This is a genomic window from Microcoleus sp. MOSTC5, from assembly GCF_036701825.1.
Taxonomy (GTDB): domain Bacteria; phylum Cyanobacteriota; class Cyanobacteriia; order Cyanobacteriales; family Microcoleaceae; genus Microcoleus; species Microcoleus asticus.
Genome location: NZ_JAUBRK010000054.1, coordinates 1 through 54,155 on the forward strand (window position 1 = coordinate 1; position 54,155 = coordinate 54,155).

The 54,155-nt window shown below is 45.9% G+C and carries 60 protein-coding genes, 1 tRNA gene and 3 pseudogenes; 31 read left to right on the forward strand and 33 right to left on the reverse strand.

Annotated features, from left to right (window positions below; translation table 11 throughout):
* Window positions 1-116: 116 nt before the first annotated feature.
* Window positions 117-542: a transposase gene (locus QUA54_RS34565; RefSeq protein WP_445301588.1), complete on the forward strand. Its 426-nt coding sequence runs from the start codon at window positions 117-119 to the stop codon at window positions 540-542.
* Between the two features lie 42 nt (window positions 543-584).
* Here QUA54_RS34565 and QUA54_RS25140 read toward each other — a convergent pair whose 3' ends face one another.
* Window positions 585-908: a transposase gene (locus QUA54_RS25140; protein WP_333416776.1), complete on the reverse strand. Its 324-nt coding sequence runs from the start codon at window positions 906-908 to the stop codon at window positions 585-587.
* 1,038 nt (window positions 909-1,946) lie between these two features.
* On the opposite strand from QUA54_RS25140, the gene QUA54_RS25145 reads away from it, so the two are divergent.
* Window positions 1,947-3,722: an ATP-binding protein gene (locus tag QUA54_RS25145; protein ID WP_333416778.1), complete on the forward strand. Its 1,776-nt coding sequence runs from the start codon at window positions 1,947-1,949 to the stop codon at window positions 3,720-3,722.
* Window positions 3,712-3,885, forward strand: coding sequence for a hypothetical protein (locus QUA54_RS25150; protein ID WP_333198703.1), 174 nt, complete (start codon window positions 3,712-3,714; stop codon window positions 3,883-3,885). Before QUA54_RS25145 ends, QUA54_RS25150 begins: the two co-directional genes overlap by 11 nt.
* A gap of 170 nt (window positions 3,886-4,055) precedes the next feature.
* On the opposite strand, the gene QUA54_RS25155 is transcribed toward QUA54_RS25150, so the two are convergent.
* Window positions 4,056-4,140, reverse strand: a tRNA-Leu gene (locus QUA54_RS25155).
* Between the two features lie 198 nt (window positions 4,141-4,338).
* Here QUA54_RS25155 and ndhL point away from each other — a divergent pair.
* The 6 genes from ndhL to QUA54_RS25185 all read left to right on the forward strand — a co-directional run bounded on the left by ndhL (window position 4,339) and on the right by QUA54_RS25185 (window position 10,989).
* Window positions 4,339-4,554, forward strand: a complete 216-nt coding sequence (ndhL, locus tag QUA54_RS25160) for an NAD(P)H-quinone oxidoreductase subunit L (protein ID WP_172191609.1) — start codon at window positions 4,339-4,341, stop codon at window positions 4,552-4,554.
* The gene (locus QUA54_RS25165; protein ID WP_172191607.1) at window positions 4,555-4,860 is read left to right on the forward strand and encodes a DUF3007 family protein; all 306 of its coding nucleotides are present in this window, start codon (window positions 4,555-4,557) and stop codon (window positions 4,858-4,860) included.
* A 375-nt stretch (window positions 4,861-5,235) separates the two neighbouring features.
* Complete coding sequence (gene trpA, locus QUA54_RS25170) at window positions 5,236-6,033, forward strand: tryptophan synthase subunit alpha (RefSeq protein ID WP_333187643.1); 798 nt, start codon at window positions 5,236-5,238, stop codon at window positions 6,031-6,033.
* A gap of 680 nt (window positions 6,034-6,713) precedes the next feature.
* Window positions 6,714-7,361, forward strand: coding sequence for a DUF6658 family protein (locus tag QUA54_RS25175; protein WP_333416779.1), 648 nt, complete (start codon window positions 6,714-6,716; stop codon window positions 7,359-7,361).
* Window positions 7,362-8,049: 688 nt separating this feature from the next.
* Complete coding sequence (locus tag QUA54_RS25180; protein ID WP_333416781.1) at window positions 8,050-8,493, forward strand: hypothetical protein; 444 nt, start codon at window positions 8,050-8,052, stop codon at window positions 8,491-8,493.
* Between the two features lie 96 nt (window positions 8,494-8,589).
* Complete coding sequence (locus QUA54_RS25185; protein WP_333416783.1) at window positions 8,590-10,989, forward strand: ATP-binding protein; 2,400 nt, start codon at window positions 8,590-8,592, stop codon at window positions 10,987-10,989.
* Between the two features lie 572 nt (window positions 10,990-11,561).
* Here the strand turns inward: QUA54_RS25185 and crn3 are convergent.
* The 7 genes from crn3 to QUA54_RS25220 all read right to left on the reverse strand — a co-directional run bounded on the left by crn3 (window position 11,562) and on the right by QUA54_RS25220 (window position 17,890).
* Window positions 11,562-11,894: a CRISPR-associated ring nuclease Crn3/Csx3 gene (crn3, locus tag QUA54_RS25190; RefSeq protein ID WP_172191597.1), complete on the reverse strand. Its 333-nt coding sequence runs from the start codon at window positions 11,892-11,894 to the stop codon at window positions 11,562-11,564.
* A 43-nt stretch (window positions 11,895-11,937) separates the two neighbouring features.
* The gene (locus QUA54_RS25195; protein ID WP_333416785.1) at window positions 11,938-12,867 is read right to left on the reverse strand and encodes a DUF192 domain-containing protein; all 930 of its coding nucleotides are present in this window, start codon (window positions 12,865-12,867) and stop codon (window positions 11,938-11,940) included.
* Between the two features lie 7 nt (window positions 12,868-12,874).
* Window positions 12,875-14,605, reverse strand: a complete 1,731-nt coding sequence (locus tag QUA54_RS25200) for an NAD+ synthase (RefSeq protein WP_333416787.1) — start codon at window positions 14,603-14,605, stop codon at window positions 12,875-12,877.
* A gap of 89 nt (window positions 14,606-14,694) precedes the next feature.
* On the reverse strand, window positions 14,695-14,988 hold the full coding sequence (locus QUA54_RS25205) for an isochorismate lyase (RefSeq protein WP_333300919.1): 294 nt from the start codon (window positions 14,986-14,988) through the stop codon (window positions 14,695-14,697).
* A gap of 70 nt (window positions 14,989-15,058) precedes the next feature.
* Window positions 15,059-15,808, reverse strand: a complete 750-nt coding sequence (locus QUA54_RS25210) for an NrtR DNA-binding winged helix domain-containing protein (protein WP_333416789.1) — start codon at window positions 15,806-15,808, stop codon at window positions 15,059-15,061.
* Entirely contained in the window at window positions 15,769-16,368 is a 600-nt protein-coding gene (locus QUA54_RS25215; protein WP_333416791.1) for a nicotinate-nucleotide adenylyltransferase, read from the reverse strand. Before QUA54_RS25215 ends, QUA54_RS25210 begins: the two co-directional genes overlap by 40 nt.
* Before the next feature lie 97 nt (window positions 16,369-16,465).
* Complete coding sequence (locus tag QUA54_RS25220) at window positions 16,466-17,890, reverse strand: nicotinate phosphoribosyltransferase (protein ID WP_333416793.1); 1,425 nt, start codon at window positions 17,888-17,890, stop codon at window positions 16,466-16,468.
* Window positions 17,891-18,391: 501 nt separating this feature from the next.
* Here QUA54_RS25220 and QUA54_RS25225 point away from each other — a divergent pair.
* On the forward strand, window positions 18,392-18,541 hold the full coding sequence (locus QUA54_RS25225; protein WP_333340951.1) for an isochorismate synthase: 150 nt from the start codon (window positions 18,392-18,394) through the stop codon (window positions 18,539-18,541).
* Between the two features lie 206 nt (window positions 18,542-18,747).
* Here the strand turns inward: QUA54_RS25225 and QUA54_RS25230 are convergent, their stop codons facing one another.
* A complete protein-coding gene (locus tag QUA54_RS25230) occupies window positions 18,748-19,434 on the reverse strand; it encodes a diacylglycerol/polyprenol kinase family protein (protein ID WP_333416795.1) in 687 nt (228 codons plus the stop codon).
* A 206-nt stretch (window positions 19,435-19,640) separates the two neighbouring features.
* Here QUA54_RS25230 and QUA54_RS25235 point away from each other — a divergent pair, with 206 nt between their 5' ends.
* The gene (locus tag QUA54_RS25235) at window positions 19,641-19,922 is read left to right on the forward strand and encodes an antibiotic biosynthesis monooxygenase (protein ID WP_333416796.1); all 282 of its coding nucleotides are present in this window, start codon (window positions 19,641-19,643) and stop codon (window positions 19,920-19,922) included.
* Between the two features lie 53 nt (window positions 19,923-19,975).
* Window positions 19,976-20,482 carry a DinB family protein gene (locus tag QUA54_RS25240; RefSeq protein ID WP_333416798.1) on the forward strand — a complete coding sequence of 169 codons (507 nt, stop codon included), beginning with the start codon at window positions 19,976-19,978 and terminating at the stop codon, window positions 20,480-20,482.
* A gap of 232 nt (window positions 20,483-20,714) precedes the next feature.
* On the opposite strand, the gene QUA54_RS25245 is transcribed toward QUA54_RS25240, so the two are convergent.
* A complete protein-coding gene (locus QUA54_RS25245) occupies window positions 20,715-21,671 on the reverse strand; it encodes a glycosyltransferase (protein ID WP_333416799.1) in 957 nt (318 codons plus the stop codon).
* A 224-nt stretch (window positions 21,672-21,895) separates the two neighbouring features.
* Window positions 21,896-22,366, reverse strand: coding sequence for a tetratricopeptide repeat protein (locus QUA54_RS25250; protein WP_172192967.1), 471 nt, complete (start codon window positions 22,364-22,366; stop codon window positions 21,896-21,898).
* Between the two features lie 76 nt (window positions 22,367-22,442).
* On the opposite strand from QUA54_RS25250, the gene QUA54_RS25255 reads away from it, so the two are divergent.
* Together QUA54_RS25255 and QUA54_RS25260 are read left to right on the forward strand one after the other, a co-directional pair.
* Window positions 22,443-23,786: a glycosyltransferase family 4 protein gene (locus tag QUA54_RS25255; protein ID WP_333416801.1), complete on the forward strand. Its 1,344-nt coding sequence runs from the start codon at window positions 22,443-22,445 to the stop codon at window positions 23,784-23,786.
* A gap of 37 nt (window positions 23,787-23,823) precedes the next feature.
* A complete protein-coding gene (locus tag QUA54_RS25260; RefSeq protein ID WP_333416802.1) occupies window positions 23,824-25,743 on the forward strand; it encodes a hypothetical protein in 1,920 nt (639 codons plus the stop codon).
* A gap of 303 nt (window positions 25,744-26,046) precedes the next feature.
* Here QUA54_RS25260 and QUA54_RS25265 read toward each other — a convergent pair whose 3' ends face one another.
* Window positions 26,047-26,193: a hypothetical protein gene (locus QUA54_RS25265; protein WP_172192973.1), complete on the reverse strand. Its 147-nt coding sequence runs from the start codon at window positions 26,191-26,193 to the stop codon at window positions 26,047-26,049.
* Window positions 26,194-26,512: 319 nt separating this feature from the next.
* A complete protein-coding gene (gene upp / locus QUA54_RS25270) occupies window positions 26,513-27,148 on the reverse strand; it encodes a uracil phosphoribosyltransferase (protein WP_333416804.1) in 636 nt (211 codons plus the stop codon).
* 607 nt (window positions 27,149-27,755) lie between these two features.
* Between upp and QUA54_RS25275 the strand changes: the two genes are divergently transcribed.
* Window positions 27,756-28,328: a DUF4360 domain-containing protein gene (locus tag QUA54_RS25275; RefSeq protein ID WP_333198668.1), complete on the forward strand. Its 573-nt coding sequence runs from the start codon at window positions 27,756-27,758 to the stop codon at window positions 28,326-28,328.
* A gap of 154 nt (window positions 28,329-28,482) precedes the next feature.
* On the opposite strand, the gene QUA54_RS25280 is transcribed toward QUA54_RS25275, so the two are convergent.
* From QUA54_RS25280 to QUA54_RS25300, 5 genes are all read right to left on the reverse strand, one after another.
* Complete coding sequence (locus QUA54_RS25280) at window positions 28,483-28,641, reverse strand: hypothetical protein (RefSeq protein WP_333416805.1); 159 nt, start codon at window positions 28,639-28,641, stop codon at window positions 28,483-28,485.
* Window positions 28,622-29,869, reverse strand: coding sequence for a URC4/urg3 family protein (locus QUA54_RS25285; RefSeq protein WP_333416806.1), 1,248 nt, complete (start codon window positions 29,867-29,869; stop codon window positions 28,622-28,624). The genes QUA54_RS25280 and QUA54_RS25285 overlap by 20 nt, the downstream gene beginning before the upstream one ends.
* A complete protein-coding gene (locus QUA54_RS25290) occupies window positions 29,866-30,948 on the reverse strand; it encodes an adenylate/guanylate cyclase domain-containing protein (RefSeq protein ID WP_172192872.1) in 1,083 nt (360 codons plus the stop codon). Before QUA54_RS25290 ends, QUA54_RS25285 begins: the two co-directional genes overlap by 4 nt.
* Window positions 30,949-31,037: 89 nt before the next feature.
* Window positions 31,038-32,285 (reverse strand): GTP cyclohydrolase II, encoded by a 1,248-nt coding sequence (locus QUA54_RS25295; protein WP_333416807.1) that lies wholly within the window; start codon window positions 32,283-32,285, stop codon window positions 31,038-31,040.
* Between the two features lie 368 nt (window positions 32,286-32,653).
* Complete coding sequence (locus QUA54_RS25300; RefSeq protein WP_333416808.1) at window positions 32,654-33,562, reverse strand: class I SAM-dependent methyltransferase; 909 nt, start codon at window positions 33,560-33,562, stop codon at window positions 32,654-32,656.
* A 315-nt stretch (window positions 33,563-33,877) separates the two neighbouring features.
* Between QUA54_RS25300 and QUA54_RS25305 the strand changes: the two genes are divergently transcribed.
* From QUA54_RS25305 to QUA54_RS25315, 3 genes and pseudogenes are all read left to right on the forward strand, one after another.
* Complete coding sequence (locus QUA54_RS25305) at window positions 33,878-35,212, forward strand: cytosine deaminase (protein ID WP_333416809.1); 1,335 nt, start codon at window positions 33,878-33,880, stop codon at window positions 35,210-35,212.
* A gap of 162 nt (window positions 35,213-35,374) precedes the next feature.
* Window positions 35,375-36,049, forward strand: a complete 675-nt coding sequence (gene queC / locus QUA54_RS25310; RefSeq protein WP_333416810.1) for a 7-cyano-7-deazaguanine synthase QueC — start codon at window positions 35,375-35,377, stop codon at window positions 36,047-36,049.
* Between the two features lie 88 nt (window positions 36,050-36,137).
* A pseudogene (locus tag QUA54_RS25315) lies at window positions 36,138-36,248 on the forward strand (DUF6745 domain-containing protein); the annotation flags it as partial.
* Between the two features lie 6 nt (window positions 36,249-36,254).
* Here the strand turns inward: QUA54_RS25315 and QUA54_RS25320 are convergent.
* Window positions 36,255-36,740 (reverse strand): annotated as a pseudogene (locus QUA54_RS25320) (IS1 family transposase); the annotation flags it as partial.
* 78 nt (window positions 36,741-36,818) lie between these two features.
* On the opposite strand from QUA54_RS25320, the pseudogene QUA54_RS25325 reads away from it, so the two are divergent.
* Window positions 36,819-37,885: pseudogene (locus QUA54_RS25325) on the forward strand (ISKra4 family transposase).
* A gap of 122 nt (window positions 37,886-38,007) precedes the next feature.
* Here QUA54_RS25325 and QUA54_RS34570 read toward each other — a convergent pair.
* On the reverse strand, window positions 38,008-38,157 hold the full coding sequence (locus tag QUA54_RS34570; RefSeq protein ID WP_445301584.1) for an IS1/IS1595 family N-terminal zinc-binding domain-containing protein: 150 nt from the start codon (window positions 38,155-38,157) through the stop codon (window positions 38,008-38,010).
* Between QUA54_RS34570 and QUA54_RS25330 the strand changes: the two genes are divergently transcribed.
* The 6 genes from QUA54_RS25330 to QUA54_RS25355 all read left to right on the forward strand — a co-directional run bounded on the left by QUA54_RS25330 (window position 38,105) and on the right by QUA54_RS25355 (window position 43,251).
* The gene (locus QUA54_RS25330; RefSeq protein ID WP_333416812.1) at window positions 38,105-38,248 is read left to right on the forward strand and encodes a hypothetical protein; all 144 of its coding nucleotides are present in this window, start codon (window positions 38,105-38,107) and stop codon (window positions 38,246-38,248) included. The two genes, QUA54_RS34570 and QUA54_RS25330, sit on opposite strands and share 53 nt — an antisense overlap.
* A 313-nt stretch (window positions 38,249-38,561) precedes the next feature.
* Window positions 38,562-38,828, forward strand: coding sequence for a hypothetical protein (locus QUA54_RS25335; protein ID WP_333416813.1), 267 nt, complete (start codon window positions 38,562-38,564; stop codon window positions 38,826-38,828).
* Window positions 38,829-39,375: 547 nt separating this feature from the next.
* Window positions 39,376-39,915: a vitamin K epoxide reductase family protein gene (locus tag QUA54_RS25340; RefSeq protein WP_333416814.1), complete on the forward strand. Its 540-nt coding sequence runs from the start codon at window positions 39,376-39,378 to the stop codon at window positions 39,913-39,915.
* 217 nt (window positions 39,916-40,132) lie between these two features.
* A complete protein-coding gene (locus QUA54_RS25345) occupies window positions 40,133-40,372 on the forward strand; it encodes a hypothetical protein (protein ID WP_333187678.1) in 240 nt (79 codons plus the stop codon).
* Between the two features lie 166 nt (window positions 40,373-40,538).
* Window positions 40,539-41,576, forward strand: coding sequence for a hemerythrin domain-containing protein (locus QUA54_RS25350; protein WP_333416816.1), 1,038 nt, complete (start codon window positions 40,539-40,541; stop codon window positions 41,574-41,576).
* A gap of 574 nt (window positions 41,577-42,150) precedes the next feature.
* The gene (locus tag QUA54_RS25355; protein ID WP_333416817.1) at window positions 42,151-43,251 is read left to right on the forward strand and encodes an SDR family NAD(P)-dependent oxidoreductase; all 1,101 of its coding nucleotides are present in this window, start codon (window positions 42,151-42,153) and stop codon (window positions 43,249-43,251) included.
* Window positions 43,252-43,487: 236 nt separating this feature from the next.
* On the opposite strand, the gene QUA54_RS25360 is transcribed toward QUA54_RS25355, so the two are convergent.
* Window positions 43,488-44,228, reverse strand: a complete 741-nt coding sequence (locus QUA54_RS25360; protein ID WP_333416819.1) for a uracil-DNA glycosylase family protein — start codon at window positions 44,226-44,228, stop codon at window positions 43,488-43,490.
* A 237-nt stretch (window positions 44,229-44,465) separates the two neighbouring features.
* Window positions 44,466-44,630, reverse strand: a complete 165-nt coding sequence (locus tag QUA54_RS25365) for a hypothetical protein (protein WP_333416820.1) — start codon at window positions 44,628-44,630, stop codon at window positions 44,466-44,468.
* A gap of 101 nt (window positions 44,631-44,731) precedes the next feature.
* On the opposite strand from QUA54_RS25365, the gene QUA54_RS25370 reads away from it, so the two are divergent.
* The gene (locus QUA54_RS25370; RefSeq protein ID WP_333416821.1) at window positions 44,732-45,694 is read left to right on the forward strand and encodes an aldo/keto reductase; all 963 of its coding nucleotides are present in this window, start codon (window positions 44,732-44,734) and stop codon (window positions 45,692-45,694) included.
* A gap of 81 nt (window positions 45,695-45,775) precedes the next feature.
* Here the strand turns inward: QUA54_RS25370 and QUA54_RS25375 are convergent, their stop codons facing one another.
* Window positions 45,776-46,174: an alpha/beta hydrolase gene (locus QUA54_RS25375; protein ID WP_445301585.1), complete on the reverse strand. Its 399-nt coding sequence runs from the start codon at window positions 46,172-46,174 to the stop codon at window positions 45,776-45,778.
* 151 nt (window positions 46,175-46,325) lie between these two features.
* Entirely contained in the window at window positions 46,326-46,454 is a 129-nt protein-coding gene (locus QUA54_RS25380) for a hypothetical protein (protein WP_333416844.1), read from the reverse strand.
* Window positions 46,455-46,608: 154 nt separating this feature from the next.
* Here QUA54_RS25380 and QUA54_RS34575 point away from each other — a divergent pair, with 154 nt between their 5' ends.
* Window positions 46,609-46,815 carry a transposase gene (locus tag QUA54_RS34575; RefSeq protein ID WP_445301586.1) on the forward strand — a complete coding sequence of 69 codons (207 nt, stop codon included), beginning with the start codon at window positions 46,609-46,611 and terminating at the stop codon, window positions 46,813-46,815.
* 182 nt (window positions 46,816-46,997) lie between these two features.
* Window positions 46,998-47,225 (forward strand): hypothetical protein, encoded by a 228-nt coding sequence (locus QUA54_RS25385; RefSeq protein ID WP_333416823.1) that lies wholly within the window; start codon window positions 46,998-47,000, stop codon window positions 47,223-47,225.
* Window positions 47,226-47,438: 213 nt separating this feature from the next.
* On the opposite strand, the gene QUA54_RS25390 is transcribed toward QUA54_RS25385, so the two are convergent.
* From QUA54_RS25390 to QUA54_RS25410, 5 genes are all read right to left on the reverse strand, one after another.
* Complete coding sequence (locus tag QUA54_RS25390) at window positions 47,439-48,695, reverse strand: zinc-dependent alcohol dehydrogenase (RefSeq protein ID WP_333416825.1); 1,257 nt, start codon at window positions 48,693-48,695, stop codon at window positions 47,439-47,441.
* Window positions 48,696-48,733: 38 nt separating this feature from the next.
* Complete coding sequence (locus tag QUA54_RS25395; RefSeq protein ID WP_333416826.1) at window positions 48,734-49,951, reverse strand: Gfo/Idh/MocA family oxidoreductase; 1,218 nt, start codon at window positions 49,949-49,951, stop codon at window positions 48,734-48,736.
* Window positions 49,952-49,965: 14 nt separating this feature from the next.
* Window positions 49,966-50,427: a YbhB/YbcL family Raf kinase inhibitor-like protein gene (locus tag QUA54_RS25400; RefSeq protein ID WP_333416828.1), complete on the reverse strand. Its 462-nt coding sequence runs from the start codon at window positions 50,425-50,427 to the stop codon at window positions 49,966-49,968.
* Window positions 50,428-50,451: 24 nt separating this feature from the next.
* On the reverse strand, window positions 50,452-50,619 hold the full coding sequence (locus QUA54_RS25405) for a hypothetical protein (RefSeq protein WP_333416830.1): 168 nt from the start codon (window positions 50,617-50,619) through the stop codon (window positions 50,452-50,454).
* 79 nt (window positions 50,620-50,698) lie between these two features.
* Window positions 50,699-50,893: a hypothetical protein gene (locus QUA54_RS25410; RefSeq protein ID WP_333416832.1), complete on the reverse strand. Its 195-nt coding sequence runs from the start codon at window positions 50,891-50,893 to the stop codon at window positions 50,699-50,701.
* A 412-nt stretch (window positions 50,894-51,305) separates the two neighbouring features.
* Here QUA54_RS25410 and QUA54_RS25415 point away from each other — a divergent pair, with 412 nt between their 5' ends.
* On the forward strand, window positions 51,306-51,434 hold the full coding sequence (locus QUA54_RS25415; protein ID WP_333198622.1) for a hypothetical protein: 129 nt from the start codon (window positions 51,306-51,308) through the stop codon (window positions 51,432-51,434).
* Between the two features lie 49 nt (window positions 51,435-51,483).
* Here QUA54_RS25415 and QUA54_RS25420 read toward each other — a convergent pair whose 3' ends face one another.
* Window positions 51,484-51,687 (reverse strand): ChaB family protein, encoded by a 204-nt coding sequence (locus QUA54_RS25420; RefSeq protein WP_333416833.1) that lies wholly within the window; start codon window positions 51,685-51,687, stop codon window positions 51,484-51,486.
* 47 nt (window positions 51,688-51,734) lie between these two features.
* Between QUA54_RS25420 and QUA54_RS25425 the strand changes: the two genes are divergently transcribed.
* Window positions 51,735-51,941 carry a hypothetical protein gene (locus QUA54_RS25425; RefSeq protein ID WP_333416835.1) on the forward strand — a complete coding sequence of 69 codons (207 nt, stop codon included), beginning with the start codon at window positions 51,735-51,737 and terminating at the stop codon, window positions 51,939-51,941.
* A gap of 197 nt (window positions 51,942-52,138) precedes the next feature.
* Here the strand turns inward: QUA54_RS25425 and QUA54_RS25430 are convergent, their stop codons facing one another.
* Window positions 52,139-52,282: a hypothetical protein gene (locus tag QUA54_RS25430; RefSeq protein ID WP_333416837.1), complete on the reverse strand. Its 144-nt coding sequence runs from the start codon at window positions 52,280-52,282 to the stop codon at window positions 52,139-52,141.
* Between QUA54_RS25430 and QUA54_RS34580 the strand changes: the two genes are divergently transcribed.
* A complete protein-coding gene (locus tag QUA54_RS34580) occupies window positions 52,217-52,390 on the forward strand; it encodes a DUF4383 domain-containing protein (RefSeq protein ID WP_445301587.1) in 174 nt (57 codons plus the stop codon). The two genes, QUA54_RS25430 and QUA54_RS34580, sit on opposite strands and share 66 nt — an antisense overlap.
* A 343-nt stretch (window positions 52,391-52,733) precedes the next feature.
* Here the strand turns inward: QUA54_RS34580 and ampC are convergent, their stop codons facing one another.
* The gene (gene ampC / locus QUA54_RS25435; protein WP_333416839.1) at window positions 52,734-53,930 is read right to left on the reverse strand and encodes a class C beta-lactamase; all 1,197 of its coding nucleotides are present in this window, start codon (window positions 53,928-53,930) and stop codon (window positions 52,734-52,736) included.
* Between the last annotated feature and the right edge of the window lie 225 nt (window positions 53,931-54,155).

The window sequence follows — 54,155 nt, forward strand, 5'->3', positions numbered from 1 at the left end:
TCAAAATTCACAAGTTAACCTCTCCATCTCTCTGCGATCAACCATCTGATCAACCATTTTTTCCCCTCAGCATTAGCTGGGTCAATTTGTGCTTAGTCTAAACTCCAATTTGAGGAATCAAACCCTTTTATCGAGGAGCAAAAGTCACAGTCATTGGCGCAATTAGTCTGACGAAAGTCCTGGCAGTAATGACCCTGAATGACTCAATGGACAGTTCAGCCTTTACTGTATTTATTGAGAAGTTTTTATGCCCTCAATTGTGGCCCGGAGCGGTAGTAGTAATGGATAACTTACCCGCCCATAAACTCAGCTCAATCGAGTCAATGATTGAAAGCGTAGGTGCAAGGGTTATTTGTTTATCCCCTTACTCTCCAGATTTTAATCCGATTGAAATGTGGTGGTCGCAGCTTAAATCTTTTTTGCGATTTTTTTCTCCCAAAACCCCAGAGATGATTGATAGGATCATAGCAGTTGCCTTGAGTTTGATGAATCCTCACCATTTAAAACATTGGTTCACTCATTGCTGCTACTGTACCTCATAGCATCGGAAAGTGCTGTAAATTTAGGACAGTGGCACCAGCCGCTTAAATCAATGGTTCAATCACCGTCAACTTATGAGCTGGTATATTATCCATAACAACCACTGCACCTTTCCCTAAGTTTGGCACTAAACATTGTTCTACAAAAACTGCAAATGCCTGACTATCCATCGACCCATTCAGCGTCATTAATCCTACTACTTTTTTTAAGTTTATTGCTCCAATAACTGTTACTTTTGCACCCCGATAAAATGGTTTTAAATCATAGACTCTACTACCATCTCTAGAACGTGTGCGGGTTCGTGTCAACCCCAATAAAACGCCTATTTCATCCAAAAAAACGAGGTTGTCAGGGTGAATATTTTTCACTTTCTCCCAATATTCACCCCTGAGAATTTGCACTCTTTCAGTAGCCGACTGACTACTGCGTACGGTCTTTTTTTTCGCGTCAAATTTTGTTTTTGTAGTTCACGACACATCATGCTAAAGCTGACAGCTTCGTTGTAGGTCAAACGCCAATATTCACTTGGGTTCTGACAGCGTGCTATCCGGATATTTTTCTACCATCTGGGTCAATTCATTCCGGCGCGAGTTTAACACACTTTTGAGGCTTCCACCCTGTTTTCTGGGTTGAACGCGACCAGTCGTTTGTTTTTGTTTTAAATTTTTTTTAACAAACCCTTTACTCACATCAAATCTGGCGGCTACTTTCCTAATTGATGTATCACCTTGTTCATAGATTTTAACTATTTGATCGCGCAACTCGATCTAATAAGGTTTCATTTTTTTCGCTTATGTACTAAATACAGTGTATCATATATACATGGAATCGGCTGTCTCACCCTATTCTCCTGACTTTAATCCGATCGAATTATGGTGGTCACAACTCAAAGCTTTTTTACGTAAGTTTTCGCCCACTACTACCAAGATGGTAGATATTTTACTAGCTACGGCACGCTTATTTGGTTAATCCACAGCACTTTAAAAACTGGTTTACAAGCTGCTGCTACTGTACTTCATACACCTGGAATCCGCTGATCGGGTCGCGCTTGACTAAACGAATCGCACCAGCGACAATATTTTAGCAAAAGTGCTGGAATTGAACATAGAACTGGCAGAAAAAGAAAAACGGGGAGAACCGGTAGTTGGGCTTTGTGTCCCAACTGACTAAAAATACTAATCGCTGTTATCATAAGTTTTGTAAATCTGCGTATAGTCACATAGATTGTTGATAGAGATCACAAACACTCTAGTCTAAAAACAGAGATACTAGGGGAAGCGTTGAGTTTTGAGTAAAAGATTTCAAAATTCAAAATTAAACACTCAAAACTGCTTTCGACCTTCCGCATAAGTGCATTCTGCTTTTATTCGCTCAATTACTCCTGATTTGTTTGGGAGGAACTTCCAATGTTATTATTAACCCACAATAAGTCAAAAAATAGCAAGGTACAACAAAAGCACTATGCTCAAAAACATTTGTTACAAACTTCAACTATTAATATAACTGGGCTAAAGGCAGAATGCAACCATTTGCGAATCGGCCAAAAAATTAGCTATGGCTATGCTTTAGCTATCAGCATAGCGATTTTGGGAACTGGTGCGGGACTGAGATTGGGAGACTACTTTCGCAAGCAAGCTTTAGTTCAGGTAAATGTTGCTCAACAGCAGCAGCAACTGCTGCAAAATTTGCAAAATACCGTATTTGAAGCCCGATCGCACGCGGCGAGATTGCCAGTCGTTTTGGGAAACACTGTGGCGCTGAAATACGAAAAAGATCGGTTTTTTGGGCAAATCAATCAGGCAAAAATCCTGATTTCAGAAAGTGAATCTTTTGCACGAGAACATCCCAAGAGACTAGCAACACAAGAGGCAGCATTGCAGGCTCTCTTGCAGAAATCTGCCCTCGTCATTGATTACTACGGTCAGCTAATTAAATTGCAGTTAAAAGAAGCGGAAGCTGGGAATTTGCCGCCCAACAGCATCGAGTCCGCACAGCTACAAATGTTGAGGACTAGCAGCGGTCAAGAGGCGATCGTACTAGATAACCTTGCTCAGAGTTTAACCAAGCTAATTTTTACTCTAGAAATTCACAAGCAGCAAGGAACTAAAGCATTAGAAGAAGCTGAAGGTTTGCGCAACCGAATTATTCTCGGGAGTATGCTAATTTCAGCGCTCATCGCCGTTGCGCTGGCGGACAAAACCAGCCGCGCGATCGCTCAACCCCTCGAAACCGTTACTGATGTCGCTCAGCAAGTTGCTCGCGAATCGAATTTTAACCTGCAAGTACCAGTCACAACCCAAGACGAAATCGGAGTTTTAGCAGCCTCTTTCAATCAATTGATTCAGCGAGTTAGCGAGTATACAAAAGAACTCAAACAAACTCAATCCCAATTAATTCAGACCGAAAAAATGTCGTCTCTCGGCCAAATGGTTGCAGGGATAGCCCACGAAATCAACAATCCCGTCAACTTCATCGGCGGCAACATTGATTATGCCAACCAATACATCGAAGATTTGGCAGGTTTGGTAACTCTCTATCAACAATCCTATCCAAACCCACCAGATGCCATTCTAGAGCGCATCGAAGACATTGAACTCGAATTTCTCAGAGAAGATTTACCAAAAACCCTCTCTTCGATCAAAATGGGAGCCGATCGCATTCGCGAAATTGTCCTATCCATGCGCAACTTTTCGCGATCGGACGACGGAAAAATGAAATCAGCCGACATTCACGAAGGAATTGATAGCACCCTCGTAATTCTCAATCATCGGCTCAAACAAGGTATCCAAGTTATTAAACAATACGGCAAGTTGCCTGCGCTTGAGTGCTATCCAGCCCAACTAAATCAAGTATTTATGAACGTGATCGGCAATGCAATAGATGCGTTGGAGGAGGTGAAAAAGGGAGACAAAGGGTATTCGCCAACCATTTGGATTAGCACGGAAGTTACTGCAGACAATACTGTCACCGTCAAGATTCGGGATAACGGGCCCGGAATTGCGTCCGCCAGCGCCCAACAGATATTTGACCCATTTTTTACTACAAAGTCGATCGGCAAAGGCACTGGATTGGGATTGGCTATTTCCTGTCAAATCGTTGCCAAGCATCAAGGCAAAATTGAGGTAAATTCTCAAATAGGACAGGGCACTGAATTTGTGATTACTTTGCCAGTTGCTGCTTAATATCACGCGGGGCGATCGGGATGAAAATAAAAAATCGGTTCCCACCGTCGCCCAATTTCCAAAACCAGACGACTTGCTCAACCAATTGCAGGCCCGACGTAAAAAGTCCGGGGCGAACTTGGCAGATATAGAGGCGCTTTTGGACATACTAGAAAACCATTAGCGCGAAAATTGAGCGAAAAACAGAACTATTGGTGACAATAAGTCTGAAACCGTTGAATCATATCGTTTTCGGTATCATGTCGCTCGTGCAACCGGAAACGATATCAACATTCAACACTCAACAATCATTCCGGTGCAACCAGAATTGATATCACAAATGATGGAATTTCATGGGGGCGGAGGGACTTGAACCCACACGACCGTTTCGGGTCAACGGATTTTAAGTCCGTAGCGTCTACCATTCCGCCACGCCCCCCTTTGGTCAAGTTGCTGTGGTTTTGAGCCATTAACAACAACAGCCTTTTATTCTACAGCCAAAACCCCAATTTACGCAACCCCTAATCAAAAAATTCCCAAAAGTCGCGCTGAATCTCCCCAAGCGGTACAATAGTTAACCAGCTAGCGGAGCGTGTCAACCGACTTACCCGTGTTATTATTCCCCTAAAGCAAATCTATGTATATTACCTTACTGCTTTACGCCGTCTTGGCAGGAACCTACTTCCTGGTAGTACCCGCAGCCACCTACGCTTACCTAAACAGTCGCTGGTACGTCGCTACCTCTTTTGAGCGCGGCTTCATGTACTTCTTGATGTTCTTCTTCTTCCCAGGTATGTTTCTCCTAGCTCCCTTTTTGAATTTTCGGCCCAAACGGCGGCAGATAGAAGCCTAAATGCGACGTATTGACGTAATTGGAATCAGTCTCGGCTTTTTTGTAGCAGGTGGGTTTGTCTACTTGCTACTGCAATTTGCCGGACTCGACAGTATGAATGCAGGGATTTGGAGTCAGTTGTTTTTGGTCGCCGGCTTGATTGGCTGGCTGGTGACTTATTTATTTCGAGCACTGACTCAAAATATGACCTACAGTCAGCAACTGCAAGAGTACAAAGAAGCTGTTTTGCAGAAGCGGCTCGATGAACTCACTCCTGAAGAATTAGCCAAACTTCAAGCCGAAATAGAGCAGGAAAAAGATAATTAGTCAATAGTCCTTAGCCCTCAGTCATTAGTTATTAAGTAGCTGGGTACAAATAAACATTAGATGGGGATGGAGGGTTTTGCACTTGATAACTCTTTTGTATCATAGCTCCTGGCTCAAACCCACCCTACAAGATACGATTGTTTTTTGCGATGGCCTACTCAGTCATTAGTAATAAACTCTCTCACTAATGACTGGGGACTGATTTGATGGCTGATATCGCGTCCGGTAAAATAACCGTTATCACGTTTGTAGTGAGGACTGAAGTCCTCGGACTTTTATGAGGACTGAAGCCTTCACTACAAACGAATTAGATTGCGGTCGATCGAGCGGACATCATATGATGACTGATGACCAATGACTGATGACTAATAACTAATGACTATTTCTAATTGTTTTGAAACGTTGCGCAAGAACCATCAATGTGCATTGATTCCTTTTATTACTGCTGGCGACCCAGACTTGGAGACAACGGCTAAAGCACTGCAAATTTTGGATGATAACGGTGCAGATGCGATCGAGCTTGGCGTTCCCTATTCTGACCCGCTAGCTGACGGGCCAGTGATTCAAGCCGCCGCTACTAGGGCCCTGCAGCGGGGAACGACGTTAGATGCGGTGCTGGAAATGGTAGCGAAAGTTAGTCCAAATTTGCGATCGCCGATCATTCTCTTCACATACTACAACCCGATTTTGTACCGAGGTATAGAAACCTTTTTGCAGCAAATCAAAAGTGCCGGAGTTCAGGGATTGGTTGTACCAGACTTGCCCTTAGAAGAAGCCGACAGTCTCATCCAACCTGCCAACAAATTAGGGATTGAACTAACATTATTAGTTGCTCCGACAAGTCCCAAAAGTCGCATAGAAGCGATCGCTCGGGAGTCTCAAGGATTTATTTACTTGGTCAGCGTCACGGGGGTTACGGGAGTGCGCGAAGGCTTAGAAACACGAGCAAAAGAGTTGCTGCAAGAACTCCGCAGCATCACCGACAAACCCATCGGCGTGGGGTTTGGTATATCGAAACCCGAACACGCTCGCCAAGTCAAAGAATGGGGTGCAGACGCTGCAATTGTTGGCAGTGCTTTTGTCAAACGCTTGGCTGAAGGCACTCCAGAACAGGGTTTAGAGGCGATAGGCGAATTCTGCAAGAGTTTAAAAACAGCCATTCAAAATGTTTAGCAACTGTGCACATACTTTCAGCCATTAGACAGATGTGTGCGATCGAGATGTGTCGCGACAATTGCGATTAAAGACCTTGTTGTACTTGAGATCATACATCCACTGCCTTCTGGTTCCTGACCGGAAGGTTTTTTTTGAGCTTAAAATGCCAAACATCTCAAGGTAGTGCGCGCACAGAAAACCAAACGCGCAGCCAAGTAAGGAAATGGAATGGCATTGCCTTTCATCCTGTCAACTTAAGGCAAAATGTAGTGCCAGAATGCTGTTTGACGATTAGGCACAGATCGCCCGAGCGCCCCATCCTTAAGGGTAGAACAGTCCACTCTCTCACAGTCGCCTTTCTTAAGGGGGATGCGAGGCGGAGCTTGCCTCGCGTTAAAGCGAGATTTATCAAAGTTTCCAGGCGATTGTTGATACAAATAGACACAATGCCTTCTCCGGCGCGGGGAACTGCGACTTTTAATAATTGGTATCAGATTGACAATGGTCGATTGCTTCCTTGTTCCTTCTTGTTTCTTGTTCCTTCTGCTATAACTTGAGGAATGTAACTTGGGATAGATGAAAAGCTCGGGTTTCTATTCCTATACTTAAAAAAGTGTTTAAGTGGCTAATTTTGTAATGCTAGCCATGTACAAAGCCACCAGGCCTTTGAGCATATCACAATAGAAAGGAGCATTTTTATGAAGACACTAACTGCATTTCTGAAAAAAATTCGAGCTGTACAAATTTTAACAGTGTTTCTGGCTGGCATTTTAGTATTAGTGAGCACGGCTTGCAGCCGCCCTGATGTGACGGCCGGAAAAACTGATGTGACGGCCGGAAAAACTGATGTGATGGCCGCAAAAACTGCCGACAAAGTTAGAGAAGAAGTGCCTTCAGGGGCTATAACTTCCGAATACAAAGGCGGCATGAACGACTACCCCGATGTCGATCCCAGAAACGACAAGATGACAACAACAGAAGCAAAAGCTCAGCTTCTCAAAGAGCAAGCGCAGCACCGCATCGATACCAAATCTAGCAACAATGTAGGCGAAAACGTGCGACGGGTAGGGGACGACGCGCCTGACAAACTCAACCAAGTTGGTGAAAAGGTCAAGGACGATGCTCGCACGGCTCAGCAGAAAGCTGATAACTTTGGTGACAAAACCAAACAAGGCTTTGCTAATCTTAAAGAAAACACTCGCGAAGGCTTGAAGGGAGCAAAAGATATTGTTAAAGAAGCTACCCAGGGAGCAAAAGAAAGAGCAGCAGAGGGTACTGAGTCTCTGAGATATAACACCAGCGGCGGCCAAGAAAATATCAATGATGCAGCACGAGATGCAAGATAGAACGCTGAAGATGCCTCGGACAATATTTCCTAGAAAGTGAATCGGGATATTGACAGAACTCAACGAGTGGCAGACGCGATCGACTAATCTCAAATAACGCTGCTTCCTTCTCTGGAAGCTAGATTCCGACAGGGGTTTTAATCCCTGTCGGAATCTAAGTATATTCCTCTGAAGACGACTGCATATTACTGCATATTACTATTTGATTTCGGTTTTAACCCCTGCGAGGGCTATTAGCCCGGAAGTAGAGTGCAGGACGGGTTTCAGCAGAATAAAACAGTCTTGTCTTTTTCTAGGCGGGACTGAAGTGCTACTCATTTCACGACAATTTTTTTATTATTTGTATAGACTTTATTTTAAATTTTTAAGCTAAAAATTTTTCCATATCGTAGCGGAAATTTGGGTCGATCTATCTCTATTAAATTCAATTAATTACAGGTTGTATTTTTAGAGAAACCATACTTCCGTGTTTATACGGTCTTTCGCGTTTATTTAACCGCATTTGAGATTAGCAGCAGAAACTTATACGTAAGTAAAAGCCTCCAACCCCGCTCCCCAATGTATAAAATATTGTTCATTAACAGATAATTATAATTTTAGAGCTGACGCTCAAAAATTATGGTGTTTATGCCCTAATATAGATACATTAAGTTTTGTCAAGCTAATGTCGGAGTTGAGGTCAGCCGATATGGACGGAACAGTAGATGTAGTAGATTTGACTGCGCTAATGCCTGGATCTAAACCGATCGCGCAATCGTACACCAATTCTGGAAGGGCTGTCCGGGGCGCGCGCCATCTTGACCGGCAACCCGGCTGTAGCAAACTCTTGCAGTTTCGCAACCGGCGGGCGACGGTCAAAAATCTCGATATTCCCCGCACAATTGCTGCGCGCAGTATAAAATCCTACGCCCGCAGTTACGTCTTTGTCGCGGAAATTTTTGGCGGCGCGGTATTCCGAGAAGACGATCGAGTAAAGCAGCCGCCGTTAATTGCATCCCTCGAAATAGTCCTCAAGCGAACAGACATTCTCAACGAACTCGAACGAAGCCCAGTTATTTACAAATATATGAAACCTCCCAATATGGGAATTAATCTTGACTGTTACCGACCCGATTTAGGAGGATCAAATTGAGCAAAAAGAGGCGACGGATTCGGGATATATTCGATCGCTCCGAAGCCGCGAGACAGGAAAAATGGATGCAAACCTTATCTTGAGAATTGTGTTTAAATGCTAGTAACAATGATGCACGAGTTTTATGATGCGCTGGCAGATTTGGCAATCTATGCAGATGTCACACCGGCGGAGCGCCAACAAATCCTTAAGCGCGTTGGGGCTAGTCAGAAAAAACTCAAAGAATTCGCGCACCATACCCCGCTCAATTACCAGCACAAGTTCGATCTGGTTGAGGCAGAATTGCTCCGCGTTTTGGGCCAGACAGCAGAAGCAATGGAACTGTACGATCGAGCTATTACCGGAGCTAAAGCTAACGAATATCTGAATGAAGAAGCTCTTGCCTGCGAACTAGCTGCTAAGTTTTACCTGTCATTGGAAAGAGAAAAATTTGCGCGAGTTTACATGATAGATGCCTATGATTGCTATGTCCGCTGGGGAGAGAAAGCCAAAGTTGACGACTTAGAAAAACGCTATCCTCAATTGTTAAAACCTATTTTAGAACTCGCAAAACTCTCTGCAAATCCATTAGCAAATTTTCCAACACCTGCTGGGCAAAATCAATCGCTTCATCCATCCATTCATCCGTCTGTTTCGGCTAGCGTCTCAGATTTTGGAAATTTTTCAAGTCTGCTAAAAGCTTGTCAAGCCCTCTCTAGTGAAATTCAGCTCGATCGACTGATTGCCAAACTGATGCAACTGGCGATGACAAATACAGGATCGGACAAAGCAGTCCTGATTTTGCCAAACGGCAATCAATGGGAAATCGCTGCTACAAGCGCGATCGACAATTATGGAGTCGATCGGGCGATCGACTTATCATCCGCAACAGTCGATGAAAACAGCGAGATCTTGCCCCTCAAAATTGTTGACTGCGTTAAAAACTTGTTAAAACCTGTGATTGTGCGGGACATCGCTCAAAAATGTGATTGGGATTCCGACTCATACATCCTCAAATACGAACCGCAGAGCGCGTTGTGTTGGCCGATTCTCGATCGAGGCAACTTAGTCGGCATTTTGTATCTGGAAAATCGGTTAACCGCAGGAGTTTTTACCCGCGATCGCCTGCAACTTCTCAATCTCCTGTGTTCCCAGGCAGCCATCTGTTTGCAAAATGCTCTGCTTTATAAAAAATATCAGGATTACAACCAACAATTAGAGCGATCGCTAGCAAAATTCACCCGAACCGAAGCTCAGCTTGCCGATCAAAAACAAATGCTCCAAGCGATTATTGATGTCGCTCCGATTTGGATTTGGATGGTTAATCTCAGCGGTAAAGTACAGTTTTTGAACGAGACATTTTCTCAAAATATGGGCGTGCCTGTGAGCGCTTTCCTAGCTGTCGATCATTACAAAGATCTAATGGGGGAGGATGCAGCGGGCTGTATGGTTTCAGATGCCGCCTGCCTTGCTCAAGATTTGCCGCATTACTCCAGCGAAACTTTCAAATTTGTTGACGGCAAACTACACTACTTAGAAATCACGAAAGTGCAGCTAAAAAATTGCCAGGGTGAGACGATCGGGATTATTGGTTTAGGTGTTGATGCGACCGATCGCAAGCGAGCAGCGGAACTTTTGCAAGAGCAAAACCAACAGCTCGAAGAAACTTTAAAAGATTTACAGCAAGCGCAACTGCAACTCGTTCAAAATGAAAAAATGTCTGCTTTAGGCAATTTAGTCGCCGGAGTCGCCCACGAAATTAACAATCCGATTGGGTTTATTTCTGGCAATTTAAATGAAGCTAAAAGGAGTTTAGAAGATGTGATAGAACACTTAAAATTGTATCGCTCCGCTGCACCGAAATCGGAAATGGCAGACCACGCCGAAGAGATAGACCTCGATTATCTTTTGGAAGATTTACCGAAGATGATTGATTCAATGCAAGTCGGGTGCGATCGCATTTGCAGCATCAGCACCAGTTTGCGTACCTTCTCCCGAGGCGACAAAGACTACAAAGTTCCTTTTAATATTCACGAAGGCATTAATAGCGCTATTTTAATTTTAAAACACCGCCTCAAAGCAAACGAATACCGTCCGCAGATTGAAGTGATGACTAAATACGGCAATCTTCCTAAAATCGAATGTTTTCCCGGTCAATTAAATCAAGTTTTCATGAACCTGCTTGCCAATGCGATCGATGCCTTAGAAGAGTCAAATTTAGGACGCAGTTTTACTGAAATTGCCGCCAATCCCAACCGCATCACAATTTGCACTGATGTAATGGGCGAAGCGCACATTAAAATTAAAATTGCTGATAACGGCACCGGGATGAAAGAGGAAGTGAAACAGCAGATATTCGACCATTTGTTCACGACGAAAGGTGTCGGCAAAGGAACTGGATTGGGGTTGGCAATTGTCCACCAAATTGCGGTAGAAAAGCATGGCGGAAGTATCGAGGTGAATGCGGATCTAGGAATTGGCACTGAGTTTGCGATCGTTTTGCCTGTCAAAGGATAAATTTTAATTAAAATTAAATCAGGACTTAGGCACAGACACTATCTGTAGGGTGCGAAGCACAGCTTACCTCCACAAATAGTGTAAAAATTGCTCTCTTGCGCAAGTCCTATAAATGTTTCTTTGTGGGCGAGTGCGGGTATTAGTCCTGCACGCATACTGACTGATGAAAACGGGTTTCTTCGTATATTTCTCGTTACTAGACGCAAAAATTCGTATAAACTGGGAATCAGCGCCCATACGGGAACCCTGAAAGTCTCCGAAGTGTTGTTATAGTTAAACTTAAAGGCTTTTTGGGCGATCGCGCGATACTAAGTAGGTTATTACTCACATCTTGCACCATTCTCAATAATCCTTTTAGGGCGCGCAGGATGCCCACCCCACCAGAAAATTGAATTTTTGTGGAACAGGTCGGAAAGCCTGTTCTTGAGAATCGTGCAACATAGGAGTTATTACAAATAAAAATTACATAGGGACAGGGCGGGTTTATAAATATTGTGGATATGTGAATCAAAAATTGTTGGTAAAACCCGCCCCTACAAATCTTGCGGTTAATTTACCCAACACAATCTAATTTAATCACTCGGTAAACTCAATTTTAATACCTGTCCAACTGATACCTCGTGCTTGTGCGTCGCTACTACCACCGCACCTTCTAATCGGGGATCGTAACATCCAACCCAAGCCGCAGGATGGCATTCGTGCACTAAATACCCGTACAGCCAAATTGCTCCTCTACCTTCAATGACAATTCCTTGACTGAATTGAACATTTTGAGGAAGTTTCAAACCTTGTAAATCATCGGGTGTGATAATACCGTCTTGAGTTGTAATCCGCAAGCGCAAATGTTGGTAAGCTAAACCGTCTTGAGTTTGATTGGGGATTATTTTTAATTCAATAGGGTTCATTGGATGCAAAAAAGTTAAATGCTGCGATAAAATCATATACCTTTTAGGGCAAATTGGGAATCCGATCGCCCACTTTCAATCCCAATTGGGCCGCCCTTCCGCCTTTGAGTTCAATAACTCCGTCAACGGGAACATCCGGGCCGTAGTTGGGGCAGGTTTCGGTCAAACACGGCGGTACGTTAGGAATTATCGCCTGCACTACGCCTTCCCGCAGAAAAACCATATCGAGTTCAATCAACACGTTTTTCATCCAAAAACGCACGTTTCGCGCGGGTTCGATCGGGAAAAACATTCCCCTGTCGTCCGGCAATTCTGTCCGAAACATTAAACCTGTCGCTTGTTCTTGGGGAGTTTGCGCCACTTCCAGTCCGATCGCGCGATCGGCTACGATTGTGTTAACAGAAATTGGCAAAAGCTGACCCCTATCTATTCCGCCAAACAGCGAAATAAAGTTTGATTCAGTCAGATTATAGCTTCCCGAAACAACTCCTAAATAATTACCTGAGTTTTTATCTTTCATAACAGTTTGGTTCTCGGAAACAGCAAGCTCCAAATCGCTAAACTTCATGCCTTCTGTCAAGACAATTTTATCATTGCCGTTGCCAAAATCTGTGATTATATCAGCTTCTGTAATAGTAGATGCGGCGGCGGTTCTTTCAATCACAAATAAATCATCGCCTGCGCCTCCTGTCAAGATATCCCCGCCTTCGCCGCCTGTTAGCAAATCGTTACCCCGATCGCCAAACATCCAATCGGAGTCTTGTCCTCCATAGATTGTATCGCTTCCCTGACCGCCAGACAGCGTATCAGCGCCTTCATTTCCTGCTAGCAAGTCATTTTCCCGATCGCCAAAAACTCGGTCGTTTCCCCCCAAACCTTGAACAGTATCATTACCCGCAAATCCTCTAATCGTGTCGTTGCTGAGAGTTCCCAGGAGAAAATCGAAGCCGAAAGTACCGTCGATGTTAACCATTTTGCGTTTAATAAGAGGAAACTTTGGCGATCGGCATCCGCCAACCAGTACCAAAAGCTCGATCGCTAATTTTCAAACCCGGGGCTGCTTGCCGCCGTTTAAACTCGGCTTGCCTGACTAATTTTACTACACGTTTAACCACCGCTTCATCGTGTCCTGCAGCGATAATTTGTTGGGCAGATTCGTGATGTTCAATCAACCGCTGTAAGATGTCATCTAAAACATCGTAATCCGGCAAAGAATCTTGGTCAATTTGTCCTGGTTTCAGTTCAGCACTAGGCGCTTTACTAATAATATTAACCGGAATAATTTCCTTTCCCAAATCTGCCTGATTTTTGATCTTCTCACTCCCATAATTCAGCCACCGACAAAGCGAATAAACGCGGGTTTTCGGGACATCAGAAATCACCGCCAATCCCCCATTCATATCGCCGTAGAGAGTGCAGTAACCCACCGCCATTTCCGACTTATTACCAGTCGAAAGCAGCAAATGTCCGAACTTATTAGAAATTGCCATCAACAGATTGCCTCGAATCCGCGATTGAATATTTTCCTCAGCAATCCCGAAAGTTGTATTCACAAACAAATTGGCGAGAGTGCGATCGTAAGTTTTCATCAAATCGCCGATCGGCAATAGTTCAATCGCGATGCCCAGATTTCGGGCTAATTCCAAAGCATCATTAACCGAATGATCCGAACTGTAAGGAGAAGGCATCAACACCCCTAGAACATTTTCGGGCCCGATCGCGCAACTGGCGATCGCCGCCACCAAAGCCGAATCTATCCCGCCGCTCAAACCGAGTACAACCTTAGAAAAACCGCACTTGCGGACATAATCTCGCACTCCCAAAACCAAAGCCGCCCAAATTTCTGCATCTCCCTCGGCAGGATAAAAACTCAACTGCGCCGCCTCAATTCCTGCTGCATTTTGCTGATTGCTGCCCACTAAATCTTGTTTAGCTGCGTCATATTCCAGCACCGCAAAATCCGTTTCAAAAGAAGCTAATACCTGAATCAAATCACCCTTTCGATTCACAGCAAAACTGCTGCCATCAAAAATAATATCGTCATTTCCCCCTATTTGATTAGCGTAAATAATCGGTATTCCGCAGCGGATGACGCTGTGCTGCAACATCGCCGATCGCACTCTTCGCTTCCCGGCACAGTAAGGCGATGCCGACAAATTCACTACTAAATCTACGCCCAATTTTGCCAAATCGGAAACAGGATCGCCCGCGTAACTGCGTTTACCCCAAAACTCTTCATTGTTCCATAAATCTTCACAAATTGTCACGCCGATTTTCAGCTCGCCAATAGTAAAGTAATTGCTGTTTTCTCCCGGTTCAAAATATCTGTCTTCATCAAATACATCATAAGTAGGCAACAAGCGTTTATGAAAAACTTGTTTGACGGCGCCATTTTGCAACAAAACAGCGCTGTTAAACAATGGTTTTCCGCCTAATTTAACACCATCAGCATTAGGTACGGCAGTGCCGACTATGACTGCCAACTCTGGCGGCAAAGCTTGCGCCAGTTGCTGCAACTGTGCACCTGCGGCTGCAATGAAACTCGGATCGATCAACAAATCGCGCGGCGGATAACCGATCAGGGAAAGTTCCGGTGTTAGCAATAAGTTTGCGCCCTCAACCTCCGCTTTTTTTGCCGCCTCCAGAATTAGGTTGGAGTTGCCAAAGATATCACCAATAGTAGGGTTGAGTTGTGCGATCGCAATTTTCATATTACCTGCATCACTACCATAAATATTGCTAACAGTCCGCCCGCGCGGACTCGATTTCCTATAGTCCTAGATTTGAATATAGGGAAACTTTACTCAGATTTGTAATGTTTCAATTCTTCGTCAATATAATAATTTACCAAATCCCGGTAAATATTTTCAACCACATCAGGATTCAAACCTGATTCTAAAGCCCACTCGCGCCGCTGCTGTAACATAGCATGAAAGCGATCGGGCGCTCTAACGCCAGCTTCACTTGTTTTGAACCTTGCTGCCGCGACGACGTATTTAAATCTCTTGCTCAAAGCGTCGATCACTTCTCGATCGATGATATCAATTTCCTCCCGAACTTCGTGAATATTAGCGCATTCATCAGGGTCTTTCATCGCCGACACTCCTTAATAGCTTCTATTCTAATGTTACTCAATCGATCCCCGAATGTCATCCAAGGAACAGCTAGATAAACACCAGCGGCTTATTTTTGAAAGGAGCAAAAGCGGCCGCATCAAAGCGGTACAAACTAGCAGGGCGGCCAGCCCCCCGCGAAACCTTAACACCGGTATCGCACAAAAAACCCAATTTTAACAATCGAGATCTAAAATTAGAATAATCAGAAAAACTTTCTCCCAAAATAGTTGTATACAATTGATACAAATCGCTCAAAGTAAAAAGCTCCGGCAAAACTTCAAAAGCTACCGGACTGTATTCAAGTTTGTTGCGCAGTCGCCGATATCCGTATTCGAGAATTTGATTGTGATCGAAAGCCAGCTTAGGAACTTGTTGCACGGGATACCAAGCAATGCCGCCGACGCGGTGGCCGACACCCGCCACTACACTCCCAGCAATTAACTCAGCTTCCTCAAAGCGAACCAAAGCAAAATAACTCACCGAAAGATAGCGATCGCCCCTGGTAATTTCCCGAGGATCGCGCCCCGGTTCTCCGAAAGTATACAATTGCTCCAGATACAGATTTTTCACCCGAATTTTCTCAGACAAAATCCGGTAAGCCGCATTTTCAAGAGACTCTCCGTCCCGCACCAAAGTACCGGGAAGACTCCAAGAATCAATAAACGGTTCGTCTTGCCGCATTACCAACAGCACCAACAAGCGGTTCTGCACGGCATCGACGGAAAAAATAACATTATCTACTCCTACTTTAAAGTCAGCTAATGAGCAACCTTCGCTCTTTTTTGTGCCTCGTGCCATGCGTACAAATGCTCCCTATTGATGTAATCTTCGATGGTCGGAGTCAAAGCTTCCCTGTCTCCTGTTTCCCGATAGGAGGTAGAAGAAACATTGGGAGCACTCAAAGATGCGATCGCCACCTCTGCACCCATCCGCCTCAACTGCCACAAATCTAATTGTTCTGACGGATAACCCGGTCGCGGTACTATCAGCAACTCCACTTGTTTTAACAATTCTTCAAATTTGTACCAGCGAGACAGTTGCCCCACCAAGTCCGAACCTATTACCAGCGTCAAATCTGCATCCGGCCACAGCAATCTTGCTTGTTCCACAGTTTCCACAGTCCTCGGACTGCTGAGTTCTGGATGCAAGCAAAGATTGTGTCTCGGCGAATTAATTTCTTGAATGATTAACAGCAGCATTGCCGATCGGTGTTCTAGAGAAGTTTGGTGCGACTTAAAAGGATTGTCCGACGCCCAAACTGCTACCCAATCAAAATTTTGGGAAAGCCAATTCAGGATAGTTTTGTGTCCCGCTGTAGGCGGATCGGCACTGGTTCCAAAAAGAGCAATCTTCTGCATAGGTAATTGGTAATGGGGAATTGTTGACTGTTGACTGTTGACTGTTGACTGTTGACTGCTGACTGCTGACTGCTGACTACTGACTTCAATCTAAAATCTAAAATCTAAAATCTAAAATCGATTGACTCTTTTTCGTTTTTTGAGTGAGACTCTGCAAATCTGTAGAAATTTCCACCGGCGGCGAAATCGGGTTGTCAAGTTGCCGAGTTTCGGCTCGAAGACTGGCGACAGAAGCAGCAGTTCGTTTGGCTATCTCCTCCAAACTTTCCTGGTTCTGCACTCGTTTCCCATCCTTGACAACCAACTCCATTAATGGTAAGTGAGAATCGCAATTGTGAATAAATTCCCCGGACAATCCCAAACAATCTCCGAGAATTTGCCCATTTTCAATATGTCTAAAAATTTGCTTTCTTCCTGGATATGTTACCTTGCCGCTTGCCTCTTTCATCACCGGAATTCCGTCAATTTCCACCAACTTATAAACACCGTTCACAGGCGAACCGCTCACCAACTTCGTTCCCAAACCGTAACCGTCAATGCAAGCGCCGCTACTTTTTAATTTAGCAATTTCTCGATCGTCCAAATCGCCGCTAGCAAAAATTGGAACGCCCGGAAGGATCGATCGAACTTCCCGAGACAGCACCGCCAAATCGCCCGAATCCAGCCGCACGCCTTCCAACTGCATTTCACCGCTATTTACTCGATCGGCCAACATCCGCGCCGCCGCCACAGTATCGTAAGTATCGATCAGCAGCGGTGCCCCCGGAAAACAGCGGTGAAAAGCTGCAAACGCCTCCTCTTCGCTACCTTCTAGAGCCGCCACAGCCATTACCAAAGCATGAGCCATAGTACCTACAGGTTTGCGGCCCAACTTCAAAGCAGCCAAAACATTAGAAGTTCCGTCGAACCCAGCAGCCAGAGCCGCCCTAGCCGCCCACACAGCAGCTTGAGGCCCAAAAGCCCTGCGCGTCCCGAATTCCAGCAACTTAGCATCCGGGCCCGCGACATCCCGCAGCCGTGCAGCCCGCGTCGCAATCAAAGTTTGATAATTTATGGCATTCAACAAATAAGTTTCCACCAACTGAGCCTGCCACAGAGGAGCCTCAATGCGCAGCAGCGGCTCGTTGGCAAACACCGCCGTCCCCTCCGGCACCGCCCAAACATCGCCCGTAAAGCGGGCTGTGGCGAGTAGAGTCCAAAATCGCTCCGGGGCACCTGCAAAAATGCCAGTGGACTGCAAAGCCTCTATTTGCGCCGGAGAAAACCGAAATTTCTCCAGATAGTCGATAACTTGAGCCAAGCCCATGGCGATCGCGTAGCCAAAACCCTCTGGCAGCCTGCGCGCGAACAACTCAAAACTCGCAGCCCGCCCGTCGAGTCCTTCCCCAACGTAACAGGCCGCCATCGTTAGCTGGTAGAGATCGGTTAAAAGGCTGTAATCTGCTGAGGAAACCGTCAGTTCTCGATCTTCTTGGATTTCTTCAAAATTTTTGAGGTGCAGGCTCTCAGTGGTAGTTTTCATAAGAAAAACCCCGAACAAATTTCTTTGTTTTAATTATAGTGACTAATACCATATCTTTTTGTAAATTTTTGATAAAGATTGCAGATATTTATCTGAATAATTCCTTGATTACGGCGCTGAGTATCATATTTTAGGTGGCTTGAGGCATGAATATTATGGTAGAATCCATAAAAACACCTGATTAAACAAACTCAGGAATTAACCACAAACACTCAAGCGTTCCAGGTTTTTTACGAAAATATCTGGTTGCAGCCCTCGAACAGAGTTAGAAAACCCGGTTTCTCACCGTTGGGAGTGCGATCGCCACTGCATGAGTTGAGCAAGGAAAAATCTACCAGCAAAAGGTCGATCGCCCAAAAATGCGTAATTCCTAAAACTTTCAGTTGGCTTCTATGTTGCAGACTAATAAGTAATTCAAATAAATATTGCTAAAGTAGTTCAAAGGCAAAAAATAAGAGTAATCTATAAAGTATCCCAAGCCACAGAAGAGAGGCGGATTTTATGAATCTTTATAAATCTGTTGTAAACGCAATGCGTTACGTTTCGGAAGGAGCCTCGCGGATATTTAGACGGAGCGATGACGATTATCCCAACAGTGGCGTTCAGCCTTTTGAAGGTACGCCATCTAAAGGCTCTAAACGGGAAAGATGAGCAGCCGATCGGGGATTTTATAGCGATGCAGGCAAAGGCATTCTGTTGAAGTGAGAAAAACCGATCGCCTCAAATAACTTTAACAAGAATGGCAATTTATGCCATCGCTTTTAAAATTCTTCAATTTGCCCCAGCTAAACTTTGTTTAGCTGGGGTTTTGCAACAAAGTGAGCAACGGCTAAAAATGCCCAATTCCAATACCCAATTTACAAAAACTGATTCAGAAAAAAGGCGATCGCAGCACTGCTGATCGGCACTGTCAAATTGTCAATTCCCCACTTAGAAACCGATTCTAAACTAGCAGCAACCAAAGCCACAACGGCAGACACCGCCAAAGTTTGCCAAATATTGCCTTGAACCGCCAGCAAAATCAAACTGCTAACAGCAAAACTCACCAAATACATAGTTGCAGAACCTTCCCAACTCTTCTGCATTCCCCAAACTCGATAAATATGTTTGCCGTATTTCTGACCGATGACAGCAGCCAATCCGTCGCCCCAAGTCATCACTAAAATGCCCAAAGCAGCGTATTCCTGACGTTCCAGCGGCCAAAACCAAGCTACGAGAACGCTGATACTAACAGCATAGAAAAAAGTCCCCATACTCTTCCGGTTGATACTGTTAAGACTGGGCAAAATCGGAACTTGGTAGGAAATTAAGGCGATCGCACCTGCTAAAATTCCCGCCGAAATCCCCACCCAACCGGGTATTTCCAGCCACCACGCCAGCAAAATCACGTTCCCAGTACCGATGTGCACCACCTTCCGCGATACCTCAGCATCGACAGAAGTAAAGCGATTTAAGCCCTCAGCTACCAGTAAAATCAAGCCCAGCCAGACTCCCACGAGGGAAATTTGCAGCCACACAGTCGGAACTTCAGCAAATATAGACACGATATTTAGGAAAAACTTATTTACATCAGGCACTGTTTACTACTTTAGTGGAAAGCGCGATCGCTCTGTTCGGTGTTGGCAGGATTTTCTACCGTCACTACGGTATAATTTACTCGCTCTCCTGTGCTCGGCTTTGGAGATAAAGTGAGTTAGTCTAATCAAATTAGTCGTTTGAAGTTTTGAGAGGCTCAGAGAATCTGATTACTATGCAGTATGTCTTAATTATTCATGAAGTAGAAAACTATGAAGCTTGGAAACAGGTATTTGATAATGCTGAAAGCATCCGAAAAGAAGCTGGCGAGCGCTCCTATCAAGTCTTGAAGTATCACAATGAACCAAACAAAATTGTTCATTTCTCCGCGTGGACATCAATCGCAGATGCTAGGGCGTTTTTTGAGTCGCCTAGACTGGTTAAAATTAGAGAGGAAGCGGGAGTTAAAGCTCCTGAGTTTATTTATCTAGACCAATTAGACTCAGGAGTATTGTAAAAGACCTATTTGTATAATGTAAGTTGTTCAAACTATGTGGTTAAGTTTTGAGTATGTACGACGGTAGCTACTACCAGCTAATGGCTGAGTACAATTGCTGGATGAATCAAAAAATATATTCTGTCTGCTCGGCAATTCCTGATGAACAGCGCAAACAGGATATGGGTGCCTTTTTTAAGTCTATTCATGGCACTTTGAATCACTTACTGTATGGTGACAAAGCATGGATGGGTCGTTTCACTCTTCAGCCATTTTCGGTAACTGTTATCGGTCAAGAACTGTATGCTGATTTTGATGTTTTGAGAGCGGAACGGGAGATAATGGATCGGCAAATTATAGAATGGTCTACAAACCTTAATTCTGACTGGTTGAGTCAACCGTTTGAGTACACAAGCAATGTAGATGGTAAATGCCGCGTGCTACCAACTTGGATTCTGGTGACACATATGTTCAATCATCAAACTCACCATAGAGGACAAATTACCACACTGCTCAAACAACTTGGCTACGACTCAGGCGTTACAGATATTCCGTGGCTACCCACTATATCATTCGGATAATTTCTGCTTGTAAAACGACACGCCAGAAAACTGGGCGGTTAAAACCTGCTCTACACTTGCCTCTGGTTCCAGCAGAGGGAGACTGAATAAAATCAATAATTTAAACCTGTTGAGGTGGATTTTGTCTGTATAAACGTGATTTTAACCGCCGACTCTTCAACTCTTGCCTTGCGGGTTTTCTATGTATAGGTGCGGTTTCAACCGCCGAATATTCTGTCGAAATCCTACGCTTTCACAACTCCCGTTTCAACAACTTTCGTACAGCCGCAAAAGCCCTTGGACGCAACTCGACGGGCAGCAGCGACAATCCCAAACCCGCCCACATTTTCGCCTCAGAAACTGACTTTCCAGATCGCACCATCAGGCGCCCTTTTGCAGTTTCACCAACCTCAATCAGCCGCAAACCCAGCGCTAATTGAGTTTCGGCAATCCTTTTGAGCCTGACTGTTTCCAACTTCTCGGAATCAAATTCGTAGCCGGTCAAATAGCGCAATTTATCACTCAAATACGGAATTGCCCGATCGACTCCTTGCTGTCCTGCATGAACTCGATACTCCATCAACAGCTCAGGCAAGTAATAGCATTTTTTGCCCGCAATCGCAAGTCTGACAAACAAATCGTTATCTTCGCAATTTTGCCAATTCGGCCGCAGAAATCCCACTTCTTCCAGTGCGCGGCGGCGAAACAAAGTTGCCCCTATTTGCAAACTTTGTCTCACAAAAACTGTGGAGAGCAAATCTTCAATAATTCCAGCCGACAACTCAGTGCGGCCCCACCGCTGCGAATTGAGTTTCGTCTGATTTTCGTCAATATAATTGTTAATGTCGATCACCCAGTGATCGGTACTGACAAAATCGATGCTGGGGTCTTTATCTAAAATAGCAGATGTGCGCTCTAGAAATTGCGCGCTCAGGCGATCGTCATCGTCAAACTTGATAAAATATTCGCCCCTTGCTGCCGCAAAGCCCGATCGCATATTATTACTCTTGCCGATATTCTGCGGGTGGCGAATGTAGCGAATCCCGCGATCGACAAATTCCGACATTAACAGCGGAGTGCTGTCAGTTGAGCCGTCATCGCAGACAATTAATTCAAAATCTGTATAAGTTTGATCTAGCACGCTGGCGATCGCACAAGCCAGCAGATGCACTCGATTGCAAGTAGGAATGCAAACGCTAATTTTCGGCACTAACTTAGACCATTTTAGATTTTAGATTTTAGATTTTAGATTGCGGACAAATGAAGACAATCATTGATTTTATTGTATTTTTAATATCTCCTAGATAACTAAACCCTTCTCTCCTAGATAACTAAACCCTTCTTACTTCTTCCTTCTTACTTCTTACTTCCTCCTTCTTCCTTCTTCCTTCTTCCTTCTTCCTTCTTCCTTCTTCCTTCTCTCCACAGTTGATTTTAACTCAAACGAGCTGTACATTCAAGAATTAACTTTTGATTCACCAAAGCAAAGGGTTGAATTTCCAAAGCGCGGCGAAAAGCTTGAATAGCATTTATGTATTCTCCCAAGGCAGCGTAGCACAAACCCAGACCGTGCAGCGCTCCAAAATGAACCGGGTTCAGTTTGAGGACGGTTTCGCAGTCCTGGATCGACTTTATATAATTTCCTTGGGTATAGTGAAGTACGGCGCGCCGGTTCCAAGCTTCAGCAAAATCAGGTGCTTCGGAGATCAGTTGTGTCAGCAAATCCAAAGCTTGGGGAACATCGCCTGCATCTATCGAAAGTTGCGATCGCCTGAGAATTTGCATCCCATACTCACCCTTCTGGTTAAACCAAGTGCGCCAGAGTTCTGTAGTTGCCCGATCGCGCACGCTTTCATCGGGCTTTTTCAAGTCTTCGAGCAGCGCCTTGACAGATAATTCGTCCATAGGTGCGAGGATTGTTAAAAAGGTTTTATCAATCAATTTTATCGCGCAAGCGGCAACTTTATTTATCCCACATCCCATGAAGATTTTGATGCTTTCCTCGACTTTTCCCTATCCGCCAAGCCGCGGAGGAACTCAGGTAAGGACGTTTAATTTATTGCAATACTTGAGCCAGCGGCATGACGTAATTCTCGGCACTGTGCGATCGCCCGATGTCACCGACTCACAAATCGACGCATTGCGCCAGCAAGTTGCAGAATTGGCAGTTTTTCCCAACCCGCGATTACCCCCCCAACCCCCCCTTGTCAAAGGGGGGCTAACTCTGCACCAGGGGCTTGAGGAGGGCTTCTTTCCTCCCCCCCTTATTAAGGGGGGGACTGAGGGGGGGTTCTCTGAAATAATAGGAAAGTTCCAGAGATTCAGTAGATTTTTGCAGTCGGGAACACCTCCCAACGTACTCTCAAGCTACTCGCAAGCAATGCAGAATTGGGCAGACGAATTGGTAACAGCAGGCAAATGCGATGCTGTCACCTGCGAACACAGCGTTAACGAGATTTACGTGCGTCCAGAATGGCGGCAAAAAGTGCTGACAGTGGCAAACATTCACAGTTCCGTTTGGGGAACTTGCAGGGAAATGTTAGCAACCGGCACCTCCGAAAAACCCCTGCGCGAGCGACTGAATTTACCGCTACTCGCCCGCTACGAAAAACGCTACTGTTCCAAATTTTCCCGCCTTGTCGCGACAACATCCACAGACAGAGAGCAACTCCTAGAATTGCTTTCGCCTCCGGTTCGGGTGCGAGGAAAACAAGATTTTTTTGTACCTCCCATTGATGTAATTCCTAACGGCGTGGATTTAACTCAATTTCCGTATCGGTCGATCGATCCGGGAGGACACACCTTAATTTTTGCAGGCGCAATGAACAATTTGCCCAATATTGACGCGGCGAGGTTTCTGAGTTTGCAAATACTGCCGCCTTTGCAGCAGCGCTATCCCGATGCTACCCTCACCTTAGTAGGGGCTTCGCCAGTCCCGGAAGTGCTCGCCTTGGGGAAACTTCCGGGAATTCAAGTAGTAGGCCGGGTGCAAAGGGTGGCAGAATATTTGCATCAGGTTGCTGTTTGTGTGGTGCCGATGCGGATTGGTTTTGGAATTAAAAATAAAACTTTGGAGGCGATGGCGGCGGGAACCCCCGTGGTTGCTAGCGATCGAGGTTTGGAGGGTTTAGCCGTCGATGGCGGCCCACAACTGATAAGGGCCTTGCGGGCCAACAAAGTTCAGGAGTATGTTGAGGCGATTACGAGTTTGTTTGAAAATCAGCAGCTAAGACAGGATATCTCTGCCAGTGCGCGATCGCTGGTTGAAAGCCACTACACCTGGGATATCATAGGTCGGCAGTACGATCGGCTATTGCAATTTTAAACTCTAAATTCTAAAATCTAAATTCTAAAATGGGACGATGGAACACAAAATTAACCCCTCAAAAAATCGAGCCAAACCCCCAGAAAATAGCAAAGTTGCTCCTCCTCCGACAAGACGCCGCCGCCAAACCAGGCGCCCCAAAAATCTTAAAGAGTCCCAGATTCCAATACCTACTCCCCGAACTCGCGCCAGATATCCCTGGAAAAGACTGGTAGCTAATTTGACAGCCCTCAGCGTCTTGTGTGGCTGTGCAGCTTTGATGGGAGGCGGCGCTTGGCTGAGTTATCAGCTAATTGTCGATCCCAACGGTAACAAGTTGATCTCTCAGTTTGTGCCGGAATGGTCGCGTCTGCCTACAGGTAGCAGAGATTCCATCCAAACTCTCGATCAAATCAAAGCCAGCGTCCGCAAATTGGGATTCGTAACCGGAGAACCCCTCCCGCTTCCCGTCGCTCAATCCGGCGATAACTATATTTCCGATTTGCTATTGCCGGTGATGGTAGAAAGAACTGTTAAGGCTTCTACTGTTTGCAAAAATCCTTGCCGTCAAATTGTCGAACTTCGGGTGTACAAGCGGGTGCAGTTTGCCGATCGCAGTTCCGATAAAGAGCAGTATTTTCAGCTAGCAAGTTCTGTGAATGTAGAAGGCCCTGCGGAATCTTTTGTCATTGCTTCTTTAGCTGACTCTACATCTGACAATCAAGCCTCCAATCAGTCGTTACCCCTAACAGAACTGCGCCGCTTTGACGGAAAGCCCCCCGCCTCGGGCATTTGGTTTAATGTCAGCGGTAAACTAATGCGGGGCGACAAGAAAATTCCCTACGGACAAGTCGTTCGCTACAACCCCAGCCAAAATCATTTAATCTCGCTGTTGGATTGGGCGAGTGCGGCCGGACAACCGCCGAATTGGCAGCAAATTGTTAAGGGTTCAAATCCGCAGTTGGCGATCGACCAAACAGTTGGTTTAGAGCCGCAATTTACCCTTTATCAAATTGGCCCGCGCAAATTTTTGCCGAACCCAGTTCAGTTAACGGCGATTTCTTTAGAAGAGTTTGCCTTCAATGACGAGACTTACAAAAACGGGCTGCGACTTGCCAAAAGCGGGCTGTGGTCTCCAGCATTAAATGTCATGCGTGTGGCGAAGGGGAAAGCAGGCAAAAATTGGCCCGCTGTCGCGCAAGCTCAGCTAGAAACGATCGAATTTCACGCTAAAATTACTCGGGCTCAGGCGATCGCATCTTGGGCCAGTCCCGGTCAACAAGTTCTCGCAGAATTGATCGACGGCCGCTGGAGCGAAGCTTTGCAAGTATTTGAAGCCGATCCGAGCAACAGTCACGAAATTGCCACAACCCTCAAAAATGACGGCGGGCGGATCTGGAACCGCATAGACGCCGCCTTGAGAGTGAATGCCGCTGACGCCGATGTCAAGGCTTGGGGCGCCCTGATTGTAGCGTCTCAAGACGGAACTCGCGAGGCGATGAATTGGCTCGACCAGCAATCAGATACTGACAGCGAAACAAGAAGTCGAATTCGGAATTTGGTCAACAAACTTGAGGAAGCAGTTTCTCAGGCTGAAAATCTAGAAGACCACAAAAGTCAAATTATGGGTTCTGCCACTTTAATTAGCAGTGTCAATCCCGCTGAGTGGCTGGAACCAGAACCGAACAACGAGTTAAAATTGGCGGGAGAACAAGTTTGGTATCAGGTGCAAGTAGCGAGTTTTTACGACGGTAGCCGTTGGGTTAATTCGCCCTTTTCAGATGTAGAAGTGCGCTCTTTTCCTGCTACTCAAGTCAAGTGGCTCTGGGGGCGGCTGGGCTTGCAGGCTGACCCCAAGATTAAGATTGAGGTAGCGATGGCTAACGGTCAACAAAGAGTTGCTGTGGGAACGGTGAAAGCAGTGCAGATTCAAGACGGAAGTCTGCGCTTGCTGGCGGCGGTTGACAAGCGATCGTGATCTGGCAGAAAGCATTCGGCAGAGAAAACAGCCCCGAACCCACTCTCGACACCAAGAAACCGGGTTTTTTTACCGTTTCTGCCGATTGCAACAGAAGTATTTTCGTAAAAAAACCCGGTTTCCTGCCACCCATGCGTCCAAAACTAGAAAGAAGGAAAATGCTTTCTTCTCCGCCTCCCGCAACTCCGAAAGAGGCGCAATCTCAAAACTCTTCCCCTCCCTGTTATCGCTCTCGGACAACAATGCAGACAAAAATTTTGTTAATTTAATTAACACAACTTGCGCAAAAAAACCCCAGAGATGTCAAATCGCGCCCTTTTTAGAGAGTGCTGCAATCATCTGCCGTTTCACGGCTTTAGCCCAAAGCTCAAACTCCAAACTGTTGATATTGTTAATTTTCACTTCCTCAACAGGCTGAGGTTGGGCTTTTTTCTGTGCTGTAGTCTCCATTCTTTTTTCCTCGTCCAAAAATTGTTAATAGTCGATCGCAAACGATGAGCATCATATATCTATTTTATGAACAAATTCCTGCGATTAATTACACTAAAGGCAGAGAATTACACCATAAAATGCAGTAAATACATTGAGATAATGCAATTTCCGAATTTAATGTTAAAAAATCCTACAACCCTTGCTATATATAGGCTTTTCCTGACATTAAAATCTTACAATTTACATTGCCTGACACTATCAAAGCAATAGTTATGTTAGTAAACTTATTTTTCAATGGATGTATTGACATATACAGCAGATAATAATTTAAGTGAATTCACATAGTGCCGTAAAGCCGATCGCCCGCATCTCCCAGTCCCGGTACAATATAGCCGTGCTCGTCCAAACGCTCGTCAACAGCAGCCGTATAAATCTGCACGTCAGGGTGCTGTTCGTGAAAGTGCTTAAGTCCCTCCGGTGCCGCCAGCAAGCACAAAAATTTAATAGACTTGGGATTAACTTCTTTCAGCCTATCCACTGCCGCGACTGCTGAATTACCAGTAGCCAGCATCGGATCGACAATTAAAACATCTCGCTGTTCGATATCCTGTGGAACTTTGAAATAATATTCGATCGCCATCCGAGTTGTCGGATCGCGGTACAAACCAATATGTCCTACCCTCGCTGACGGAATCAGTTCTAAAATACTATCTAAAAGTCCCTGGCCGGCGCGCATAATCGAAATAATGACCATGTTCTTTTCCGCAGCCAGCATCGGTGCATTCATTTTGGCGATCGGCGTTTCTATTTCTTCGTATTTTAGCGGCAAATCTCGCGTCACTTCATAAGCTAGCAGCATCCCAATCTCTTTCAGCAGTTGGCGAAATTTCGCCGTGCTCGTTTGAGTTTGCCGCATTAGAGTTAACTTGTGCTGTATCAAAGGATGGTCTATGACAGTAACTTTAGCACTCATTTTTTTGAACAATTAATTTGCTTTATTCTAACTTATCAGTCATCGAACCCTTCTTGACGCAAAAAAACCCGGTTTATGGCCGCCCCTGCGTCCAGGACTACTTATATAAAACCCGTATAGAAAACACGAATACCGAGGGAATAAAATTCGCTTGTACACTTATCTTTTTTCCGCGCAGCGCGACACTAAGTATGCGAGGTTTGAAAATAAACAAATATCTCATTCTCTGGTTTCCTCTCCTTCCGGCCCTCTTCCTGGGAACGCATATCCAGGTCCAAAAGCCTCCCGACTGGTCTCGCTCGCTGTCTCGCGCTTCGTTCAAGTCTGTTAACACAGATCCGGAGTTTCCCACGGAAATCTTCCAGAACTTTTAGGAGCAGACATGAATCTTAGAAAGTATCAGCAGAAAACCTATTTTTTCGATAAATTCACTAATCGAAAAAACCTGAAGAGGAACTGCACATGAGGTCATAAGCTTGGCTTGACTGGCTTTTCATCTTTTCACATGAAGGCGGCTCAATCCAAGTTGAAAGAAGCTTATCTAAATTTAGCTTCAATTTTTTAGGGTGCTCCTAACACACAACTTAACTTATTAAGGAGAACATCCATGAAGTTTGTAAAACTATTGCTAGCTACGGCATTAATGACTGCTTCTATCAGCCCCGCCTTTGCTAATCCGGCAGTTCAAATTTTAGGTGCAAGCTACGGCGGTAGCGGTTGTCCAGATCGCTCCGCCAGCGTCAGCGTCAGCCCCGACGGTCAAGAACTCACCATCCTATTTGACAAGTTTGCAGCCCTGGGAAATGTCTCAACAGAAAGCCGGAAAAGCTGCAATCTGAGCATTCCCATCAAAGTACCCCAAGGCTACCAAATTTCTATCTACGATGCTGATTATCGCGGCTACGTGGCTCCTAAAACCACAGGCAACCTGCGAGCAGAATACTTTTTCGCTGGAGCCCGCGGCCCAGTTTTTAATCGGAATCTCAGCGGCGAAACTAACTACAATGTTCGAGATAGCTTAGCCACTGTAGCTAATGTTTGGTCTCGCTGCGGCGACAGTGTAAATATGCGAGTAAATGCTGCGATGACCGCCCGCGGTGCCGGTATGGCAACCGTTGACTCCTTCGATTTGGCTCATCGCGGTTTAGTTTATCACGTCAAATATCGCACTTGCCGCTAAGCAGCTTGTGGGGAGTGTAGTGTGAGGAATAGTTTTCAGGTTTGAATTTTGAATTTTGAGTTTTAAGTTGGAAGAGTGGATAATTTTCCCTCTTCCTTCTTCCTTTTTCCCTCTTCCCTCTTCCCTCTTCCCTCTTCCTTCTTCCTGACATCCGTTATAGAATCCGTTGCCGAACTTCCCTCTTCCCTCTTCCTTCTTCCCTCTTCCTTCTTCCTTCTTCCTTCTTCCCTCTTCCTTCTTCCCTCTTCCTTCTTCCTTCTTCCTTCTTCCCTCTTCCTTCTTCCTTTTTCCCTCTAAAACACAGTGCCGTCACTTTCAATCTGAATTGGCGGCACTCCACCAGCCCTCAATTCGGCCGCAATTTTCCGCCCCGCCGCCCAAGTTCCTCCTTGCAAAATCTTCACCAGCGGCAATTGATCCGCACTCAAATGCAGCTTTTCGCGAATAGCTGCGGCCAATTTATCTAAAAGATTGACAGTGAGCGATCGCCATTCTACTATAACTTCCGAACCCGGCAAGTAACTCTGCTCAAAAATAGCCGAATCTTTTGCCTGCAGCAGTCCGATATCCAAACACAAACCGCCGTTTCGGTACTCCGGCAATCCCGTTAACTCATCCAATCCAGTCACTTCTAAACCCATTTCTTGCAGCGGTTCCAACAGCGAATAAGTCAACCACTGCGATAGTTTGTGAAACGGCACGAATTCATCTCCCAGATTTTCTCCTGTTAAGGCTCGATGCTGCCAAACATCGCCTAAATTAACGCCACCAATTGCATATCTTCCCGGCCAAATTTCCCCAAAACCTGTCAAAACAGCGCTCAATACATCAGCAGCATTCACTGTTTTGGATACTGAAACCCGACTGTCGAGCAAGTATTTTGCCAAATTGCCGGGACGCGGGTTTTCGCTGCCAAATAATAATGGATGCTGGCAAATCGCCTTTCCCAAACGCTGCAATAATTCTAATCTGCCTGTTAAACCAACTAGCGGATTGTCTCGACTTACCTGAAATCCAGCAGCTAAGGTTTCTAGTTTTAATTGAGAAAGTCCGCGATAATCAGCTTGCCAAGGAAAATCGGGATTGCTGGAAAAAACACCTTGACAAAACATCCGCAAGCTGGCTATTGCTAAGCCTTCAGAACGGCGGTAAATCTGTCCGGTTTCAGGTTCGCAATACTGCCATTCTGCACCAGCACCGGCATCGAGCAAAACGCTGACAATTGCTAAATCAAATTTTATCTTAGCTTGGTCTATGAGCGAAAATTGTGCTAAAGCTGCATCCAATTCTGCGAGTCGCGACAGGTTGCCGGCTTCAAAATGCCGCCAGCGACTGTGAAAGGGAATGTTAAAATCGGGATACTGTTCCCGCGTTGTCTCAATTACATAATTTGCTGCTTTGTCGAGTTGGGATAAATCGACGTGGAAGTAGCGGAGTTTGTCAAGGCGGGCTAAATCAAAAAGCCGATCGCACTTTTGGCGAATAGCAGCCGGCGTTCTCAGATATTCTACAGTCTCAAGTTCAATATTGTGCAACTTCATGCAACCAAACACCGATAAACATCGTTTTCTTGAAAAAAGTCAAACTGACTGTAATCTAAAAGATTATCTAAAATCGCATTTTTATCGATTTTGATCAGCTTATATTCCCACTTCGACCCGCTGACTTCGCGTTTTATTTGATCGGAAACTATGACTGAATTTCTTTCTCTACCCGGAGTTACTATTTTACTTAAATCTTCCAGCCTGTCCGCTATGTTAATATCTTTTCCGTAAGTGCAAGACCTAAATATATATAAATTTCCCTTAGCCACTCCCACCGACAAGCCGCAAGGTATTTGATTGGCCTGAATAAAAAGTTTCCAATTCTCGCACAAACTTTCCATTGCCGCTAAGGCTGAGTGAGATTCTGGGAAAGTCAACAAATGCGAATCCCCAACAATACTCCGAATTGTACCGCCGTATTCTTCGCAAATTGTTTTTTCAAAAGTATCAAAGTTGGTGAGTAAATATTCAACGTCTTTGATAGAATTAGATTCTTGATAACCAATAAAACCTCTCAAATCTGCTTTAATTATTGCTTGATTTTTTATGATTCGCGTTTTGTAACTTTGGTCAACTTTGTAGACTTTTTCAGGTTCGCTCATCCCTTTCAAAGAAAACTCGTTGACAAAAGACGTTTGCACTTCTGCTTTGTTGAGCGCCAGCCATGCTGCTTGGGACAAATATATTTCATCTGGCGGAGTTACTGATTCTATGCGCGCTGTTAAATTCACCGTATCGCCAAAGATATCTTTATCTTGATGCAAGACATCTCCTAATGTAATCGACACGCGGATAGCCAATCGTTCGTCGTTCGCCTTGCTAGATTGCTGCGCTCTCAATTCTTGCTGCATTTCTATGGCTGCTACAGCCGCTGCTGTGACGCTGGGAAAAATTATCCAAAATGAATCACCTTCCCCTTTGATCACGCTGCCTTCATTTCTGGTGCTAATATCTGAAACAAAATTTTTATGCTCGTTTAACAAACTACTTAAGTCCGACTGAGATAATTTTTTGACTCTGACGGTATATCCGCAAATATCTGTTTTTACGATCACAGTAGAACGCAAATTAGCCATAACCTACCCTGACTGATCAAAAACCAGCAATAAATTTTATTTAGCAAAGACGCAATTGTTCGCGCCCGATCGATCGCGTCTTTGCCCTCTCAATCTCCTAAATCGCGTCCGATCGCTTCTGCAAGAATTGTAGCATCTGGCACAGGGTCTGGCGTGTAGTAGCCGGCGGCTTTTTTGGCGATGATTTCGACTTGTGCGTCTGCGGGAATCCAATCTTCAGGAATGGGGATGCGATGGACCACCTGAATTCCAGAATTGATAATCGCATTGTATTTCATGTCGCTCATAGAAACTAAACTGTCAATGCGAGAGATCCCCAACCAGTGCAGCACGTCTGGCATTAGTTCTTGAAACCGCATATCTTGAACTCCCGCCACGCATTCAGTGCGCGTAAAATAGGCATCAGCGCGATCGCCGCCTTGCTGCCGTTTTCTGGCATTGTACACCAAAAACTTAGTCACTTCCCCCAAAGCTCTCCCTTCCTTGCGGAAGTAAACTATTACCCCTGAACCGCCCGATTGTGCCGTTTGGATACAAATTTCAATCCCGTGTACCAAATAAGGGCGGCAAGTGCAGATATCCGAACTGAAGACATCTGAACCGTTGCATTCATCGTGTACCCTTACCGCCAACTGCTTGTCGGAGTCAGAAATATTCGCGACATCGCCAATGATATAAACCGTAGTTCCGCCAATTGGCGGCAAGAAAACGTGCAAGTCCGGCCGCGTCACTAAGTCCGAGAACATTCCGCCTGTTTGCTCGAACAAGACACGGCGAAGAACGCTTTCTTGGGCACCGATCCGCCTAGCAATTCCCGGCAAATACCATACCGGGTCGATCGCAATTTTAGTGACTGCTAAATTGCCGCCTGGTTTGACTATTTTGCCATCAATTTGCACCCGCCCCTTAGCAATAGCATCTTGCAACTCCGGCATATTAATGTGAGCTTTAGTGACAGCAATTGTCGGTCGAATATCGTATCCCTGCTGTAAAAATGAAGTATAAATTTCGCTGACCAAACCTCCAAAGGGATCGAGAGAAACAATCAAATTGCGATCGCCCCAACTCGGGTGTGGCCCGATGTGTGCCGCCGGAGATGTGTTGGTAAAATCGGGGCGGTGATCTGCTTGGAGTGCGCCGGAAGCAACTGCTAGCGCTCGATAAACAGAGTAGGAACCCGAATGAGTGCCGATCGCATTTCGGTGAGACGATTTGCTGAGGCTACCAATAACAGGTCCCCGTTTCACGGGATCGATTTCTCCCCAGTAAATGGGATGAGGTTTTGTGCCGGATCTGTCGGGATGGGATGTTAAAACTATATGCTTCGGTTTTGACACAGTTTTTTTTTTCTCTTGCTATGGATGCTGCTGTTGGTTGTAAGCCGAATCGCAATCTGAAACAGTGATTCATCATACCAACACTAAACACTTCCCTGGTTGAAACAATCGCGCTACACACACAACCCTTTCTCGGCGTAGGTTTCAGGATAACAGGAGGTTTTCGTCGGATTAGATATAAGTCCAGAGTTCAATATTTTCCAGTATAGCCAACACCAAAGACAGCACAACTGCCAAACGCCAATGTTAAATTTTTAACAAATACGAAAAAAAAAGATTTGAGATTCTGAGCCGCAGATGTGCAGTCAATCTCAAATCTCAAATCTCAAATCTCAAATCTCAAGTCGAATATTTGTGTTCAAAACGCCTTAATCCCGACTTTGAGGGTGACAGAATTCCATTAAAATTGCCTCGCCTTCGTCGCGCGAGTCCAATTCCTGCGCTACCCGCTTGAGATAGTTTTCCGACAGCAAGCGGCTGGAAATTTTGTGCGGTATGAACCACCGATGGCGCCACCGCAAACAAAGCGAAAAAGCCACCGCTTCGGGAACAGAATAAGTGGACTGTCGCCGAATTTCCAAACCAGCAACTTCTCCAGCTTTACTCAGAGTTTTGGGAGTGAATTGTATGATGTTGCGGGGGAAATAAGTGCTGTGCCACCGCCAGCCAAGCAGGCGCGCCGATTCGCAATCAGCGTTCGGTACAGCCACCCAAATATAACCGTTTGGTGCCAGCAACTGCCTCATGCAGTCGAGTGTTTGCGTAGGCGAAGGTGTTGCCATCAAAACATGAGAACAGGTGATAACATCGAACTTTTCGTCCGTACCATGTTGTGCGATATATTCTTCCAAAGTGCCTGTAAAAACATCGAGTCCGCTATCGCGGGCCGCCGCCGTAGCCGATACCCCAGGATCGACGCCTTTAACTTCAACTCCCAGCTTTTTAAAGACTTGCAGAAAAGATCCTCCGCCGCATCCTACATCCAACAACCGCTTGCCAACAGGGACAGGAATGTGCCGGTATTCGCCCCGCCACTTTGCTTCTTGAACTACTTGTTCCTCATCCTCAACGTGAGTGTTGTAGCACAGATAATCTGGCGGATAATATGGAATCAATTCCTCCCATGTAGGTTGGGGATTGAGAAATCCTAGCCCGCAATCTTCACAGCCGAAAAGCGACCATTTCAGCGGTTCTTTAGGAGCATCGGAAGTGCCAGCTTTGTTACGGAAACGGATATTTTGTGAATTGCAAACAGGGCAATTTGTCAGTTTTTGCATGGTTCTGTTTCACGATTTGTACAGTTGCTAAGGGCAGTGGAACGACCACAATTCATTACCATTAGCTGGGCTGGTAGAGTACACCCCTGTAAGCAGATCGAAAACTAGGTTTGGCAAATCAGTATTTGTAGATGCTGGGCTTGTTGGCGCTCGACCCCCGATCGATCGGCGCTGTACAATTTTATGTCTAAATGGTTAGACTGAGAAGGTAGCATTTGTTACCGAGAATGCAACCGACGCTCAACAGACAATGATGTTCGGTAGCATTTTTGCGGTAGCGCTAAATTCTTAGAAAAATACTAACTCACAAAATTAATGTTGCCAAGTACATCTAATTATTTGCTTAAAAATGGTCGCGTACCCGCGTCTCTTCTAGAGATGAAATCGAGCACCCAGTCAGCTTCTACTGTCGCAATAACGGGCAATGAGAACAATTTTTGTTTGGTGGATATGGAAATTGCAGGGGGTACGATCGCTCAAATTATTCCATCAGGTACAGATCATTTATTCCCAATTGCAGATATCCCAATTTTCGATTTGTGCAAGGGCTTAGTTTGGCCTTGTTTTGTGGATATGCACACCCATTTAGACAAAGGCCACATTTGGGAACGATCGCCCAATCCCGATGGAACTTTTGCCAGCGCGATCGAAGCAGCGTGCGCTGATGCTCAAAACAACTGGAATGCAGACGATGTTTATCGGCGGATGGAGTTCGGACTAAAGTGCAGCTACGCCCACGGAACCAACGCTATCCGAAGTCACATCGACAGCGCAGGGGAACAGGGAACCGTTAGTTTAGAAGTAGTTGAAGCGCTGCAAGCCGAATGGGGCGATCGGCTGATCTTGCAAGCAGTTTCCCTGGTTTCTCTCGACTATTTCCTGACACCAGCCGGCGAAAAATTAGCCGATCGCATTGCTGAAATTGGCGGCATTCTCGGCGGCGTCGCTTATATCAACCCCGACTTAGACAAACAACTCGATCGAGTTTTTGCCTTAGCCAAAGAACGAAATTTAAGCCTCGACTTCCACACCGACGAAAACGACGATCCAGATTCTGTAACACTGCAACAAGTAGCAAAAACAGCCCTCCGCCATCAATTTTCCGGTCAAATCATCTGCGGACACTGCTGTAGTTTAGCCGTACAACCGCCAGATTTAGTAACAGAAACCCTTGCTTTAGTCAAAGCAGCAAATATTGGCATTGTCAGCTTGCCTATGTGCAACCTTTACCTGCAAGACCGACAATTTCAGCGTACACCGCGCTGGCGGGGAGTCACGTTGCTGCACGAACTCAAAGCAGCAGGAATTCCAGTTGCAGTTGCTAGCGACAATTGTCGCGATCCGTTTTACGGATTTGGCGATCACGACGTTTTGGAAGTCTTCAATATGGCAGTTCGGATCGCTCATTTAGATATGCCTTATGGAGACTGGCCCTGTGCAGTGACAAAGACTCCAGCAGATTTGATGGGATTGCCTAATTTAGGACGAATTGCAGTTGGTTTAGCCGCTGATTTGATTTTGTTTAAGGCGCGGAATTTTAGCGAATTGTTATCTAGAGTGCAGGGCGATCGCACAGTTTTGCGACAGGGCATTAAAATTGATACAACTTTGCCAGATTACCGCGAGCTCGATGATTTATTAGCAATTTAAATCTGACATCCTGCACCAATCTCAAGAACTGGCCGGAGATCCTGTTCTTGAGATTGGTGGTATAATATGTATGTTTCAAAAAGCATTTCAGCATTGCTATCTTGTCAATTGACAAGAGATTTGATATAAATGTAAATGCTAATTTAATGGAGGTGATTTTAAGTGAAAGCAGTTATTTTATTGTCGGGAGGGCTGGATTCCTCAACTGTTTTGTATCAAGCCAAGGCCGACGGCTGCGAGTGTTACGCGATTTCGTTTGACTACAAGCAAAGACATCGGCGGGAGTTGGAATCAGCAAAGGCGATCGCACTTTCGGTCGGGGTTAAGGCACATCAGATAGTAAACTTTGACTTGACGCTTTGGGGCGGTTCGGCTTTGACTGATAATCAGATCGAATTGCCGATCGATCGCACTCTGGGAGAAATGTCGCAAAACATCCCCAGTACCTACGTTCCAGCTAGAAATACAATCTTTCTCAGTTTTGCCCTCGCCTACGCAGAAACCCTAGAAGCCGATCGCATTTACATCGGTGTAAACGCTTTAGATTATTCCGGCTATCCCGACTGTCGCCTCGATTACATCCAAGCCATGCAGGAAGTATTTCGGTTAGGAACAAAGCAGGGCAGAGAAGGAAATGCTATTAATATTGTCACACCTTTAATCGAACTTAAAAAAACAGAAATTATTCAATTAGGCAACAAATTAGGAGTGCCTTGGGAGCAAACTTGGTCTTGCTATGCAGGCGGCGAAAATGCCTGCGGCGTTTGCGATTCTTGTCGGCTGCGGCTGGCTGCTTTTGAGGAATTGGGATTAAAAGATCCCGTGGCTTACGCTTAAAGATGACTTGCGCGCGACGGCCCAGAAGCCGGGTTTTTTTGCGATAATACATTACAGATGGCAGAAGCGACAAAAAACCCGGTTTCTTATGAATGCAATCTATCGGCTCACTCAAGAACAAGAGGCTTTGATTCCGGTATATCGGGAGAAATGGAGAGCGATCGCACTTTCTACCGAACCAATCGATCGGCAAAAAGCGGTAGTGCTACACAAGTAATGATGCATTGTAGTGATGAATGAAATACCAGATGGCACCAATGTGATTCTCCAACGATTTTGAAAAGGACAAGGTTTTTCTGACTAGCCGAGACACCCGTTGCCTCAATGTATTGTTGAATCGCTCTTCGGTAGCTGGTGAGAGCCGGTTTCCTTCCCGATGGCTCGATGTCGTTTGCTCGGTAGAACGGCTCCATACGCTGCCCAGAAATCCGTATAGGCGATTGCACATTGGCGATAGACCGGAGGCAACGATTCCCACAATTTGCGGGCTGCTGCTTCATCCCGTGCGCCAATGTAAACGCCAACAATCTCACGAGTGTCTGCATCAAGCGCCAACGGGACCCACTGCTTGTTGCCTTTGTTGTCTACAAATGACCATAACTCATCGCATTGAAACGCTCACGCCTCCCCTTTTTTTTGGTGTTACCTGCACTTGGCGGGACACCTTGGCATATTTCTCGTTGGGTGCATCTCACTTTTGCGAAGGTGTCAAAAAAAAGTTAAAATGAAAAAGCTAGTAAAATCGTCAAATAAAGATGAGGTAAATAAAATGACACCCTCAGACCAACAACAGCTAAAAGCCCACTTAAAAGCGGTAGCAAAAATTCTTTACAGAAATACAGAGTCAACCGAGTTAAAAAGTTTTGAAAGTATAGAAAAATCAGTTTGTCAGAAAATGTTATCAGAAGTTCGTCCAGAAATAGGTAACTTTTTTTTTCAGCAGTATCAGGAATTAAAACAGGAAAACCCCGAAAAATAAAATCAATAATCGGCTCGCTCGACATTACAGATAATCAGGCCAAATATTTTGGATTAAAAGCTTACAGTCAATTTAGTCCACTGATGGAAAACTGCTGTCTTTTAATCACTGCTAACGAATCTTATCAAATGGCAGAAAAAGATTTGGAAAAATTTACGGGTATCAAAATTTCTCACAGTACATTACAAAGATTAGTCAATCGACAAGAAGTTGAATTACCTACATCTCAACAAGGAGTCAAAGAAATTACATTGGATGGCGGTAAAGTCAGACTACGCAACGAAACCAAGGGGGAGAGCTGTTACTGGAAAGACTATAAAGCCGTGTGTTTAGATAATGTTTATTCGGGAGCATTTTTTCAAAATAATCAAGATTTAATTGATTGGACTAATAGCCAAAAATTACTACACCCTATGTATTGCATAGGAGATGGCCATGCCGGGATTTGGAACATATTTAAAGAAATTGGAGATAATGAACAAAGACAAGAAATCTTAGATTGGTATCATATCAAAGAAAATCTCTACAAGGTAGGTGGTTCAATAAAACGATTGAAATCAGCAGAAAATATGTTATGGAAAGGCAAACTTGATGAAGTTATAGATTTATTTAAAGACTTTAAAGGTAAAGCATTTAAAACGTTTTGCAATTATTTAGAGACCCATCGCTGCCGAATAGTAAATTACCAATACTACCAAGAATAATCCATAAGTTCGATTGGTTCTGGAACAGTGGAATCAACAATAAAACGCATTGGATTAAGAGTGAAAATATCGGGAGCGCAATGGAATATTGAGAACGTTTCCTCTATCCTTGCTCTTCGCTGTGCTTATCTCAACGGTCAACTTTCAATTTGATATATGTGCCAAAGTGAGATGCACCCTTTCTCGTTGACGTAGGGAAAGCAACCATTGTCCAGAAACCTTTGCTGCACGAGCGATTCCAGCCAGAGAAATACGTTCCAGGAGCAATCTGTCAATCAGTTCCCGTGTGGCGAGTCGATCACTTTTTTAGTCGGTTGTTCGATGAATTGTCGTCCGCAGTCTTGGCATTTAAACCTTTGTTTACCGTTGTGGATGCGACCATTCTTAACCGTTTGGGAAGAGACACAAATGGGGCAGGTAGGCATGGGAGGAGAACAACCAGAAACTCTACTTCTTCATCATTACATCTTGAGCACTACCCAGGATTTGGAGATTTTAGATTATCCCCAAGCCTGAATCCGGAAGCATCTTCTCCTCCCAATCGAAAATCAAAAATTGAAAATACGCACAGTCATCAGTAGTTAGGCTTTCATCTAACTAAGTCAAGCTTATGGCGCAGGCTGGATATGCGTTGAAATGTATTTTTTGACAACCTGTAAAGCCTATTAGGTATTGATTACAGCTTGCTTATCATACAAATCTTATTTACAAGTGTGCTTAAGAAACATGGTTATTATCCATTGCAGACTATACAGACTATAATTGATTATCAACTTGATTGTTTGCAGACAAGACAATCAGTATTTAATACCCCAATCAAAGGAGAAACATGATGGATTGGAATACTAACACCGAACAGTACCTAAGACAGTTAAGCGAATTGCAGAGAGGCCTTTTCATTAGCTGGGCATCCATGATGCCGAATATGCCAAGTTCCAATATGCCCAACGTCCGCGATACTGTCGCTAACAACCTGAAATTTCAGGAACAGGTGGTGACGAGTTCTCTGGAATTGCAGGCTATGGTGGCTCGTCTGTCAATCGAAGCCCAAAAGCAATTTTGGGAAAGCTATTTCAAAATGCTTGGCAGGCCGTAAATTACCAAAGCCGACTGAGGATTAGAGTCGAATGACTTTACCTAGAGAGTGATTTCCGATATTTTATCGGGTGTTGGGAAAGTAATTAGGAAACCATCGACTTGAGAAACCTGCTAGAAGGACTAACAAAGCTCCCTAAGATAACCTCTTGGGGAGCTTTTTAAAGATGAAACCGTTTTTACTAAGAAAATTTTTTTATTCCTTTTTCCTATAAAAAGGTTGAATTCAATAAAAAGCCCTCTACTAAACTTTAATGCTGTTACTTTGTCTAAGGACCTACCTAAAGAAATGACATAATATTAACCGAGTTGAAGCTTTTCTATACAAGAGCTTGAAATATAGCGCTTTATTTAAAGTACCTCTTAGGTAAGTGGTACGCATCAAATTGAATCCATAAAATGATGGGAAATCTATACACTCTCAGCGCAGGACGATCGCATCGTTGGATTGGGTTCAATCGTGCGTATCCTATTCATTTTCATTGAAACGCTTTGTGTATGGCTGATGTGATCGTTAACGCATACATTATTATTGAGGATTGCGCTTTATGGACCCAAAACAACTGAGTGAGGAACTGCGTAAAGGACAGAACCCTCACATGACCCGTCGGCGATGGATTATCGGCTTATCTATGCTTGGGGGTTCGATGGGACAAGCCGTCACACTCTACCAGACTGGGATCGTTAATCACCTACCAGATCCGCCGGGACAAAAGCTTTTCGATGCAGACCGCGTTGACGCTTCTAATTACGCTTACAACAAATTCAACTCACCCGACGGGCCAATAATGGTGGCTAATTATGCCCTCACTGCTTGGCTGGCTGCTGCTGGCGGTCTAGACCGCGCTAGGCGCAACCCTTTGTTACCAATTGCAATGGGTATCAAGCTCGTGTTGGACGGGGTGACCAATGTCGAGTTAGCTCGTCAAGAGTGGAGCGAGAACAAGGCGTTTTGTGAATACTGCCAAGTTGCGACGGTTTGCTCGATCGCGTCGATCGTACTCGCAGTGCCGGAGGTTCTTACTGCTGTTGGCACCCTGCTGGGACGCCGTGACCAGGACACCGAAGCACAGGGCAACACACGGTAATCGATACAACGGGGAAAAGTACGGGTTTTCTACAGCGGTGTTGGGCTTACAACAAATGTTAAGCCCGATCGAGAATGATTGCACATATTTTATGCAATTATTTTTGTTAAATGTTCCCTCTAGAATTAGTGGTAGAACGAGTCCTGTCTGAGGATAGAACACCCACTAGAAACTGAATGATAGCCTTGTAGAGTAAAGTCAAAAACAGGTGCAAATTATGGCATCAGATACTCCTCCAGACACTCGGCAAGATGATGCAAAATACGACCCTCAAGATAATCCTGGAACCCAAACCAGTATACCGACCACAGAAGAGGGTGACACTCCAGTTGATGAGACATATCGCATGACAGGTCAACAATCCGGTACTGACGTTAATCCCGGTAGTGAACCTGAAGCTCCAGGAGCTGCCCCCAAAGTTGTTGGTAGTCCAAATCAAGGAACTGACTCGCGTTAAAAAGATTCTTGAAAATCGCGCAAATTGGTGAACGAGATGAACGGTAGCTCAGCAGATAACGCGGTCGAGACACTGCCTTATTTGTAAATAATGCCGAGCCAAAATCGGCTGTTAAACCGGATAACAACAAAGATCGATCAGATTATTTAACCGAGGATAACTAAACATGGTTACAACGTTAGAGGATACAAAACGGGTTGCGATCGGCGAAAGATTGGCAGACTTGAAAGCCTTTCAAAATTTAATTATCTCGAACGATCAAAAGCTAATAGATGCCTGCCCTGATGAAGATGTTCGCAAGCGTCTCCAGAATATGCTTGAGGATGACCAGAAAAACCTGGGCATTATAGAGACAGTGATGGTTCAATACGGCATTCAAGCTGAACCTAGTGCTGCGACCAAGATATTTATTCCGCAGTTTGAGAAGATGATGTCAGGCGATGAGTTTACGTATTATCAGAAACTCATGCACCACGAACTCATGAAGCATGGTCAAGCCATGAGTGGAATCATTATTCACAAAGCCGCTCAGAAGGTTGGAGCTGATATTGAAGTGGCAATTGGGCCTTTGAATACCGTCAATTTTGAGGGTCGCGCTCACCAAGAACAACTCAAAGGAATGCTCGAACTCGTGGGTGTCCGCGAAATGACTGGTAAAGACGCTGACCAGGGACTCTGGGCACGAGTGCAAGATGGAGTTGCTGCATTGTCGGGTGTAGTTGGCAGCATAGCCACCCAAAACACTGACAAACAAGATATGAACATCCAGACCCTCATCCGGCTGGATCATAACAAGGTCAATACCATCTTCACCGAAATCGGAGCTACTAAAGACCCTCAAAAGCTTCAAGAGTATTTCGGGCAAATCTATAAAGATTTGTTGGTACACGCTCAAGCTGAAGAAGAAGTCGTCTATCCGAAAGTTCGATCGTTCTACGGTGATGACAACACTCAAGAGCTGTACGATGAGCAAGCGCAAATGAAGCGGATGCTCGATGAAATTAAGGCTATTGACCCCACTAATGCCGACGAGTTTAGATCGAGAATTAAAGACCTGATGGATGTGGTTGGCGACCACATACGCCAAGAAGAATTTACCATGTTCTCGGCGATTGACAACAATTGCAGCGAGGAGCAAAAAGAGCAAATGGCAACCGAATTTAAAGCTGCTAAGAGCAAGATTCAGCAAGAAATGGCAGCCTAATTGCAAAAACAGCCAACCCTCTCATTACAAGACAAAGCATTGCCCGATAAGTGGCTGCACGGCTTTTATTGAGAGGGTAGCTGATTGTGCAATAAGAAAATAGCTTTTTAGCTCCCACACTCTAGCAGGTCGCGATCGCCATAAGAGCCGCTTCTAAACAGAAGTTCTCCTTTGAGGGCAACTTCTGTTTAGAAGAAAAAACTGTGGCTAACAACTTAAAGCGGAACAAGAAGAGGTAGATAGGTAGTGCTAATTTGAGCCGTACATTTTTACCCCACCCCAGCCCTCCCCTTGGTAAGGGGAGGGAGTAAGAAATTCACAAATGATTTAGGATTGCTATATTAGACACAGCATTAGCTCAAATATGACAAGTTTTTAGTCACAGGAGAGCAGAAGTTTAGGGTTTTACTATAGCAATCCTTGCAGGAGCCGTAAATTTTTTACCCCACCCCAACCCTCCCCGAACCCGCTCGCTCGGGAGTAAGAAATTTACACATGATTTAGGATTGCTAAATCAGGTTCAGGTAATAACGTAGACTGCGCTTCACAATACATCAGCATTTGAGTTTTAACCATGAATTTCTATATAGATTATCAGAATCCTCTTATTCTTTTTGCAGTTGGCGCGGGCGCTTTGTTCGTCGTGCTTTGGGTGGTGCGATCGTGGCGCGAACGTCAATACGATCTCACAGGCAAAACGGTGCTGCTTACGGGTGGTTCTCGGGGACTTGGTTTGGTTATGGCACGCCAGTTGGTGCAGCAAGGAGCGCGTTTGGCAATTTGTGCCCGCGATCGCGCAGAACTCGAAAGGGCGCGTGTCGAGCTGGACCAGTGCGGTGGAGAGGTGCTGGCTGTTCCCTGTGATGTGACCGATCGCTCCCAGGTTGAGCAGATGGTGCAGCAGGTGCGCGATCGCTTCGGTCAGATCGACATCCTCATTAACAACGCAGGCACCGACCTTGTGGGGCCAATGGACGTATTGACGATGGAGGACTACGACGATTTGATGAAGCTGCATTTCTGGGCACCGCTATACACTACTTATGCGGTTTTCCTGGAAATGCGTCAACGACAGGCTGGACGCATCGTTAATATCTCTTCGATCGGCGGCAAGGTAGTTTCCCCGCATATGTTGGCGTATTGCGCCAGCAAATTTGCCTTAACCGGTTTGTCGGAAGGGATGCGGACAGAACTGGCAAAGGACGGGATTGCTGTCACAACGGTATGTCCGGGTTTCATCCGCACGGGCGTGATAGACCACGCTATGTTCAAAGGTCAGCACCGCAAGGAGTTTACCTGGTTCAGCATTGCTGATTCCTTGCCCTGGATCTCGACGAGTGCCGAAAAAGTTGCTCGTGAGACTATTGCTGGATTTCGACGGGGTGATGCAGAGGTAATTGTGCCACTTTGGACTTGGTTTAGTGCCAGACTCTATGCTCTTTTTCCAGGGCTTTCTACTACTGCGATCGGTTGGTTTAATCGGTTGTTACCTGGAACAGGTGGCATTGGTACCGAACGCGCTTTTGGAAAAGACAGCCACTCATCTTTATCGCCTTCAGTGTTAACCTCTTTGAGCGACAAAGCGGCACGGCAAAACAATGAGATGGCGAGCAAGAAGGCAAATGGTGCGGGAGCAGATAAGCAGGTTGAAACTGGATCGAATGGACACGTATAAGCACAACTCTCCGCTAAAGAGGTTCAGTCCTCTGGAATCACGGCACAAATGCCAGCGCCTGAACCAGCGATTTCAGTGATGCCGCGCCCAATAATCCCTGTTCCACCGAATACTGCCAGCTTCTGCATCGCTTTTACTGCTTGTTTTCGCGATCGTCACTATCAACAGTATTAGATGAAGTTCATTGTTCCTCTATCTGTGTGTAGAGTTAGAAGGATTTTGCTTTTGTATTTGGACTAACGTAAAAATGCACGTAAGCTTTCAAGTTCATCATATTTTAGACAATTAGCAAATTTTTTGATACCAAACGCACTTGGGTGAGGAAGGAAAGTAATCAGCTTTTCTCGGTCGCCAATCGCTATCGGTCCGAACAGAGAAACATCTTTAGGGATATTGAACTCATATTGCATTGCCTCTCTTGCCGACACTCCCATTACTACAACAACCCGTGCTGATGAGATTTCCAAGACTTTTTTCAAGTAACTCTGAACGCACTGATTCTGCGCTTTTTTTACACCAATTTCACTCACTGACTTACAATGCACTATTTCGGTAATTGCATAATCACTTCCTGGAGTGACATTACGCTGAAACAGCTCAATAGCCCTTTTTTGAACCGCACTCCAAAAGTTAACACTACCACCATACGTTCCATCTTTTTGTAGTGATTTTCTGCCATCTAAAATCCATACCTTGCGTCCACCACCAAAGCGATTATTGAAGAAGTCATCAATGGCATCATCTGACCATGACCAACGTGGATAGTCTTCAACTGAGCTAATGGACGGATTGGAGCTTAGAAATAAAATAGGAGCTTGTTCTATACGTCCACTCCACGGTTCAGGTACTTGGTATTCGTTCAGGCTAGAAGATGACTGGGAAAAAACAATCTCACGACATGGATGCTCAACCGACGGATTTTGAATACAAAAATTTACGTGAGGACAGTGAGCAATCTTATTTAACAATGTTGTCATAAATTCCCTAAAAAAATACTTTTAATTTTTCCATCTTTGAACAGTTAAATAGCAACCCTTTTCTCTCAATGGGACGTGTAGCAACATTCCAAAACTCAACGCAATTTTGAGAGGTGACTTGTAGCTGATGCCCATCACCACGTAACTGCCGAATAGCCGCCCTGATAACCGAATGAAGTGGGTGAGAGCGATCGACAAACCGTAACAGCACATTGGTATCTACCAGGTATATCACAACTAGGGATGCTCCTCGTAGATTCCAACACGACTGGCAGCATAGTCTGATAGCACTGGTATGCTTGACCCGACAAAAACAGCGAACTCATCAGCTACCTGATCTGCGATCGCATAACGCATCAACTCAACCATGTACCTCACACCTCCTAAATTGCCAATACTCACTTCTAGTGTGTCTCAAGCAAGATGTTGTAAACAATTCCTTGCATTTGAATTTGATTATAGCTATATGCAGTTAAGCAATAGCTGCAAAACAAGGAGAACAAATGTCAGAAAGTACGTCAAACTCAGAAATGGTATACCGAACTCTTGGCAGCACAGGAGAGAGGGTTTCCGCGATCGGATTGGGTGGTTGGCACATCGGATTGAAGTATGTTGATGAGCAACTCGGTATCCGGATTGTTCGCACTGCGATCGACCGTGGCATCACTTTTATGGATAACAGTTGGGATTACAACGGTGGAGTCAGCGATATTCGCATGGGGAAAGCTCTCCGCGATGGCTACCGAGACAAAGTATTCCTGATGACTAAAATTGACGGTCGCTCCAAGAAAGAAGCCGCAAGACAGCTAGACGAATCGCTGCAACGCCTGCAAGTTGATTGCATCGATCTCGTCCAGCACCACGAAATCCTCCGGTTCGAGGACCCGCATCGAGTTTTCGATCCAGAAGGGGCAAATGCCGCCTTAATGGAGGCGCGGGAAGCTGGCAAACTCCGATATATTGGCTTCACCGGACACAAAGACCCCCAGATTCATCTGCATATGCTGGAAGTTGCAGCCAGTTATGGGTTTAAATTTGATACAGCTCAGTTGCCGCTGAATGTGATGGATGCACACTACCGAAGCTTTGCGAAGCTAGTTGTGCCAGAACTGGTTAAACAGGACATCGGCATTCTTGGCATGAAAAGCATGGCAAACGGGATTTTGTTACGGTCAAATACGGTAACGGCAATTGAGTGTCTGCACTATGCGCTGAATCTACCTACATCGGTTGTGATTACGGGAATTGACAGCATGGAGATTCTCGATCAAGCGTTTGAGGCGGTGCGGACGTTCCAGCCAATGAATGAGGAGCAGGTGCGATCGCTGTTAGCAAAAACGGCAGAAGCGGCATCACGCGGCGAGTTTGAGCCGTTCAAAACTTCATCAATTTTCGACAGCACTGCCCAGAATCTAGATTGGCTGGGAGAGGAGCCACAGCGCATTCAGCAACTGATGCGAACGTAATCGAGAGACGTTGAGCAACAGTTGCTCAACCTTTTGTGTTCATTGAGAATTGACAAATTTAGATTTGCCGAGAATACCCTGCTACGCCGTGAACCAGTCTAGTGCCGATTCTATAATCGCAGGGGGAATTGTGTGGGGGCCGTCGAACTCCCGATAAACCACATCGTAGCCAGCACCCCGCACCTGTCGCACTATCTGACGGCTACAAGGATCGATCGGTAAAACAGAGTCTCGCGTGCCGTGCGAGATGAACAGACGCGGTTCGCCAACCTGTGAAGGTGGTCTCATAAACCCCGGCGAGAACGCTATGACATGGCTGAACAAGTCGCCGTTCGTGATGCCGACACTTAGGGCATAGGAAGCCCCGTCCGAGAAACCCTCGATCGCAATGCGGGTAGGGTCTACAGCGTAGCGGCTGAACGTCTGCGCCAGCGCCTGGTCAATCAAGGCAATATCGGGGCCGTACCCACCGACCAGCACATCCCACGTCTGGCGGCGCGAGGCAGGTGCCAGCAGGATAAGTCCAGTAGCATCGGCGAGGTTTTGGAACGGAGTCAGACCGCCGCGTGCGTCGCCACCTGCTCCGTGCAGCATCACCACCAGTGGTGCGGGTCGGGAAGCTTGGTAATTTTTAGGCACGTAGAGGAGTCCGTCGCGCTTGGTGGAAAGTCCCAACGGTTGCAGACCGCTTGGTGCCGTTCCCGTAGGCTGCGTTGGTCGTGCCAGCAGGCGTCCATTTATAGAAACCATTTGATATCATCTTTTGGGCGATCGCGTAGAATCAAGGCGGAGTAGATAAATTCAAGTGAGCTGGGGTGAGAAATGGGATATTCAAGCGATTTGAAAGACTCATAGTGGGAAATAATCGAGGCTTTACTATCCCAGAATAAGAAAACTCGACCCCCAGTGGGGACTTGCGCGACAACTCTTTTTCGGGCATATTTTATCAGCTCAAGAACGGTTGTAATTGGGGAGATTTACCCAGAGATCTACCGCCATATTCAACAGTCTTCTGGCATTACCAAAATTGGTTTGAGCATGGCTCTCTCGAACGGATTGAGGCACAAATACATAGCCTTGTAGGCGAACAAGTCAAAAAAAACCGCAGTGGACGACTCTAATTATCATTGACTCCCAAGCTGTGAAAAATACTTGTAATGCCAGTATTGAGTCAAAAGGGTTTTGTTTCTATAAAAGCACGAATGACATCCAAAGACATCTAGCGGTAGATATACTAGGTTTCCCCTTCTTTACTCACCCTCTCCAAAGCCAGTGTATCTGATGACCCTCGGGGTTAATTGAAATGCTCACACACAACATTGATTACTTCAAATCTAAACCGGACGACCTGCCCCAGACCACAATCTTGTTGGATAATAGCTATCATCCTGAGAAATTAACTCAAGCTTTAGAGAAGGTTTATCCAGAGATTGTGACGAAGATTCAATTTGAACTTTCAGCTAAACCATCGAAAGCAGAAAAGGCGGCTAAAGGGCAATCTGGATTTGTGCCTGTTGCGGCTAGATGGTAATTGAACGGTCAAATGCTTGGGTGGAGCGATGTAAAAGTTTAGTCAAGAATTTTGACCGGACACTCGAACGTTCCAACGCCAAGCTCAAGCTGTTTTTCATTCGGCTAATGCTCAAGCGTTTAGCGCATAGCTAGATGTCAAATGGGTTCTATAACGCATCATTACTTGTTTAGCACTACCTAAGGGGGGCGAGAAGTCGTACATGACCTTCGCTTAAATGTGATGATTCTGGAATTGAGGATTTTGGTTGGCACGGCTTGCACCCGGCACCAGTTCGACCTTCACCCAACCCGATTTGCGCTGGTCAAAGGCTTTATAGGCATCAATTACATTCGTCAGGGGTTCAATCTGGGTGAGGATGTCGGTCGGATCTACGACACCGCTACGAACGAGATCTACAATCAATGGAATGTACTTGCGATGATTGCAGTTCCCCATCTTCAGGGTCAGATTTTTGTTCATTGCCATGCCGATCGGGAAGAACTTGTGCGTTAGCGGGTACACACCAATAATCGAAAGCGTTCCAGCTTTGGCGAGTCCCTGTACAGCCCATTCCAACGCTTGAGACGGGGCATTGCCGGGATGCCAATTGCCATTTTGAGGATTGGTTTCAGGCGCAATCTTCTCAAGTTCTTGCTGGAAACGTTCTGCTTGCTGTTGAGCTTTCTCCGCCGCTGGACCGCTGTTGGGCGCAACCGCATCCACACCCACGGCATCGATCGCCCGATCCACGCCAATGCCGCCCGTTAAACTTTGGATCGCCTCAATCGGGTCTTCTTGGTTGAAGTCGATAATTTCGGCTCCCTGTGCCTGTGCCATTTCCAGGCGAGAGGGAACTGTATCGATTGCCAAAATTCGTCCGGCTCCCAGCAATTTAGCGCTGGCGATCGCAAACTGTCCCACAGGACCGCAGCCAAAAATAGCAACGTTATCACCCGGTTTAATTTCAGCTAACTCTGCTCCAAAGTAAGCGGTTGGGAAGATATCTGAGATCATAATTGCCCGATCGTCATCCACTTCCTGCGGCAGCTTCACCAATCCAGCATTGGCGTAGGGAATGCGGGCATACTCTGCCTGCAACCCATTAAACGGCCCTGTGGTTTCTGGTCCTCCAAAGAAGGCAGTTCCCGCTTGGGGACCATTGGGATTGGCCGTATCGCATTGGGAATGATATCCGGCGCGACAGTAGGAGCAAGAGCCGCAGGCAATGGTCGAGGGGATAACAACGCGGTCGCCCGCTTTCAAATTCCGCACGTTGCGCCCCACTTCTTCCACAATGCCAACCCCTTCATGCCCCAGAATCGTTCCCGGTATCATACCTGGAAAGGTTCCCCGAATCACGTGCAAGTCAGTTCCGCAAATGGCACTGGAAGTCAAACGGATGATGGCATCAGCGGGTTCTTGAATCTTGGGTTCTGGAACATCATCCAGACGAATATCGCCAATACCGTGAAATACAACTGCTTTCATGAAAAGTCTCCTGATAATAATGGTTTAGTTAATCGTTTTCAAACACTCCGCTCATTGCGGGGAGGTTGCATCGGCTCAAGTTGAATTTTGCGTCCGGTTCGTGCGGCTTCATAGATGGTTTGAATCAGCCGAATATCCTGTAATCCCTCCTCTCCAGGGGTTTTCGGCTCTCGGTTTTGCACGATCGATTCCGACAGATGATCCATCTCCAGCGCAAACTGATTCTTCTCGTCAATATTGCGTTCTTCCCGCACCTTTCCCTTCTCGACAAACAGCCGATGTTGGTAATAGTCTGTTGCCGGACTGAGTTCTAGCGTCCCTTCCGAGCCAAAAACTTGAATTCGTTTCGTGTCAGAGTAGCCGTAGCTTGACGTGCAGTTTGCCAATACACCGCTGGGAAACCGCAGCATAAAATTCACGTTCTCTTCGACTTCAACAAAGCGGGGATCGTTGGGCGTGCTGTACAGCATGGCGCTAACTTCGATCGGTTCTTCACCTGTGATGTATCGGGCGGCATTCAGGCTGTAAATCCCGATATCGGGCAGCGAACCGCCTCCCGCTAATTTTTTATCAATTCGCCAGCGGTCTTGGGGTTCAGATGGCTTAACAATCCGCCCGTGATCGGCCACAATTGCTTTCAACTTGCCCAATTCTTTGCGCGGACCTCTAGCAAGGTCGATCGCCGCTAAGTTATAGGGTTCATACTGCGCGCGATAGGCAATCATCAGTTTTTTACCTGCCTGCCGCGCTGCATCTATCATCGCCTGACACTCTGCTACTGAGGTTGCCATCGGCTTTTCACACATAACGTGTTTGCCCGCTCTAGCACCTCGAATAGTGTACTCCGCGTGCATTCCGTTCGGCAAAACGATATAGACGACATCGACTTCAGGATTGTCGCGAATCGTGTCGTAGTTTTGATAGTTATAAATGTTTTGAGGGTTCACCCCGTACTGTCGGGCATAGCGTTCAGCTTTGGCGCGGTCGCCGCTCACCAAGGCTACTAAGCGCGATCGCTTGCACTCCCCAAAAGAAGGCATGATTTGTTCGGTGGCAAACTGGCCCAACCCCACAACCGCCCAACCTAGCTTCTGCTCTGGAGGAAGGGAGGGTTCCTCAGAAGGGGAAGGAGCCGCTTGTGCCAGCGTTCGTACAGGTTTGTAGATGATTTCGGCCGCTCCCATCGCCAATAACCCCAGACCCGTTCGGTTCAACAGGGTGCGGCGCGTCAGTCCTCGCTGCAATGCGTCAAACATATAAAATTTCCCGTTTAAAAATTGGCTCTGCCGTATAGCCCCATCAATTCCGCCGCATCTAACACGTGAGCGTCCATCGCTTGCAAAACATCTTCCTTACTTGCTCCTGGCGCAATGTCGAGCGATCTGTCGAGCGCGTGGAGCTTGAAGAAATATCGATGGTTGCCATTAGGCGGACAAGGACCGTCAAACCCGATCCGATCGAAATCGTTTTTGCCCTGCCTGCTGCCATTGGGTAGAGAACCGTGATTAGGGACGCTTTCCGGTAACTGTCGCAGATCTGCTGGCATATTGTAGAGAACCCAGTGCGTGAAAGTTCCATTTGGAGCATCTGGATCGCTCGCAATCAACACAAAACTCTGGGTTCCAGGAGGGGGGTCTTCCCAGGTCAAGGGAGGCGAATGGTTCTCCCCATCACAGGTGTACTTAAAGGGAATAAAAGTTCCCGCTAAAAATTCAGAACTGTACAGATGCATAAGCGGCTCATGTTTGAATCACGGTTAGAGCTTTGAGGGAAATATTTCTGGTGCTTCACTTGATTCTGGGTGAGCAGTGCGGTTGCGAAGTGATTCCCCTTCAAGGCGATCGAGGGATTCCACTGCTTTTGTGCCGTCAACATTAATGACGGCATCAAACCGATCTGGCAAACAGGCAAAGTCGAACATCATTCACACCTCGGACAAAACGGTTGGCTCGATCGGCATCGGAAAAATTTGCTTTCACTGCCACCGCCGTAAAACCTTTTTCTTAAATCAGTCGTTTGGTAATGTCTGCCCGCCGTTGACAGAATTCGCGGATTCCATGCGTTGCTCCGCCAATCAACACCAAGCGAGTACCATCTTTTAAATCCATCAGAGGATCGCAATCTGAGGCTGCACTTGTAAGTGGATGAGCCACCTGTTGCACAGCCCGAGCAATGTTAGTATCTGCGGCGTTTGGCATCGTTTCTCAAAGACCTATTTCTGCAAGGCTTGACGGTCACTGATACACCGCTCGGCCGGCGGGAGGCGACAACCTACGCAATCAGTCTAAAAGTCTAAACCAATCTTTTCCTCCAACTTTTGAGGCATATTCACGGGCAGGCTGCTTAAGCCTGCTGATAGAGATCGCGTGGTGTTTGTTGGTAATGGAAGTTGCTTAACCGCAATTTTCCTCACGCCCGCTCAATGACACTACGCCATTCTCAAAATCCACCAATTGGGTTGGATGATTGTCGATCGTAGCTAAATCTCGCTCTATTGCAAAAGCAGCAAACCTCCAGCGACCTGAAACGCTTCAATGCTAATCCCTGAGTAACGCATTGGATGGTGTGTCAATGGTGGTTGCGAAAGATGGTCAACCCTTGAGATAGTGGATGAACCAGGCACGCATTGGTGATGATGTGTTGACCGCAGCACAGGAACTGCAAGGATTGGAACGAACCGATCGAATCAAATACGCTGTGTTAGAGCGCAGCGGTGGAATTTCCATTATTCCCCGCTAATTATTCTTATATTTGGGAAAGGTAAACGATGAGTTTTTAAAGCAGGCTCTTATTCGGACTTGGGGTGCCACTTTCCGTCGCCACCCTTCTCGTAATCACGTTTTACTGCACCCCAAGCGACTCGGAATGCACGCTCTTCTTCACCATATTCTTCTACAGCACTGTTAAAAGCTGCTCGAAAAATTTCTTGAGCGTGCTCGGGTAAGTGCTCCTTAACGGACGGGGGTAAGTCATCAATCTGTTTGTAAGGCATTGTTCATCTCCAGACTATTAGAACTTTAGGAGAAGAGTAAACGCTGATTGTTGCGACGGGTAAATTTTGCGATGTGCGATCGCAACTTACGGCCGCGCCGCCACTTTCCACAATTTCTTAATGGTGGACTACGGAATGGGCGAGCATTTGCCGATGGGATGAGCGAACTCAATGGTGAAAAAGTCGGGCGTCAAAGAAGGTGGGAATATCTCAGACCAATCAACCAACAGGCAATCACTATTTTAGTAGTTTAGACCAATTAGAAACAGTTTTATAGCAACGGTGTCAAAAACTATTAAATCTCAAACACCTGAGAACGCGGTTTGAATCATTTCTATTGGTAGCCGGAACCCAAAGCTTCATCCATTTAAAGCGAGATGCGCTGCCAGCAAGCTCCCTCGATCGCAACTCGTTCCGGAACTCGCAATTGAGCGTGTCAACTGTGGGCCATCTACTTTTCCCCACGACGTGAAAGAGGCCCCGTGACGTGCATTAATTGTCGATCGAGATTGCGCGCAGTTGCTCCCAGATGAACCGAGCGACCCAACCAGGCTTCGGCTATATATTCGGGGTATTCCCCACCAACTATTTTCATAATGCAATTGGCATTTTAGTGGGTGTTTGGGGAATTGCTGCATTTACTAGCTTAAGCGGGTCAATTGTGTTCAATCGCATCTTCGCTATCCTTTATGCAGCAGGTTGAATTTTAGGATTGCTGCCATTTGCAAATACCTTGTTCGGGCTTACACCGCTTTTTGGAAATAATATCTGGCTCAATGCCCTTACTGCTGGTATCGCTTTCTAGTACGGATTTGTGAAGTCAAGAGAAATCAGTATGCAGAGTTCATCTAGTGCTCAAGCTAGCGTGTAACTAGAATAGTTTCTCGAAGTAGATAAAGGGTTCTCATGCTTACTGCTGGATAATTATTTCTTCGGCACTCTTTGGCACTGATTATATGATGCAGAAGTAGTCTCACAAGGACTACTTCTTTGGCACTGGTTTCAGTTGTCTATACCTCGAAAAAAATGAGCGAACCGTGAGCGATTCAGTTTAAGTTGAGAGTACCTCTCGACACGTTGTCGGTGTCTAACCGATTCAGTATTTGATGGGCGACCATCACCCGCGCATCGATCGGGTAGTTCTTATTCGCCAAGAGGACGATTCCGAATGCCTTCTGCGGGATGAACGCGACGTAGGCAGCGAAACCGTTCGTCGAACCAGTCTTGTTGATCAGAACGTTCTCCCTCGGCGGCGACGGAGGATCGATCTCGATCGCCGGATTGGCCTCGTAGCTTATCTTTACCGAGTTCCCGGCAAGCAGGTCCTTCAAGGCGACCGGATAGGAATACTGCTCCCAGATCAGATCCTGGGTCATCTCGCCGATCCTGAAGTATCCGGTGTGCGTGGCGGCGATCGCACGTTGCAGCTTTTCATTAAGGTTGAGCATCCCCATGTTCGCCTTGATGAAGTGGATCGTGTCGTCGGCTGTAGTCCTGATACCGTAGGCTTCCGACGCGAGAACTCCGGGCATCATCCTAATCGGTTCGTCATTTTTTGTGTAGCCTTGTGCATAGTTTTGGCTCTCCGAAGAGGGAACGTCGAGATAGGTGCGGTTCATTCCCAGGGCGGGAAAAAGCTTACCTTGCATGAGGGCGACGAAATCCTCGTTCATGCTCCTCGCTGCGATCGTGCCGAGCATCCCGATGCTCAGATTGGAGTAAGTCCGATACGTCCCTGGAGCGTAGGTCGGTTTCCAGTTCCTGAAATACTCCATCAGTTGGTCGTTGTTCGTAATTTCGTCAGGAACCTGCAACGGGAGACCACCCGACGTATGCGTCCCAAGGTTTAGCAGACTCACCCGATCGAAGTTGCTGCCTTGCAAGGAAGAGAGGTACTTGCTCGCACTGTCGGACAACGAGAGATCGCCGTTGGCTTGCGCGTAGGAAGCAAGCGTAGCGGTGAACGTCTTGCTAATCGACCCGATCTCGAAAAGCGTGTCGCCAGTAACGGGCTTCCGAGTCTCCTTGGAGACCACGCCGTAGTCGAAGACGTAGTGCCCACCCCTCGTGACGATCCCCACCGCCATCCCAGGGATGCGGTATTGCAACATCACTGGTCGGATTACTTCATCCACGGCGCTCTTGATGTTGTTGCCATCATCATCGACCGCGTAGCTAACATTTACCGCCACGCATATGGAAACGAGCATTGCAGCAAGGAAACTCAAAACTCTGGAATTCATGCTTTTGGGGTCTCCTGTAGTTCCACCGATCTGTTGACGATCTTACTCCGGCTTATGCGCGAACGGCTTCATGACTCAATGAACACAGTAGGCTCGATCGTAATATCATTCAGCTATCGGCAAGTAGCTGAGTCAATAAGTGTTAATTCAATAGTTCGGACAGTTTTTAAGCAGCCAGAGTACCATAAGACAAGACTGAAGGAAGGTTAGGGTGATTTAAAATCA

Coding starts and splice junctions, on each gene's coding strand:
- QUA54_RS25145 (WP_333416778.1), top strand. CDS start 1,947: ATGTTATTATTAACCCACAATAAGTCAAAAAATAGCAAGGTACAACAA.
- ndhL (WP_172191609.1), top strand. CDS start 4,339: ATGTATATTACCTTACTGCTTTACGCCGTCTTGGCAGGAACCTACTTC.
- QUA54_RS25165 (WP_172191607.1), top strand. CDS start 4,555: ATGCGACGTATTGACGTAATTGGAATCAGTCTCGGCTTTTTTGTAGCA.
- trpA (WP_333187643.1), top strand. CDS start 5,236: ATGACTATTTCTAATTGTTTTGAAACGTTGCGCAAGAACCATCAATGT.
- QUA54_RS25175 (WP_333416779.1), top strand. CDS start 6,714: ATGAAGACACTAACTGCATTTCTGAAAAAAATTCGAGCTGTACAAATT.
- QUA54_RS25180 (WP_333416781.1), top strand. CDS start 8,050: ATGGACGGAACAGTAGATGTAGTAGATTTGACTGCGCTAATGCCTGGA.
- QUA54_RS25185 (WP_333416783.1), top strand. CDS start 8,590: ATGCTAGTAACAATGATGCACGAGTTTTATGATGCGCTGGCAGATTTG.
- crn3 (WP_172191597.1), bottom strand. CDS start 11,894: ATGAACCCTATTGAATTAAAAATAATCCCCAATCAAACTCAAGACGGT.
- QUA54_RS25195 (WP_333416785.1), bottom strand. CDS start 12,867: ATGGTTAACATCGACGGTACTTTCGGCTTCGATTTTCTCCTGGGAACT.
- QUA54_RS25200 (WP_333416787.1), bottom strand. CDS start 14,605: ATGAAAATTGCGATCGCACAACTCAACCCTACTATTGGTGATATCTTT.
- QUA54_RS25205 (WP_333300919.1), bottom strand. CDS start 14,988: ATGAAAGACCCTGATGAATGCGCTAATATTCACGAAGTTCGGGAGGAA.
- QUA54_RS25210 (WP_333416789.1), bottom strand. CDS start 15,808: ATGGCACGAGGCACAAAAAAGAGCGAAGGTTGCTCATTAGCTGACTTT.
- QUA54_RS25215 (WP_333416791.1), bottom strand. CDS start 16,368: ATGCAGAAGATTGCTCTTTTTGGAACCAGTGCCGATCCGCCTACAGCG.
- QUA54_RS25220 (WP_333416793.1), bottom strand. CDS start 17,890: ATGAAAACTACCACTGAGAGCCTGCACCTCAAAAATTTTGAAGAAATC.
- QUA54_RS25225 (WP_333340951.1), top strand. CDS start 18,392: ATGAATCTTTATAAATCTGTTGTAAACGCAATGCGTTACGTTTCGGAA.
- QUA54_RS25235 (WP_333416796.1), top strand. CDS start 19,641: ATGCAGTATGTCTTAATTATTCATGAAGTAGAAAACTATGAAGCTTGG.
- QUA54_RS25240 (WP_333416798.1), top strand. CDS start 19,976: ATGTACGACGGTAGCTACTACCAGCTAATGGCTGAGTACAATTGCTGG.
- QUA54_RS25250 (WP_172192967.1), bottom strand. CDS start 22,366: ATGGACGAATTATCTGTCAAGGCGCTGCTCGAAGACTTGAAAAAGCCC.
- QUA54_RS25255 (WP_333416801.1), top strand. CDS start 22,443: ATGAAGATTTTGATGCTTTCCTCGACTTTTCCCTATCCGCCAAGCCGC.
- QUA54_RS25260 (WP_333416802.1), top strand. CDS start 23,824: ATGGAACACAAAATTAACCCCTCAAAAAATCGAGCCAAACCCCCAGAA.
- QUA54_RS25265 (WP_172192973.1), bottom strand. CDS start 26,193: ATGGAGACTACAGCACAGAAAAAAGCCCAACCTCAGCCTGTTGAGGAA.
- upp (WP_333416804.1), bottom strand. CDS start 27,148: ATGAGTGCTAAAGTTACTGTCATAGACCATCCTTTGATACAGCACAAG.
- QUA54_RS25275 (WP_333198668.1), top strand. CDS start 27,756: ATGAAGTTTGTAAAACTATTGCTAGCTACGGCATTAATGACTGCTTCT.
- QUA54_RS25285 (WP_333416806.1), bottom strand. CDS start 29,869: ATGAAGTTGCACAATATTGAACTTGAGACTGTAGAATATCTGAGAACG.
- QUA54_RS25290 (WP_172192872.1), bottom strand. CDS start 30,948: ATGGCTAATTTGCGTTCTACTGTGATCGTAAAAACAGATATTTGCGGA.
- QUA54_RS25300 (WP_333416808.1), bottom strand. CDS start 33,562: ATGCAAAAACTGACAAATTGCCCTGTTTGCAATTCACAAAATATCCGT.
- QUA54_RS25305 (WP_333416809.1), top strand. CDS start 33,878: ATGTTGCCAAGTACATCTAATTATTTGCTTAAAAATGGTCGCGTACCC.
- QUA54_RS25330 (WP_333416812.1), top strand. CDS start 38,105: ATGCGACCATTCTTAACCGTTTGGGAAGAGACACAAATGGGGCAGGTA.
- QUA54_RS34570 (WP_445301584.1), bottom strand. CDS start 38,157: ATGCCTACCTGCCCCATTTGTGTCTCTTCCCAAACGGTTAAGAATGGT.
- QUA54_RS25335 (WP_333416813.1), top strand. CDS start 38,562: ATGATGGATTGGAATACTAACACCGAACAGTACCTAAGACAGTTAAGC.
- QUA54_RS25340 (WP_333416814.1), top strand. CDS start 39,376: ATGGACCCAAAACAACTGAGTGAGGAACTGCGTAAAGGACAGAACCCT.
- QUA54_RS25345 (WP_333187678.1), top strand. CDS start 40,133: ATGGCATCAGATACTCCTCCAGACACTCGGCAAGATGATGCAAAATAC.
- QUA54_RS25350 (WP_333416816.1), top strand. CDS start 40,539: ATGGTTACAACGTTAGAGGATACAAAACGGGTTGCGATCGGCGAAAGA.
- QUA54_RS25355 (WP_333416817.1), top strand. CDS start 42,151: ATGAATTTCTATATAGATTATCAGAATCCTCTTATTCTTTTTGCAGTT.
- QUA54_RS25360 (WP_333416819.1), bottom strand. CDS start 44,228: ATGACAACATTGTTAAATAAGATTGCTCACTGTCCTCACGTAAATTTT.
- QUA54_RS25370 (WP_333416821.1), top strand. CDS start 44,732: ATGTCAGAAAGTACGTCAAACTCAGAAATGGTATACCGAACTCTTGGC.
- QUA54_RS25380 (WP_333416844.1), bottom strand. CDS start 46,454: ATGATATCAAATGGTTTCTATAAATGGACGCCTGCTGGCACGACCAAC.
- QUA54_RS25385 (WP_333416823.1), top strand. CDS start 46,998: ATGCTCACACACAACATTGATTACTTCAAATCTAAACCGGACGACCTG.
- QUA54_RS25390 (WP_333416825.1), bottom strand. CDS start 48,695: ATGAAAGCAGTTGTATTTCACGGTATTGGCGATATTCGTCTGGATGAT.
- QUA54_RS25395 (WP_333416826.1), bottom strand. CDS start 49,951: ATGTTTGACGCATTGCAGCGAGGACTGACGCGCCGCACCCTGTTGAAC.
- QUA54_RS25400 (WP_333416828.1), bottom strand. CDS start 50,427: ATGCATCTGTACAGTTCTGAATTTTTAGCGGGAACTTTTATTCCCTTT.
- QUA54_RS25405 (WP_333416830.1), bottom strand. CDS start 50,619: ATGATGTTCGACTTTGCCTGTTTGCCAGATCGGTTTGATGCCGTCATT.
- QUA54_RS25410 (WP_333416832.1), bottom strand. CDS start 50,893: ATGCCAAACGCCGCAGATACTAACATTGCTCGGGCTGTGCAACAGGTG.
- QUA54_RS25415 (WP_333198622.1), top strand. CDS start 51,306: ATGAACCAGGCACGCATTGGTGATGATGTGTTGACCGCAGCACAGGAA.
- QUA54_RS25420 (WP_333416833.1), bottom strand. CDS start 51,687: ATGCCTTACAAACAGATTGATGACTTACCCCCGTCCGTTAAGGAGCAC.
- QUA54_RS34580 (WP_445301587.1), top strand. CDS start 52,217: ATGAACCGAGCGACCCAACCAGGCTTCGGCTATATATTCGGGGTATTC.
- QUA54_RS25430 (WP_333416837.1), bottom strand. CDS start 52,282: ATGAAAATAGTTGGTGGGGAATACCCCGAATATATAGCCGAAGCCTGG.
- ampC (WP_333416839.1), bottom strand. CDS start 53,930: ATGAATTCCAGAGTTTTGAGTTTCCTTGCTGCAATGCTCGTTTCCATA.